Genomic DNA, 57,671 nt, shown 5'->3' on the forward strand with positions numbered 1-57,671 from the left:
TCGTCTTCCCTGAGCTTTCGATAACAGGTTACACTTGTGGCGACTTATTTTTCCAAAAAACTCTCCAAAATTCGTCTGTCGAACAGCTGGAAAAAATCGCAGAGTCGACATCAGACTTAAATGCGCTGATATTTGTCGGTCTTCCTTTTTCTCAAACAGAAGGAATATACAATGTCGCAGCTGCAATCCATCACGGAAAAATCATCGCCCTTATAGCAAAATCTTATCTGCCAAATTATGGTGAATTTTATGAAAGACGACAGTTTACTCCGTTCCTACAGAACATGCAGACTCGCTATGTTTCAATCGGGAAATTTGAAGATATTCCTTTTGGAACAGACATCATAATAAAAGATAAAAAAAATCCTCAGATTGCAGTCGCTTGTGAAATCTGCGAAGATTTATGGGTTCCTTTTCCGCCTTCAACGCGTCACACTTTAGCAGGAGCAACTATCATCGCGAATCTTTCTGCCGGGAATGAGATAATCGGTAAGGCTGACTATCGCCGTCTCCTTGTAAAAACGCAGAGCTCTCGTTCAATGTGTGCGTACATTTATGCAAATGCGGGCTGCGATGAATCTACTCAAGATATGGTTTTTGCAGGTCATAATTTGATTTTTGAAAACGGAACTCTTCTTGCACAGTCAAAACTTTTCAGCGGAGATTCGATTATTGCAGATGTTGATATTGAACGGATTTGTCAGGAACGCCGTCATTCTACGAGCTATAGTTTTTCTGCAAACAACAGCGTTATAGGTTTTGAGGATTATGTTGAACTTACTGTCGACCTTTTGCCGGAAAACTCTCATTCGATAGGATTTGGGGAAAAGTCTGTTTCTAAAAAAGAAGATAAAAACTTGTTCAGATATATCGATGCGCATCCGTTTGTTCCATCAGATAAAACAGAACGCACAGTAAGATGTGAAGAAGTCATAAACATTCAATCTCATGGACTTGCAAAACGCCTCAAGCACATAAATTGTAAATCTGCTGTGATAGGTTTGAGCGGGGGACTTGATTCAACTCTCGCTCTTCTTGTCACTTGCCATGCATTTGACATTTGCAAAATCAACAGGAGCGGAATCACCGCCATCACTATGCCTTGTTTTGGGACAACAGACAGAACTTACAACAACGCATGCAAACTCGCAAAAGAATGCGGCGTCATTCTAAAAGAGATTCGTATAGAAAACAGCGTCCGCAGCCATTTTTTTGATATCGGACAAGATGAAAAAAAACACGATGTCACTTATGAAAATTGTCAGGCGAGGGAAAGAACTCAAGTTTTGATGGACTATGCAAATAAGACTGGTGGAATTGTTGTAGGGACTGGCGACCTTTCTGAACTAGCGCTCGGATGGTGCACTTACAACGGAGACCACATGTCTATGTACGGCGTAAATTCCTCAGTTCCAAAGACCCTTGTCCGCTATCTTGTTGAATTGTTTGCAGAGCAGGCTCTTTCAGAAGGCAGAAAAGAATATTCGGACGTTTTATTTGATATTCTTGATTCTCCTGTGTCGCCGGAGCTCATCCCACCTGCAGATGGAAAAATCAGCCAGATAACTGAAGATTTGGTTGGACCGTATGAACTTCACGATTTTTATCTTTATTATTTGCTTCGATTTGGTTTTTCGCCTTCAAAAATCTACTTTCTTGCTCGCAATTCGGAGCTTGCAAAAAAATATGATGCGGATTTTATGAAAAAATGGCTCAAAACTTTTTATAAACGATTTTTCAGCCAACAATTCAAACGTTCGTGCATGCCCGATGGCGTAAAAATCGGGACAGTAAATCTATCTCCTCGTGGAGATTGGAGAATGCCAAGCGATGCGAGTGCTTCGATCTGGCTCAAAGAGGTCGATGAGCTTTGTTGAGTTACCAACACGCATACCACGCAGGAAACCACGCCGATATCCTCAAGCATTTTGTTTTGACATTTGTATTAAAATCTCTAAATAAAAAAGAAAATCCATATACTTTTTTTGACACTCACAGCGGAAGCGGTCTTTATGATTTTGAAGATAACAGGAGTTTAAAAACTGGCGAAGCGTCTTGCGGAATCAAAAAATTGTTGAAAGCGCTCGATGACACTCCTTGTTTTGATTTTCCCGATTTTTTAGATTACATAGATATTGTAAAAACGTATGCAAAGAAAAATCTTTATCCCGGTTCACCTTTAATCGAAAGAGATTTTATGCGTTCCCAAGACTTTTTAATTCTTTCGGAGCTACACCCGCAGGAAATAGAGAACCTCAGGGAAAATATAAATGATAGTTTTTATAAAAAATCGGAAGACAGTGATTTTCCGTCTGTCATGATTCACAAGAGAGACGGTTGGGAAATGCTCAAAGCTCTGACCCCGCCTCATACAAAGCGAGGCGCCGTCTTAATTGATCCGAGCTATGAAGAGTCTGAAGATTATGAACTTGCTGCAAAAACAATATGTGAGGTTTTCAAAAAATGGAGCAATGGGATATTTTTGTTGTGGTATCCGCTCCTAGCTCACCGTGAAACAGAGATAAATTCAATGCTTGAAAATATAAAAAGCGATGTCAGACGCGTAAATAAAAATACCGAAATCGTAAATCTCAAACTTTGTGTTTTTGATAAAGATAGACATGTCGAAAAATCTCTTGACATGGTGCTCTCCGATGAAGATAAAAAAAATCCGCCGCGTTTATATGGCAGTGGAATGATTGTCATAAATGCTCCATGGAAACTTAAAGAAAATGGGGAAAAAGTCGTTGAGTTTCTTAAAAATGTAATCTCGTTCCAATCTCAAGAGGAAAGTTGAAACGGAACGACTGTGAATCAAAATCAGCATTGTTTCCCAAAATCATCGAATATGACGGGACTATATTCTGCTGCACATAGATTTCTATGTAGTTGTCTATCAAAAGCCTGTTTAGCCCTGCAAAAAAACGCACTCCGGTTTCAAACTTCCAGTTTTTTATATCTGTCACAAGAGCGGCAGACGCCCCGACTCCTGAATAAAAATTTAATGTGTTTTCTATTTGAAAGTTTATTGCCCAATAATCAAAAAAAACTGATGGACCGAACGTAAATGACGAATTGTGAAAACCTGCGTTTAATCCGGCTCCAATTGCGGCAAAAAGCCTATCGAATTTAAATGTTCCGATCGCTGAAAAATCAATTTTTGGATTTTTTGCACCATCTTGATTTATCAAAAAACTCGGTGTGAGATTGAATTGGGCTCCAGCTCCGAGCGAAAATGCGCTGACCTCCGCTGCGATAAAAACAACCGCTGCGATAAATGTTTTTTTAGAAAAAAGTTTCATCAATATTCCGTTATCTGTCGTATTTTTGATAATTCTTCTCCGACAATATATTCAAAAAGGCAAAGCCTATGTTATTTTTCTTGTTTTTTTTGTGATAATTTATGTTTGATTTTTTGGAAAAGGCGCTTGAAGAAAAGATATATTTTATAAAAAAATCCCGGATTTCGGAGGCGATTGAGCCTTTTGTAGCCTTCCATCAGCTCGGAATCTGTAAAATCTTTTCGCTGGTTGTTCTCCTCAATCTCCATCTCTAGCTGGTCTATGTCTGTAATGTTATCTACAATGTTTGCGTTTATGCTCGTCCAGCCAAGCTGAATAGCTGATTGAAGTCGGCGTTCTCCTGCAATCAATTCATAACGGCTGTTCAAAGTGATTGGATTTAATAGCCCGTAAGTCCTTAGGCTGTCTTTCAAATCTTCAAGGTTTCCGAGGTCTTTGCGAACTCGTTTTTTTATCTTTATATCTTTAATCTGTACAAGCATAATTCCCTCCGATGCAACTTCAATTTTATTCCATCAAATAGTTATAATCAAGGGCGTTGTCTTTTGTCTCCGGCTCTTCTTCATTTTCATCATCGCTGTCGGAAGTGTCTGATGCAGAAAGCGGTTTGTTGAGGTCATAAGTGAGAGGCGTAAAATCGTAATCAAGGCTGAATTTTTGCCCTGATTTATACATCAGTTTTTCGAGACGTATCAACGAAAGTTTTGAAGTTGAAGAATTTGAGTGAATTTGGCAAACTTCTGTCGGTTGAGTTCCTTCAAGATACCATTGCGTTGTTTTGTGATCTCCGCACGCTTCTGTTAAAAGTTGACCGCTTTCGCTACAGACTGTAACTTGAATTACGCCTGAAGCAGGTTTTATCCAGTCTTTGTAAGGTAAGTCTGCATGAACTTTGCCAAAATATTCGCCCCATGCATGACCTGCAAGTGTAGAACCTGTAATTCTCAATCCAAGTGATTGACCGGGTCTGTCAAATCCAAACCAAAATGCAGCCGAATAATAAGGAGTGATTCCGCAAGTCCATGCATCTGCCCAGTTTTGTGTTGTTCCTGTTTTTCCACCGGCAGGCATGTGATAAAAATTTCCATTCGCGCCGTGGTATTCAAAACGCCACCTTTGTTTAGCAAGTGTACCAACGCCATTGTTTACAGTCTGTTCAAGAAGCTTAGTCATGACAAAAGCGTTTTGAGGTGAAATAACTTGAATCTTTTCACCTTTTGCGGCCTGTTCTTTGCGAATTTCAAGCTCAGGGTTCAAAATTACGTTTCCATTTTTATCCTCGACAGTCCTGATCGCCATTGGTTTTATATCTTTACCGCCGTTTGCAAAAATAGCGTAAGCACGTGCCATTTCAACGGGTCGAACAGAACATACACCGAGCCCGAGAGGGTAAACAGGGTCAAAAGAGCGTGAAGAAATTTCGTCTTTTGGAATACCTAAAAGCGCAACTGCTCTGTTTATCGCCGCTTCAAAACCTATACCGTCGAGCACTTTAAGAGACGGAACGTTCATCGAACGAATCAAAGCATAATATAAAGGTACGTTTCCTACCCATTCTCCGAGGAAGTTCAAAGGAATGTAAGGCTTTCCATCTGCTGTGTGAAATACAACCATGCTGTCGGAAATCTGGGTAGTCGGAGTAAATTTTCTTGAATCAATCGCGGCTGAATAATAGAGAGGCTTGAACGCTGAACCCGGTTGAATTTTAGCCTGGGTCGCTCGAATAAACTGATTATCTGAATCAAACTTGCTTCCACCTACAAGGGCGTCGATGTAACCGTTTGAGTGGTCAAGCGCAATCATAGTTCCTTCAATCGTCGTCTTTTCTTCATTCTGTTTAGCTAGCGCCGTAGCCCGATTTACTATATTCACTTTGAGTTTGTCTGTTCCAGTCATCATTGAAACGACGTCAATAACAGGTGTGATTTTATTTATAAAAGTGCTGTTTGCAACTATTTCAGCGCGCTGTTCGCTGACTTTTAATTCAGGGATGTTGAGAAGAAGAGCCATCATCTCTGTAAGCGGAATATAAGTGTTGAATGCGACATCGGTTTTAGAAGAGTGTTCTTTTTTATAGCGTTCATTCGCGGTTTCAATCCATTCTGTCATAACATTTTGCGCAATCTGCTGGTGAGCTAGGTTTACTGTCGTGTTTACAGTGAATCCTGAAGTGTAAATATCGTCGGAACCGTAAATCATTCCTGTCAGTTCCCTGCGCACGTATTCACTGAACCACGGAGCTTTGTCATCGCGCATCATATATGCCGATGTCGACGTACGAGTGTAGTCAAAATTTGACCAATAGTTTTCAAAAGATTCATCGGCTTGCTGTTGTGTTATAAAACCGGACGCAACCATTGATTTTAAAACATATTTTTGACGGTCCATCGCTCTGTTCGGATGGTCAAAAGGATTGTAAAATGCCGGGTTTGAAAGCTGAATTACGAGAATCGCAGCTTCGGCAGGCGTAATCTCAGTCGCCGAATGTCCAAAATAATATTTAGAAGCGGCATTTACACCGTATGTGCCACCGCCAAAGTAGATTTTATTCAGATAAAGTTCCAGAATCTCGTTTTTAGAGTAACGGCGTTCCATCTGAATCGCCCACCAAAGTTCCTTGAGTTTTCGCAAAATACTTTTGTCTGCACGATCGCAATAAAGCGTACCGGCAATCTGTTGAGTCAATGTCGAACCTCCACCTAGTGAACGACCTGTAAGGATGCCCGCAACGCCTCGAAAAATCGCTTTTAGGTTGTACCCGTTATGAGAAAAGAAGACCCTGTCTTCACGTGTGATCAAGGCATCTACCATGTGCTGAGGAAGATTGTTGTAAGCGATGATTTCGCGTTTTTCATCAGATGCAAATTCTGTGATTATTTCGCCGTTTATATCAAGAAGTTTTGTAGGAAGCGCTGTATCAAAATCTTTTATATATTCGGAATTTATTATATTTTTAGTTTCTGAAAGAGACCAGCCGAGAATCGCTCCCAGAATTATTGTATTAAGCAAAAAAAGTGCACTAAAAATAATTCCCGATTTTTTTATTTTTATCATGGTCTACCATTATAGAGAAAAAAGAATATAGATACAAGTTACAAGTTTTTCGTATGTATTTGTAGAAGAACTTCAACCTTGCTGATAAGAATCAGCTAGAGTTATCAAAATAAGATTTTTAATTTGACATAAAATTAAACTAAACAATTTTTTTCAGCTTCCGAAAATCAAAGTAGATGTAAACAAATTATAATTGGAGGAAAGCCAAATATGAACAGTTTTACGCGCTCAATTGACTTATTGCAGCGTGAAATGGATGTAACTTCACTTCGTTATCAGGTCAGTGCAAACAATCTTGCAAACAGTGAAGTTCCAAATTTCAAACGCTCTACAGTCAATTTTGAAAGTGAGCTGAAACGCGCACTTAATTCGGAAAAAATCGCTGCACAGGGACCACATCTCAACGTTACAGATGAAAGACACATTCAGATTAATACACCTTATGATTACCGAGATGTTTCTCCTCGCCGTGTAGTCGATTATGTCTCTACATCAAAAGCGAATGGAAACAATGTTGACGCTGAGTACGAAGCAAACAACATTTTACAGATTCAGATGCAGTACAGACTTTTGACACAGTTGGCAGGTTTTGAATTTGAACAGCTGAATACTGCAATGAAAAAATAATTTTGATTTGCTAGCCGCATAGTAAATGTGCAATGGCTGCAGCACTCGGAGTTTTTGCGAAATCATTTTCGAGTTTAAAAGTTTATCAGTTTTTTAAGGAGTAAAACGGTATGGGAATGTTCACTAGTATAAATATTGCTGCAACTGGAATGTCTGCAGAAAGGCTTCGCAGCGACGTAATTTCAAACAATATTGCAAACGCCTCAACGACTCGTACTCAGGAAGGCGGCGCATTTAAAAAATCGACAGTTGTATTGAGACCTGTTTCAGATAAATCTGCGCAGTGGCGCACTCCGTTTGTCCCTTCGGATTTAGACAACGGTCCTGGAAAAGGTGTCAAAGTGATGGAAATCACAAAAGATACATCTCAGGGACGGCTTGTATACGACCCAGATCATCCCGACGCTTTTAAAAGCGGTCCGAACAAAGGGTATGTTGAATATCCTAATGTAAATATTGTAAATGAAATGGTAGATTTAATATCTGCGAGCCGTGCATACGAAGCCAACGCAACAGTTATAGACGGTGCAAAAGATATGTTTAAAGCGGCACTTGATATCGGAAGATAAGCGGTGTAGACTCTTGACAGGGTGGTGCTATGAAAATACCAGAATTAGATTTCGGCAAAGTTCAGTTGAATAGAACTGATGTAAACCATTTTGGAAATGGAAAAATAAAATCTGTCACACAAAATCTCTACAGTTCTGAGCCTGTCTCTAAAACAGCGGGGATCGATAGAAAATCTCAGGCAGCTTCAGTTCAGCCTGCATCTCAGACAAAGTCTTTTCAGGATTATCTTATTGAAGCGGTCAGCACTGTCAACACTCAGCAGATAGAAGTTGCTGATATTCAGGAAAAACTTATCACAAACCCTGATGATGTTGACATTCACGATGTTACAATCGCTATGTCAAAGGCAAGAATGTCGTTGAACCTTGCTCAAACTGTTATCGACAGAATTGTCTCAGGCTGGAACGATATAACTACAACGAGGTAATTTGCAAAAAGTGTCTAACTATCGTTAGTAAATAGTTTTTTATTGTCAAATTTGTTTTTTTGTGCTACAATTAATCAAATTTACTATTAAATTTAGTATTTTTGAATTCGTTCACGGGAGGGACAGATGAACGAATGGCTTAAAAAGGTAACCGATTCAATCAAAAACATGTGGTCGAAGTGGAAACCGATACAAAAAGTCATATTATTTGGCATTATAATCGTTGTAATTGTCGCAATTGTTGCGGCGGCAAGGCTGTCTGCAAAGCCTTCTACTGTGCGTCTTTTTAATTCACCTGTAACCGATGAAACTTCCAGAACAAAAATTATGGACAGGCTTTCTCAGGAAAATATTGACGCTTGGACAACAAGTGATGGCTACATATCCGTCGCCGATGATAGGACCGCACGCAAAATGCGTGAGATCCTGATCAGCGAAAACCTCGTTCCTTCTTCTGTAGATCCATGGGCAGGTTTTTTTGACAGAAGCTGGTCAACAACAGATTCGGATCAGAACGTAAAACTTAAAAACTCAATCCAAAGACAGCTCAGACAGCATATCGAATCGATCTCCGATATTCAAATGGCTGATGTAAACATCGTTCTCCCAGAAGATAAATTGTTTACTGCTGATCAAAATCCTGTGAGCGCGAGTATCCTTTTAAAAGTGAAACCCGGCAGCACTCTATATCAAGATAAAAAAAGACTTCTTGGAATTCAAAATTTCGTTCTCTCAGCAATTGAGGGGCTCAAAGCGGAAAATCTTGTCATCACCGACAATGAAGGCAATCAGATAAACGATTTTGAAAGCATGGCGGAATACGACCGTTTAACTCTGATTGAAAAGACAGAAAAATTTAAACTTCAGCAGGCTGCAAAAATTCGCGCCAAAGTTTTGAACCTTTTTGTAAATACTTATACGGAAGACCGCTGCCGAGACATGGTTGTCACAATCGAGATGGATACTTCCGAAAAAACTAAAGACAAAACAGAATATAAGCCGTTTATAGTCCGTGAGGACAATCCTGATACTCCATACGATGATTCCGAAATAAAAGACGGCGTTGTAATTTCTGAACAGAAAGTAAATAAAGAATGGCAGGGAACAGGATATAACCCGGAAGGTCCTGCCGGTGTTGAAGGTCAAAATCCACCTGTTTATAGCGATAATTCAAACGTGATCGGCAAGTCTGTTGAGACCGGTACAACTACAAACTATGCGTACAATCAAGAACGCACGACAGAAAATACGGCGCCAAAGATTGACCGCATTTCTGTTTCTGTAAACCTTGATGGGAAGTGGAAAATCTCTAAAGATGAAAAAGGAAATCCGCTCATTGATGAAGAGGGGCATTTTAAACGCGTATACACGCCGATTTCCGAAGAGGATTTAAAAAAAGCCGAAGACAGCATAAAAGGGGCGGTTGGATACAATCGTTCACGCGGTGACTTAGTCGTAGTTACAAATATTGCATACGATAGAGATACAGAATTTGAAGAAGAAGAAGCCGCTTATTTTTCAGCATTGCAGAGAAAACGAACGATTCTTCTTGTTCTTGTTGCTGTTGCTGTTGTCCTCGTCGGCTTTATCTTATTCCGTATTATCAGTCGTGAAATGGAACGCCGCCGCCGCGAAAGAGAAGCGAGACTTCTTGCAGAGCAGCAGGCAGCACGCGAGAGAGCACTTTGGGAAGCAAAAGACGATGGAATGGAAGTTACAATGTCTGTCGAAGAGACAAGGCGCATGGAACTTTTGGAGAACGCAGTTTCTATGGCAAAAGAGCATCCTGAAGACGTTGCAATGCTCATCAGAACTTGGTTGATGGAGGAGTAGTATGGCAGACGAAGCAGCAGAAAAAACGTCATCGAGCCCTAAGCCAGTTCCAAAACCTGGTCAGTTAAAACCTGCTGGTTCTGGAAGCGGAAAAAAAGGGTCGGCAAAAGATTATAAAAGTTTAACAGGTCGTCAAAAAGCGGCGATTTTCCTTATTTCGCTTGGCCCTGAAGTTTCTGCGGAAATTATGAAACACCTTCGCGAAGATGAAGTTGAGACGCTGACATTTGAAATCGCACGTCAGGAAAAAGTAAACCCCGAGTTTAAAGATGCCGTCCTCGAAGAATTTCAGGAGTTGATGAATGCACAAAACTTCATCACGACAGGTGGTATCGACTATGCTCGAGAACTTTTGGAAAAATCTCTCGGTTCACAAAAAGCTATCGATATCATCAACAGGCTTACTTCAAGCCTTCAAGTTCGTCCGTTCGACTTTATCCGTCGTACAGACCCTGCGCACCTTTTGAACTTTATCCAGCAGGAATATCCTCAGACTATCGCGTTGATTCTCGCTTATCTTGAACCTGGAAAAGCAGCTGTCATCATGCAGAACCTCCCTGAAGATATGCAGGCAGAAGTTTCAAAACGACTCGCAACGATGGACCGTACATCTCCTGATGTATTGCGTGACGTTGAACGCGTATTGGAAAAGAAACTTTCTACTTTGTCTTCGGAAGACTATACAGCGGCTGGTGGTGTTGAAGCTATCGTTGAAATTTTGAACCTTGTTGACCGTTCGTCTGAAAAGTCTATCATCGAATCACTCGAAGAAGATGATCCTGATTTGGCAGAAGAGATTAAAAAGCGAATGTTCGTATTCGAAGATATCGTTATGCTCGACGACCGTGCAATTCAGAAAGTTCTGCGTGATGTTGACCAACAGGAACTGGCAAAAGCGCTTAAATCTGTCGATACTGAAGTACAAGATAAAATCTTCCGCAATATGTCTAAACGTGCCGCATCTATGCTCAAAGAAGATATGGAATTTATGGGACCTGTCCGCTTAAAAGACGTTGAAGAATCTCAGCAGAAGATTGTATCTATCATCAGACGACTCGAAGATAACGGAGATATCGTTATTGCTCGCTCCGGCGAAGATGAACTTGTTACCTGAGTCGCATAATAGGAAGTCAATATGGCAAAAACTGTATTTCGCCCGGGAGAGGCAAAAAATCTTGAAAATAAAGTAATGCTTCCTCTTTTCAAAGACTATACTCCTGTGGAAACAGATGTTGAAGAAGTTGTTGAAGAATACAAGGGACCTACTGCCGACGATTTGCGCAAAGAAGCTGAGCGATTTAGAGCTAATTTTGAACTTGAAAAAAAACAGATGATAACTGAAGCGCAATCTAAAGCTGAAAAAATCATAAAAGATGCCGAAGAGACTGCTTTTTTGGAAGTAAAACGTCAGACAGATCAGGCTGCCGTTATTAAAACAGATGCGGAAAACGAAGCTGAAAAAATTATAGAAAAAGCAAAAGCGGAAGCCGGGCAAATTATAGCTGATGCCAATTCTCAAAGAGAAAAACTTACGAGCGACGCACATCTTGAAGGTTTTAACCAAGGACAAAAAGAAGGCTACGACAGCGGTTATGCGGAAGTTGAACGCCTTATAAATAGAATGCACAAGATTCTTGAATCAGTTATGGCTCGCCGTGAAGAAATTCTTCAGGATACTGAAAGTCAAATTGTTGAGCTTGTCATCTTGATGGCACGTAAAGTTGTAAAAATTCTTTCCGAAAATCAGAAAAATGTCATCATGGCGAATACTCTTGCAGCCCTTAAAAAAGTTAAGACTCGCGGCTCTGTAACGCTTAGGGTAAATATAGAAGATGTAAAACTTACATCGGCTCATGCTCAAGAATTTATTCAGCATGTTGAAAACGTCAAGGGAATAACTGTTCAAGAAGATTCTTCTGTCGAAAAAGGCGGATGTATAGTTGAAACAGATTTTGGCGCAATCGATGCTAGAATTTCTAGCCAGCTTACGGAACTTGAAAACAAGATTCTTGAAGTATCTCCATTGAAAACAATCAAACGACAGGATTCTCTCACCGGAGCAGATTGATGAAATCCACATATACTGGGGAATTTAATTTTTCAAAATATCTCGAAAAAGTAATTGATGCAGAGACTATTTTGTACACAGGTCGTGTAACAGCAGTGCGTGGGCTCGAAGTTGAAAGCGAAGGACCTCGCTCTGTGATCGGCGAAATGTGTATCATAAAATTGCAAAATGGTGTTGTTTTACAGGCAGAGGTTGTCGGGCTCGATGATAAAATAGTTCACCTTGCACCGTTTGGTGAGACAAAAGGAATAGAAGTCGGTTGTGAAGTTGTAGCAACCGGTCAGACGCTGATGGTTCCTGTGGGAAAAAATCTTCTTGGACGTATGTTAAACGTCACAGGTCATCCGTGCGATGATAAAGGAGAGCTTGTTCCAGAAACTTATTATCCCGCAGTCGCAAATCCGCCTTCCCCAAATGAGAGAACTGATATAAACCGTAGGATCACAACTGGAGTTCGCTCAATCGACTCTCTTCTTACAGTTGGAAAAGGTCAGCGCCTTGGCATTTTTGCAGGTTCCGGAGTTGGAAAATCTACTATGTTGAGCATCATCGCGCGAAATACAAATGCAGATGTAAATGTGATAGGGCTGATAGGGGAACGTGGACGTGAAGTTTTAGACTTTGTAAAACGAGATCTTGGTGAAGAGGGGATGAAACGTTCAGTGCTTGTCGTTGCAACATCTGATGAACCTTCAATCTGTCGTCTTCGCGCAGCTCAAGTTTGTACAGCAATTGCAGAATATTTTCGTGACCAGGGAAAAGACGTAATGCTGATGATGGATTCTGTCACGCGTTTTGCTCATGCTCAGCGTGAAATCGGGCTTGCAAACGGTGAACCTGCCGCTCAAAAAGGTTATCCGCCGAGTGTTTTTGATATGATTCCAAAACTCCTTGAGCGCTCAGGAACAAATTTAAAAGGTTCAATCACAGCGTTCTATACAGTTCTCGTAGATGGAGATGATATGAACGAGCCGATTACGGATAAAGTTCGAGGTACGCTCGATGGACATATTGTTTTAAGTCGAAAACTTGCACAGGCAAATCATTATCCGGCAGTTGATATTCTCCAGTCTGTTTCCAGGCTTTCAAGGCGTGTAACAGGAATGCAGACACGCAAAGCAGTTGGGCAAACTCGCGCTTGGATGGCAACTTATCAGGAGAATGAAACGATGATTTCAGCAGGAATTTACCAAAAAGGTAATTCCACTTCGATAGATGAAGCGATAGATAAACATGAAGCAATTGAAGAGTTTTTAAAGCAGGACGAATATGAACCTTGCCCTATGGAAGAAACTCTTAAAAAATTCTCAGAATTGACAGGAATAGACATTCCAGAGGATGAATACGTCGAAAATCCGGCGAGTTTAATTCCGTCAACTGCACAGATTGTCGATGCAAGCAAGCGTTATACCGAATAATTTTATTTTTTGGTGCTGATATAGATGAAAAAATTTTCTTTTGAGCTTCAGAAAATTCTTGATTACCGTAATTTTGAAAAACAGCAGGCAGAAGGTGAGCTTGCAAAATCTATTTCTGTTGAAAATGAAATAAATGAAAAACTAAAATATATTGCCGAGCAGTATGCGGCTTCAAAAGCTATGATAAAAGGCTCGCTTAATTTTGATGATGTGATGAGTCAAAGCCAATATAAAAATCTCTTGAATTATCAAAAAGAAGAATTGTTAAAACAACTTGCAGAGGCAAAACTGATTACGGAACAAAAAAGGGAAGTTCTCAGGCAATGCATAAAAAAAACGACTGCTCTTGAAAAACTCCGCGATAATCAAAAAGCTGATTGGAAAGCAGCTGCTGATTATGAAGAAGCAGAACTCCTTGACGATGCAAACTCAAAAATCAATATTTAAATGCACTGTCACCGATAAATTCACGGATGATCGAACGAGGAGGAACTGCAGTCGGCGCAATAGTCGCAAAGTTATCTAAGAATGCTAGCAATCTTCTCGCTTCTGAATACTCTTTTTGACTCGGTTTTACTTGCCTCAAAAGTGGGTCAGCGTAAACACGCAAAACAGATAGTTCGTAATCGAGCGCAGTGTTTAATATTGCATCAGCATTGTTTTGAAATGGGAAAATATGAAGTTCTTCGCCCTTAGTTACGCTAGGCCACATTTCAATGGTCCCGGCTGCGCTTTTGCCGCGAAAGTTGTTGTCTCGAACAATGCGTCTGAGCAATCGGTTGTCACTCGTCGAGATTCTGTTGTGGTCATCTAAGTTTAGCTGTGTCAAAGCTGAAAGGTAGATATTAAACTTGAATTTTGAAGGAACTTTTGAAGTCAGTTTTTCATTTAATCCGTGAATTCCTTCCATAATCAATATTTCATTTGGGGCTAGTTTTATCTTGTTGTCATCTTCGTAATAACTTGTCCCTGTGTGAAAATCATAAGATGGAATGTTGACTTCTTTTCCATCAAATAAATCGATGAGGTTTTGATTTAAAAGTTCAATGTTCAGCGACTCGAGGCATTCAAAATCCGGCTTTCCGTCTGGTCCAAGTGGTGTTTTATCGCGTCCGACATAATAGCAATCAAGGCTTATCACCTTTGGCATATATCCCATAGCCTGAAGTTCGAGCGCGAGTTTTTTTGCAGACGTCGTTTTTCCTGATGACGACGGGCCTGCCATCAATACTATTCTGACTGTTCCTTTTCCTATTATCTGAGAGGCGATTTTAGATATATTTTTTTGTTGGTAAGTTTCTGTTATTTCTATGAAGTCATTTATTTTTCCGTCAGCGATAAGTGCGTTTAAGCTTGCGGCAGATGTGACGTTGATTCGTTTTCCCCACTCTTTGTATTTATGATAAATTTCAAAGAGTTTTGGTTCATCTTTAAACGGCATAAGAGTGTCAGGGTCGGAAGATTTTGGAAATCTGAGCAGGAATCCGTTTTGATACTTCATCAAGTCAAAGACTTTCAGCACGCCAATAGAAAGCACGAGCGGTTCAAAAAATAAATCAGAAAAATCTCCAATCGTGTTGATTTTTACCCCCGACATACAGTTGAAATTTAACTGTTTTCTTGTTTCCGTAAGGTTTAACTTTTCAAAAAGTTCTTCAGCTTCCTGATAAGAGATAATTGAAGTTGTAATTCTGATATTTTCTTTTATAAGCCTTTTCATCTCTTTTGTAAGAGCATCGAGCTCTTCTTGGCGAGTTTCAATTTCGTTTTCAAATGTGTAATAATATCCGTATCCAAGACTGTGTCCAACTAACAAACGTCTATCAGGAAAAAGGTTGTGCGAAGCGGCTGCAAGAAGAAGACAAAGGGAACGGCGGTAGACTAAGGCTCCCGATTTTGTGTTGCTGAGGACAGGCTCAATTGTGCATTTATATTTTATGCGTGAATCAAGAGATTTTATCTCATTGTTGACACGTGCTGCATAAATTTTTTCAGATGGGAAATTGAACTTATCTGTTATTTCGTATATTGGCGTGTCGTACTTTACTTTAATACAATCAATTTTGTTATTCGGATTGATTAAAGAGACTGAGATATCGTTATTCATATTGACCTCGTTGATAGCGTTTTATTTTGATATTCTCTCATTATATATTGAGATTTTTTAATTGTAAAAGAAATATTGAATAAGTTTTTGTTTTGTGTTACATTAAGTGGATAATTCAGCATATTTATTAAACATATAAGGAGTTCCTAATGTCAGGACATAGTAAATGGGCCACCATTAAACACGCAAAAGGATTAGCCGATGCAAAACGTGGTAAGATTTTTACAAAATTTATTAAGGAAATTTCTATCGCCGCTCGTATGGGTGGTGGAGATCCAAACGCAAACCCTAGACTTCGTACAGTAATAATCAAGGCTCGCGCCGCTAACATGCCAAAAGACAATATTGACCGCGCGATTAAAAAGGGTACCGGTGAAGATGGTGGAGCGGCATACGAGGAATATCTGTATGAAGGCTACGCTCCTGGTGGAGTTGCTGTAATGGTTGAGGTTCTCTCTGACAATAAAAACCGCGCCGCGGCTGACGTTAAGAATATCTTTACAAAGAACGGTGGAAACCTTGGAACTTCCGGTTCTGTATCTCGCATGTTCCAGAGGAAAGGCACAATCGAACTTGATGCAGAAAAAGTTTCGGAAGATGAGGTGATGGAAGTTGCTTTGGAAGCTGGCGCCGATGATATCGTAAATGACAGCGGTGTAATCACAGTTACTACAACTCCAGACGCTTTTTCTGGCGTTGCGGAAGCTCTTCAGGAAAAAGGATTTGAGACACTTTCTGCCGATGTTGGAATGGTTCCAGATGCCTACACTCCTGTTGATAAAGAGACTGCAGCTCGTGTCCAGAAATTGATTGACCGTCTTGAAGACAACGACGATGTTCAAAACGTATATCACACAGCTGAATACCCTGATGACTTTGAGCCAGAAGAGTGATAGTTGAAAGTTTCTTTGAAAAAGTTGCGGATGATTGAGGCAACCTCTTTGAAATCTGTAGTATTTTAATAAGCCCGTTACCTAGTGTAGCAGGCTTATTTTATAAGTTGCACAATTTCATGGGATGATTGCGAAAAACTTAATTGGCACTTTGAAAACCATGGTGAAACCTGTCTCTGATTCCGCCGTAACCCTAAATATGTATGGTGGGAAACCGACAAAAAATGAGCTTTGGCAACGAATTTAGAGTATAGAAGGATAGTGATGCCACTTGGAAAGCAAATAAAAGCCAAATATATAATCCCAACATTCGTTACTTTATTGAGGTTGATTGCAGCGCCTATTTTCTATTATGAGTTTTTAAATAACTCTTGTGTCATAGCGTTTTCTATTTTTATATTCGCGGCTCTGACAGATATTGCGGATGGTAAAATCGCCAGAAGCCTAAATGCGACAAGTACATTTGGGGCTTTTCTCGATGTTATTATAGATTTTGTACTTATTATCACAGTTTTTTTAGCTTTTTTTAAGCAGAAATGGTATTGCATATTTGTGTTTATGCCGATTTCAATATCATTTATAAATTTTATTATTGGATCGAGACTAAGAAAGCCGATATATGATCCGTTAGGAAAGTATATGGGAGCATTTGTAATGATTATAATCGGAATAACATTATTGTTTCCGTATGTTATAGTGAGAAAAATATTAATATATTTGCTTGCAATTTTTTTCGTCGTAAATATATTCAGCCGGACAATGTATTTAAAAAAAATTAATTCAGAATAAAAAGAGGTTAAGTTCGGGGAATAGAGCGGTACTTTGCGCTGGAAGGAATAAAAAAATAATCTGAATAATTCATTGGGCTACATTCATTATCTCATTTCTGATTATAAAAAAGACCGCTGGTATCGCCGTGATGCATTAATTCAACTGCATGAAAAGTCCGATAACACAGTTTTCAAAGCCGACAAAGGGGACAAGCCACAAATATATGTTTAAGCGAATGTTATACGGACTCGTCTCAAGGGTGTTTATATATATAAAAATTTACATATTTTAAACATGAATTGAAATTCTTGTGATATAATCTTAGTTGATTGATGTGTTTTATGTATACAATGACGACGATTAAAGAGGACCATTTGTTCAGCATTGCCTGTTTACTATGGATATATTGTGGCTCACGCCTTTTCTGATATGTTCTCAATGAGAGGAAAAACAGGTCTTTAGATTATATTATGATTTTTTGTTTACAACCACTTGACACATTTTCTCTAATTACTCAAAATTCACAGCACAGCACAGCACAGCACAGCACAGCACAGCACAGCACAGCACAGCACAGCACAGCTATAACTCTGCCCGAAACAATTTTTCGGGCTGCACGCATTTTAAAGATTGCCGTGTCGAATACGGCAATGACATTAAGCCGCATTCTATTTTCTCAACAAGGACACAAGCCCATACTATAGGACGAACACAAACGCCTTATAGCATGGGCTTTAAATATTTTACATCTGCGGTCTATGACCGTAAAAAAAAGGACTTTTTTGTATGAAAAACATGTTTAAATCTCGAAAATTAGATTTAATAGGAATACTTGTACTTTTTACAGCAGTATTGCTTATGTTTAATTTTGCTTCTTGTAAAACTGAGATAGAAAGCACTACTACCTACTACACCGTAACATTTGATGCAGATGGTGGAAGCGAAGTTTCTTCTCAAAAGATAGAAAGCGGAAAGAAGGCAACTTCGCCGGACTCAACAAAAACCGGTTATTATTTAAGCGGTTGGTATAATGGAGAAACTGTTTTTGACTTTCGTACACCAATTACAAGCGACCTTACACTAAGAGCAAAATGGACGGCATATAAATACACGATCGTTTTCGACAAAAACGGCGGAACAGGTGACGATATGCAAAGTCTTTCCTGTACTTATGATAAAGATGTTGCTCTTACGATGAACTCATATACGGCGCCTGCAGGTAAAGTTTTTGTTGGCTGGGCACTTTCTAAAGATGCTGCAACTCCCGTGTATTCCAATGGCGAAACTATAAAAAACTTAACTTCAAAAAATGGAGCAGTTATAACCCTTTATGCAATTTATGACACCGGCTATTCCGTGTTTTATGCTGATGGATTAACTTATGAGGATATTACAGTTCCAGCAGACAGTACAAAGTATAGCGCAGGTTCAACAGTAACGGTTTTGTTTGATGGAATTGGAAAACGCCTCGGTTATAATTTTGTAGGTTGGAGCGACGGCGAAAATACTTATACTTCCGGCGGCACAACTACTTTTCAGATGGGAAAAAGTAATGTTACGCTTACAGCACTTTGGGAAACTAATATCAAAGTTTCTTTCTCTGATGATTCAATAAATCTTTTGCCGCTAAAATCTGCCACAATAGATGTAACGGTAACTAATCCGGATTCCCTAAGCCTTACTTTTAGTGTAAGCTCGAGTTCATATTCTAATGTAAGTGCAAGTTGGGATCCAACAAACAAGCAGATTACGCTTACAAACAACTTGCCGTATCTTTTTGCTGATAAAATTACAATTACTTTTGAAAACACAACCTACGGAATTTCAAAAACACTAAATGTAACAAGTCTTGTCAGCGACTCTGACATAGACGGAACTCTTACTGTAAACTCTGCTGAAAGCACGGCACTTTCTGATTGGACGCAGTTAACGTATAGCACAGAGAAAAAAGTCTATATCTACAAGTTGAACTGCTCAAAAGCGAATGTTGCGTACAGAATTTTAAATGCCGACAGTGTTTTTGCGATACGATCTGCTATGCAATCTGCCGGAATCACAGTGATTGACAGTAAATACCATTTGTTTGATTCTTCTTCAAATGAAATTGCAGGTATAGATGATGGTGATTTAAGTGTTACTCCGGAAAAAAGTTGCACTTATTATCTTGTAGTTTATCCATATCGTTACGGTAACTCCAACCCTACACAATATGTTGGAAGCACCGCAATCTATACTTATTCTGTAAGTGCCATAACATCGCTTTTGCTTTCTAAAAACGCTGTAACGCTTGATGCAGGCGGATATATAGATATACCTGTAACTTACGCAGGGCCTGAAGGCTATAAAACTCCAAGTTTTGTGGTAACAGCAAGCGGTTCAAATAGTACCGGCTCAGAACCTACAAGCTATTCTTCTGGAACAATGACTGACAATGGAAACGGAACCCGTACTTTAAAAATCAGGGCGATGAACCCGGGTGGAAGCAATACAATAACGCTTAAAGATTCAGTTTCCGCTCTTACTGCTACATGCGCAGTAACCGTAAACCTTAATACAAGTTCTATTGACGCAATAATTAATATTGGAAGTGGAACTAGTACAACATTAAGTGATTACACACAGGGAACATTTACAAACGAAAAAGGCTCATTTGTATACTCGCTAGCTCTTACAAGTGGTAAAAACTATTTTTTCGAATCTTCCGACTCAAATACAAGCATATTACCTTCAAACGTAGATAGCGTATTCATTCTGTATGATGCAGACGGTGCATATTTAAAAGCGTGGGATGATTTATTAACCTACGTTCCAGAAAGAAACGGCACTTATTATTTAGTTTGTCGCCCTTATAATGCGAGTTCAAAAGGGAACTTTGCAGTCCATGTATATGAAACAAAACCGATTACCGGCCTCGCATTTTCACAAAATACTTTGAGCGTAAACTCCGGAACAACGGCAACGCTTACTGCAACTTACACAGTCCCGGCAGGCGCAAGTCCAGTTTTTAAAGTTTCTTCAAGTGCAGACCATGGAGAAAGTTACAGAGCAAGTGCAAGTTTTACCCAAAATGGAAGCGGCAGCGAAACTATTACGGTTTACGGAGCTCTTCCCGGAACTGCTACAATTACCTTAACTGATAGTGTTTCTTTGTTAAGCATTCAATGTACTGTAACAGTCAGCATTGATGATTCTTCTGCAACAGATATTTCATCTAGTTCAATCGGAAATGCGGCAAGCACAACACAAAGTGATTGGACACAAGTTGCTCTTACAAGTGCCGGTCAGGCAAGTGTCTATAAAATCTCACTTGAAGCAAATAAAAAGTATACTTTTGAAATAGCAGATTCAGGTTGTAACCCCGGCATGATGGTAAACGGAACAAAAGTTGATGCTATGTTTAGTTTATATGATTCAAGTTCCACTGTTATAAGTCAGTTAGACGGTTCAAGTTCTGACGACAAAATTACAGTAACTCCGCAAAGTAATGTAAGCTATTACTTTATTGTAAGTCCATATGATCCCGGAAGAACGGGAGCTGCGGCATTCCACGTGTATGTGAGTGAATAAAAAAATGAACAAAGAAATTTCATCGGATACAATCTTAGAACTTAACTTTACGGTATATAAAATAAAGCTTGTTGCATATCGGTTATAAAATCGATTCTCTGACAGATTTTATTTTTAAAATTTGGGTATTGTACAATACCCAAAGGGCTTGAAAAAGCCCTTTGGAGCGAAGTCCTTGCGATGCTCGACTTCGCCCCAAAATGAAAAATAAATAAAATCGTTGGAGGATTTTATGAAAAGACTTTCTAAAATGGCAGCTATTTTTACTGCATTGATTATGGCGTTTGCATTCGTCGGTTGCAAACAATCAACAAATAATGATGACGGAAATTCTAGGTCAAAACTTGATGCACCTACGAATTTAGTCATCAATTCTATGAAAGATAACACTGTTAGTTGTGCCGTTAATATTTCATTTAAATACAATGGAAAGGTTGGTTTAGACGGAGCAACATACGCGATTCTTGGTTACTCGCTTACAAATGATTCTTCTCAAGCTGTTTATGACAACAATACACACGTTCATGTCGAAGCTGGAGAAAATACAAGAACCGCAAATATCCCGTCAACGGACGCCCCATATTTAAAGCCGGCATCAGGAACAAAATACTATTTCTGGCTAAAAGTAGCAAGTGCCGCAAACAATGTTTCAGACAGTGCATGGAGCAATGTTGCTGAATTCACATATTAATAAAAATTAGATAGCTTGGGGTCTTGATGTTGAGAGTCGAGCCCCAATAAAATCCGCGGACTAGTATTGCCCTTAAGTCTTACCAATAATTTTGTATTTTGCAATTTTTACCGCGATTTATGATACAATAAAAATATGTGCAATAATAAAAGAGTTCTTGGAATTGACCCCGGTCTTGCGAATACGGGATTTGGTGTTGTAGATTTTGTAGACGGTAGATACAAAATGGTGAGTTATGGATGCATCACCACTAGTTCAAAAGATGCTCGCGGTGAACGGCTGATTAAAATCTACACAAGTTTATGCGCTGTTATAGACGAATTTCAGCCACAGGAAGCCGGAATGGAGACTCTTTTTTTTGCCCGTAATGCGACATCTGCTATGGGGGTTTCCGAGGCGAGAGGTGTTGTAACTCTTTGCCTTGCTCAGCACAGAATAAAACTTGGCGAGTATAAGCCCAATCAGATTAAGCAGGCTGTAACAGGGACTGCCGCTGCAGATAAAGAGCTTGTTGAAAAATATGTAAAAATTCTGCTCGGCCTTGATGCTGAGCCAAAACCAGACCACGCCGCAGACGCACTTGCATGCGCAATAACTCATTTGCATTATTCTGCAAGATAAAAGTGGGCGTTGCGGGCAGGGTGGAAGAAAAATTTGCCCGCTAGAAGGGGTGGCGCAAGACCACTTGTGGGCTGGAGCCAGGGGAAGACTTTCCCCTACTTAATAAAAATCATTTTTTGCTATATAATTGTCTTATGTTCAATTCAATCAGCGGAATTATTACCGGAAAATTTCCAAAACAGCTTTTTTTAGACAACAACGGTGTTGAATGGGATATCTGTATGCCTGACTCAAATATCGATATGATTGGCGGCGTTGGAAACGAAGTTAGGGTTTACACATGGCTTCAGCATACAGATCAACTTATGAATCTTTACGGATTTGCTACCGCAGATGAGCGAAGTTTGTTTTTTGACCTTCTTAAAGTTGATGGAATTGGCCCAAAAGGTGCTGTAAAAATAATGAGCTCTGTTTCGAGCGCTCGTTTGATGGATGTTCTTGAAAAAGGCGACATTGAAATGCTCGAAAAAATTCCTGGCGTTGGTAAAAAAACTGCCGGTAAAATGATGCTCGCACTCAAGGGAAAATTGTCGCTTTCAGAGCCTGCCTCTGTTTCAAAATCTAGTTCAAATCCTTTTTCGGATGTTGTCGCATCTCTAGCGAACATGGGTTACGACAAAACTCTGGCAAGTCAAAAAGTTATTCAACTCAATCAGGAACTTTCTTCAAGTGCTGATTTTTCGGCAAAATCTCAAAAAGAAAAAGAAGAAATTATATTCAGAAAAGCGATTGTTGAGCTTGCTTAGGGGATATAAATGAAAGACGATGATGTTTCTGAAAGTACAAATTTTTCCTCAATCGTTCGCGCTGATTTACACGACTTTGATGATAATGATACAACTTTGCGTCCTCAATTGCTCAAAGATTTTCTCGGTCAGGAAGGCGTAAAAAAGAATCTGAAAGTCTTTATAGAAGCCGCAAAACAACGCCAAGAACCACTCGATCATCTTCTTTTGATTGGTCCTCCGGGGCTTGGTAAAACGACTTTAGCTCAGATTACAGCTCACGAACTTGGAGTTGATTTTAAGGTGACTTCAGCCCCAGCGCTAGATAAGCCAAAAGACTTGGCTGGAATTTTGTCTACAATCACGGAGCGGACTGTTTTTTTTATTGACGAAATTCACCGTTTAAAGCCTGCGATTGAAGAGATGCTTTACATAGCGATGGAAGATTTTGAACTCGACTGGATTATAGGTCAGGGAGCAGCGGCTAGAACTGTTCGCATTCCAATTCCGCCTTTTACATTGATTGGAGCTACTACAAAGGCTGGAAGTGTAAGTTCGCCGCTTCGTTCACGTTTTGGGTTTATCCCACGGTTTGAATTTTATACTCAGGAAGAGCTCGCCTCTATCATAAAGCGTTCTTCTAAGATTCTTGATGTTTTGATTGAGACGGAGGCCGCGATGCTGCTCGCTCAGTGCTGCCGTGGAACTCCACGTGTAGCGAACAGAGTTTTGAGACGGATGCGTGACTTTGCCCAGATTGAAGGAAAAAATGTAATAACAATAGATATTGTTGATAACGGATTAAAACGCCTTGACATAGATGAGATTGGGCTTGAAAAATACGACAGGGAAATTCTTTTTTCTATCATAAACAACTTTGGAGGCGGTCCTGTTGGTGCAGAGACTCTTGCAATAAGCATTGGAGAAAGCATCGATACTCTTGAAGACTACTATGAGCCTTATCTTATTCAGTGTGGTCTTTTGCAGCGCACGCCGCGTGGAAGAACTGTCACCGAAAAAGCGTATAAACATCTTGGACTTGCTAATCTTTTTAGTGAGGAAAACTCTGACAAAAAAAATATTTCCGACTGCCAGGGAACGCTGTTTTGATTCTGCATGCAAACAAGATTAGTTCCCACGCCGATTTGTTTGCGATATAATCACAAATTATGTTAACAACTGATTTTAATTTTGAACTGCCTGAAGAGCTTATAGCGCAACATCCGTGTGGGATTCGCGGTCAAGATAAGCTTATGTTTTTGGGGCGAAAAAGCGGCGTTGTTAAGCATTACGCTATGGATGATTTGCCGTCTTTAATCACACCTGATACTCTTATGGTTTTTAATAATTCACGCGTCAGACGCGCTCGCGTTTACGGCATAAAAGAAACAACAGGTCGCGAGACTGAATTTATGTTTTTGAACACGATTGATAAAGAGTGCCGCATTTGGAACACTATGGTAAAATCCGCAAAAAAACAGAAACCTGGAATGCGTTACAAATTTCCCGATGGAACTATTGGTACAATAGTAGAGATTTCGGGGAATGTAGGGACTGAATTTAGGGCAATGAAGTTCGACGCTGCGCTCGATGAAGACTGGTTTGAAAAAAACGGTCACATTCCGCTTCCTCCTTATATAAAACGAGAAGATACAGAGGAAGATTCCGAACGCTATCAAAATGTCTACGCCGACAAAATCGGTTCTGCGGCATGCCCTACGGCTGGTCTTCATTTTACTCAAGATATGCTTTCAAGACTAGACAAAGCCGGAATAGAACGATGTTTTGTTACGCTTCATGTAGGGCTTGGAACTTTTCTTCCTGTCCGCGAAAGCAACATCGAAAATCACAAAATGCACGAAGAATGGTATACAATACCTGCCGAAACTGCCGAAAAAATCAACAAGGCTAAAAGAGAGGGGCGCCCCATCCTTGCAGTCGGGACAACGAGTGTCAGGACGTTGGAAAGTGCTGCTCAGGAATTTGAAAAAAAAGAAGGAGCTTCAGAGGCAGACGGGAAGTTGATTTTTGCCGGTACTTCTTCGACAAGAATATTTATGTATCCTGGGTTTAAGTTTAAAATTGTAGACCAGATGTTTACAAACTTTCACACACCTGAAAGCACTTTGATAATGCTTGTGAGCGCGTTTGCAGGGCGCGAAAACATACTCAATGCATATAAACAGGCTGTCGAAAACCGATACAGATTTTTTTCCTATGGTGACTGCATGCTTATAAAATAACGGCTTGGCAGATTAAGTCAGCTGTTCAAAACTATACCTTGTCAGATTAAAGAACTGCTGTTTTACAACATCGGAAATCATTTTGTCAGTTGCAGTTTTTTGAAATTCCTCTATGACAAGATTTTCAATTTCGTTTATATCGCTCTGCTGAAGAGGCAATCTGCGTCCAATCATCGCATTTTCAAATTCCTTGCTATAGAATGCAAAAGGCCCTGCAAATGCAAGGTGAACATTCAGCAAACTGTTTTTTTCAGTATCCGCCATAAAAGCAAAAGAAGCCGACTGCTGAGTAATCGTATGCTCTGAGCCGATTCGCCTGAAAATTGAGAGTTCTGCATCTACAATCGGAATCCTGATATTTGTCAAAATAAATCCGTCCGGTACGCCTTTAAAGTTTCTTATATTTTCTGTCCGCGTTTCATCTAAGTTTTTGAATTCAAGGCGAGCATCAAGTGCCATAAGCGGAGCAAATAAAGTGAGTTTGTGTTCAGGAGTGCAGATGTTTCCGCCCACTGTTGCGATATTGCGAATGAAAGGATTTGCAATGCAGTTTAGCGCTTCGTAGAGAATCTGCGGAAGATGTGTTTGCCCTATGTTCAACAAATCTGAAAGCGTTGCCCCCGGTCCGACGTCTATATACAGCTCGTGTCTTACAATTTGAGAAATCGATTTTATTCCGTGAGTCGAAATAAATTTATCGGGGAGACTTTCAATTCTCGTACAGCCGCCTACAATTTGTGTTCCTGGATTGTTCGAAAGAATTTTTATCAAATCGGTTTCATTTCTTGCGTAAAGTATTGTCTTTCCCATTTAAACCTCTTTTTCTCCGCTTCGTTTGAGTCTTCTGCTTGAAAGTTGAATTGCATAAATAATTCCGTTTACAAGGGTTTCAATGTCTATGCAGCAAGGTGAAAGATTTTTTACGGAATCAGTTATTTCCTGCCGAGTCGGAATTTTGTTTAATTTTATTATCTGATAAGCAGAAAAGACTTTTCCTGCATTGCAGTAACCGCACAGCTTAATGCCGGCTTTCGAAAAACCTTCCATGATGAGCTTGTAATCTTCCGTTGTCTTAAAAAGTTCGAGTGTTTCAATTTTGTCGTCTTTTACAAGCCCGGCAGGGATTTTGCAAGAGGCAACAGGTTTTCCATTTAAGAGAACAGTACATGCTCCACAAAATCCGTTGCTACAGCCACCTTTTACAGAAAGACAGTTGTTTTTATGGAGAACTTTCATCAATGATTCATCTGCATGAGCATTTAAAATTATTTTTGTCCCGTTTAATGTTACAGGTATTTTCATTCTCGATCTCCTTGATTTTCTTGCTTTGTTCGTTTTTTAGTAAGTTTAAAAAGCAAATCTTCAGTGCATGGAATTTCTGTAAGTTGCGTGGTGAGGGCTAGTGAAAGTGCAGAAGAAAACGCCGCCGGAAGAGAATTGTGAATCAAGCCTCCGACTTGCCCGGATTTGTTGTTTGAAGATGTGAAAGTGATGTCGATAAAATCGCATGAGACAGACTTTCCCTTTACGAGCATTGCGAGTTCCTGTTGAATTTCGAGCCGCAGAGTCTTTTTTGCAGCCGCTTCATCAAAAACTTCCCCACAGTCTGCGCAAACCCAAACGCCTTTTATTTTTTCATTGTAAGTGTAAGTGTCGAGCTCAACTTCTACAATTGTTGTTATAAACGATGTCGTAGAAAACGGAACTCCGGTGAAAGTATCTTTGTTCCATTTTTTTCGCTGACTAGGCTGAACACCTCGTTTTGAAGAGATCGGGAGCGGTTGATGAAACCTTTTCTTTTGAATATCGATGCAGCATTTTTTCAAAAGTTCATTCAACACGCCAATCGAGCTGTATGAATCTTCAGGAGTTTCAGGCAATTCTTCAATATCAAATTCCGAATCGATGATTATATTGTTTTTTTCAATCTGAAGTATTTCGGCAGCCGTATTTTTCCATATTTCCTGAACAACCGATGACGGTTTAATCGTGTGGATTATCAGTTTATCATCAGTTGTGAGCGTAACTTCAATTTTAGAATCGTAATAAAAAAATGACTTTCCGTTGTATTCTGATGGGACATACGCAGTTGCAACGCCGATTCCTCGCAGTGGTAGTGCAAAAAACGCTTTGTTGCTGCGTTCAACTCTGTCAGCTGCTTCCATTTGAAACGATGCGTATTTTCTGTTGAAATCGCTTTTTTGAATGACAGTCTTAATTGTGTCAGTTACGTCTGCAATCGGAATATCAAAAGGAAAAGGAGATATTTTTGACTGCTTTTTATTTTGAATAGAATTTACAAGCCTCAGTTCATCAGGAAAAACATTTGTCTGGCTGCTGATTTTTTGCATTTCATTTTCAATCGCAAAAAATGCCTGAGAGTCTATAGAACGAATTGAAACCGAAGTAGGCGGAGTTTTTGAAGTATGAGTTTTTGTAGAGACGTAAAGATTTTGAGGTTTGTAGTAACTCGTTGCGGCTAGCGTGATTCTGTCTGTGATTTCCTGAGCAAACGGATTTGAAATTCCAATATCAATATCGATATCGACGCGCATCGCAAAAATCTGTCCGCTCGGTTCAACTGCTGTTTTGTATTTAAACTTTGTGATTACTCCTGGCCCCATATATTCTTCTTGTTCTCTTTGTGAAAGCACGAGTTTTACAGGCTTTTTTGAAAGATATGATGCAACGGCAACTTGCGCCGCGAGTTGTGATGTTCTGGACAATCCTGTCCGATATATTTCCGCCGCCTTAGTTTTATGTATAAAAATTTTATTTTGCGCGATTCCAAGAACATCTGCAATCGTTGTCTGCGTCAGATATGTCCAGCATGAAGGAACATAAATATGAATTTCTTCTCCATCGGTATAACATGCAGCTCCTTCAGTTTCCTGCCACTTCGGTATTACAAAATTTTCCTGCCAAGAGCTTTCCGATATTGTTCTGGAGGTTCCGTTTTCGTTTGCCTCTGAAAAAAGTTTTTTGTCTGCTTCTTCAGGTGAGAGCTTCTCATAAATTCCATATTTTACGATTCTTGAAGCAACTTCGACAGTCGGTGCTTTTTCTATTCGAGATTTGTCAAGCACGTCGTTTAGTGACGGCATGTCGTTGATTAAATCTACAAAATCGGAAACTTCTGCATCGTTGTGATTATTTTTGCTGTCATTTTCATTTAATGTAGAATTTGTTGTGGGCTTTTTTTTGCTGTTTATGACGTTGTGAAGTGCCGATTCAAGCGATTCAATGTCAAAGCTTACAGAAACCTGACTGAGCAATTTTTGAACTTCCTGTTCATCAGGTCCAAAAAGAATTCCAATCGGTTCTCCCTGATATGAAATTCTATCGTAGCCAAAAATCTTAGTCGTCGTCTTATTTATCTGAATCGATTTTGCAGCCGGAATATTTTTGTGAGTATAAAGATAATATCCGTCAGGCAAACTTGAAATTGTAACATCTTTTATTTTTCCTGATGCTGCCGGGCTGCGGACAAGGGCTGCATACAGACAATCAGGTTTTTCAAAATCGCTGTAAAATCCGGACGCTTCAAGAGAACGTTTGTTTTTTTTATCTTCGCTTTTTTTTGCCCTCATTTTGTTTCCTTGATAATTTTATATTTATTTATGATTTTCTTCACCGATTTTTTTTACAGTATCTATTACAAGTTCAGCCTGTTGATCTGTCATATCCGGGAACAGAGGAATTGAAATTGTCTGGCTGTACTGTTTTTCTGCATTCGGATAGTTTTCACAAGTAAAATCAGGATAAAGTTTTTGCCAGTAAGTAAAATGAAAAATCGGGATAAAATGAACTGATATACCAATCCCGGCTAGTTGCATTTTTTTTGCAAATTCTTCACGGTTGATTGTTAGCTTATCCTCTTTTATGCGAAGAAGATAAAGGTGCCATGCATTTCCCTGTCCGTCAGGAGGAAGGGTTATAAAGTCTAAATCTGCAAAAGATTTGTTGTACATCTCTACGATTCTTTTTCGCTGTTCATAAAACAATTTTGCACGTTCCAGCTGGCAGACACCCAACGCTGCCAAGACATCAGGTAAATTGAATTTATAGCCGGGAGCGACGATGTCGTATTCCCAAGAGGCTTTTGGAGATGTGTAACGATCCCAAGTTGTGCGGTCCATTCCGTGCATGCGCATCACAGTCATCCGTTTTGCAAGACATTCATCACGAGTGCAAACCATTCCGCCTTCCGCTGTCGTTATAGTTTTTGTGACGTAAAATGAAAAAACGCCGGCATCTCCGATAGCCCCAGCGTACCCAACATCTGTCGGAGATGGAAACGAATGTGCAGCATCTTCAATCACTCTGATTCTATTTTCCGGCGTGCTGTATTTTTTTGCGAGCTCAACGATGCGTTTCATGTTGCAGATATTTCCGGCAATATGAACCGGAACGATTGCACGAACTTTGCGTCCGTTTTCCATATCTTTTTTTAGGATTTCTTCTATTTTGTCCGGATCTATGTTGTAACTGTCTTTTTCTATATCTGCAAAAAAAACATCTGCTTTCAAGTGACGCGCACATGCCGCTGTGCTTACAAAAGTATACGGTGTAGTTATGACGGCAGTTCCTTCTTTTACACCGCAAGCTTCCATTGCAAGAATCATACCTGATGTGTTTGAATTAACTGCAAGCGAGAGAGGTTGCCTTTCGTCCATTCCAAATTTTTGCCTTGTGATAGAAACTTCAGGGCTGTCTTTTATCGCATCGCTGAATTTTTTTTCAAATTCGAGTGCATATTTTCCTGTCGTCAGCCAGCCTGAGCGGAGAACTTCCAAGACAGCATCTTCCTCTGCCTTTGTAATCGATGCTCTGTGAAATGGAACTTTTATCTCTGCCATATTTGCCTTCTATAATTTTCAATTTTCCCGATTTGACAATTATAATTACAATAAATCTGTTCGTTTTTGATTATCGTTTTTTATTTCTCGATAAAAATCTTTCAAGCTTTTGCAATTCTCACATAAAATATTTATCAGCTTTTCCTTGTTTCTAAAATCAGCTTCTCTGTCGGGTGTATAAAAACAGATAGGTTTCATTTCTTCTAGCAGTTTTTCAAGGTAATCTGAATCATATTCGATGTTGTTTAATTCCAGAATCTTTTTGTATTTTGTCGGAACAGGATTTTCTTCTTTGAGCCAAAGCGGTTCTACAAGGCGTTCGCCTTTTCTCGCTCCAACAATTTTAACGTCGATGTCTTTATAAGGTTCAAGTCCGCTGAACCTTATGATCTGCTCTGCAAGGTCAATTATTTTTACAGGGTCACCCATATCAAGCAGATAAGATTTTCCGTTTTCTCCGACACCTCCTGTCTGCAAAACAAGAGAGCACGCTTCAGGGATTGTCATAAAGTAGCGTACCATTTTTTTATCTGTTATTGTGACAGGTCCTCCGGTTTTTATCTGATTCTGAAACAGCGGTAAAAGTGAACCTCGGCTGCCAAGTACATTTCCAAAACGAACAAACATAAACGATTGTCCGTCAGTTTTTTTTGCGGCATCAAGCACGAGCTTTTCACACAGCATTTTTGAAACGCCATAGATACTGACTGGGGACACAGCTTTGTCTGTAGAAATCAGAACAAATCGTTCAACTTTATGTTTTATTGCTGCGTCGAGGAGATTTTTCGTACCATATACATTGTTTTCAATTGCGGAAACCTGATTTTCTTCCATCATTGGAACATGTTTGTAAGCTGCGCAGTGGAAAATAACGTTACATTTTGTCTGCTTTATTATATAATCTGTGTATTCGCGGCAGCGCATATCTCCGATGATAGGCACAATTGTCGCTTTTTCCCCGACTCCTTCCGACTGCAATAGACGGAGTTCACGATAAATCTGGCAGATTGAGTTTTCTCCGTGTCCAAAAAGATAAAGCCGTTCAGCACCTCCGCTGAGAAGCTGACGAGAGAGTTCCGACCCGATTGAACCGCCGGCTCCTGTGATTAAAACTCTTTTTCCTCTAAGGTAGTTGAGGCTCTCTTTCAATGAGATTGCAATTGGTGTTCGTCCAAGTACATCAAGAGGGTCAATCTCACGAGTTTGAACAAGATGAGCTGTTCCGTTTATAACCTGACTTATTCCAGGCAAAATTTTGATGTGAGAAAAACCGTTTTTTGTCAGAGTTTCATAAATCTCGCGAATGCGTTCTGTTGGGGCAGAAGGGATTGCAATTATGGCTTCGTCTAAATCTGAATTATTTAATATAGAAGTAACGCCTGCTATTGGACCTAAGACGGGAATCCCATCTATTTTAGTTCCAATCAAATCTTTGCTGTCGTCGATGAATGCGTTGACTTTCCCAAATATCTTTTTTCGTTTTATATCATCGGCGATTGTCTGTCCTGCAAAACCGGCTCCGATTATGTAGATACGTTTTTCCATTTCCCAACCCTTGTGTCATGATTTTAACACAATCTGCGCAAATTCGCAATTATCACAAAAGCTCTATCCGCCAGCTGCTGTCATTAAAAAGAAAAGCTCTAGCCGCCAGCTGCTGCCATAACTAAAAAAGCAAAAAAATCTCTAAACCCGAATCGATTTTTATCCGATGAAGTTAATGATAGTCGAAAAATATCGGGGTGTTTCTATGGGGAAACTAAAAAAAATTGCGTCGGCGCTTGTTATCATTGTTTGTTCAACTGCCTGCTTTGCAAAACAGATTTCATTTCAGATAGTTCAGCATGATGACAGTGCAAAAGAAGTGACTGAATCTTCATATTCTGTAGAAGATGTTTTGATGAATATTTTCTTTGAACGAGGCTATATAGTAACAAATTCTGATGCGACGGTGTCAGCATCATCTGAACAGGACGAAACGTTTTTTAATACGGGAATTGGAGAAGCATTCAATGGATTTTCCGATTATTTTGTCCAAGTTAAACTTTTTTACGAAGTTGATGAAAAAAAATTAAACAAAAAGGCTGATTTATACAAAATTGACTACACTGTCGCTTCCGCAAAATCAGGTAAAAAAATCCTGACAAAAAGCATCTCGGAAATAAAAAAAGCCGGCAACGGTCAAGTTGATTATTCGTATATCTCAACGGAACTTATTCAACATATAAATAAAGCGATCAAGGAAAATAAAGCCTAAGGATGGGTAGGGTATGAAAAATAAATTCAAAAGCGTTATTACAGTTTTAGTCGTGACTACAATGTGTCTCATGTTCACATCTTTCAGTCCTTCTCTTGACGGAAGAGCAGTAGTCGTCGAAAAAGGCGTTTTTCCACAAGGATTGTTTGCAAAAACTGTAGGATATCTTCCCGGAGATGTGATAAAAGTTTCAAACGTCGCAGGTAATGCAAACGTTGAAATTCTTGTGATTGGGGCGCTCGACCCGTCGGAAGGTGTCGCAATCATGTTATCTCCAGAAGCAGCGGCAGCACTTGGCATTGAAAAAAACTCAAACAATATCGTAAAAATTACAAAGCGCTCCGGGCAGGACGAACGCGTATATGGCAATGCTATGATTTCTTCATCTCCAGCCGGCACAAAAGATGTTGACGGAGCTCTTGCCGATTCAATCGTGGAAAATGAAGAATCTTTTGAAGATATTTCAAGCTCAAAAACTGAAGAAGAAAACACAGCCACTGTCCCTGAAGCAAATGACGAAGTTTCGCAGGAAGTTGAAGGAGCTCCTTCAAAAATCGATGCGGAAGACGAATCTATGCCTGAAGAAAATCAGGAAGAATTTGGAGAAGAAGAGAAATCGGAGTCTGAAGACGTTGCAGATTCAGAATCAGAAAATATTCCTGAACATGTCGAAGAAGAAGTTGAGCAGGAAGTTGAACCAGAATCTGAACCTGTCGAAAACGATGATTTTGCAGAGGAACAAATAGAACCCGAAGAAGCGGAAAACGAAGTTGAACCGCAGTCTGAAAGCGAAGAAAACTCGGAGGCTCCAACTGAAGAATTCTACGAAGATGAAGTACCTCCTGAAAATCCTGTAGATGAGGAATCAGTTGAGGAAGAAGAATTGCCTGCCGTAACTGAAGAAAAAGCTCCGGAAGAAGTTCCTCCGGAAGAAGAAGCTGACGAAGAGTACGACGCAATTGTCCTCGTCCCTGCTGACGAAATGCCGCCGACAGAAGAAGAAAACCCTGAAGTAGAAAATCCTGTCGAAGAAAATGAAGATGCAGAGGAGTCTGCTTCAGAAGAGCAAATTCCTGATGAAGACGTTTTTGCAGAAAACGATGAGCTTCAAGAATATGAACCGATTGTCATTGCACCATCGGAAGAGGAAAATCAAGTTGCTGAACAAGCTCCTGAATCTGAAGAGACAGAAGTTCATCCAGCCTTCACAGAGCAGCCTATATCTTCTTACGAAAAATATATTGTAGGAAATATCGATAATCTTGAAAGCGGAAAATATTACATTCAGATTGCAACTCTTACAATTGACAAAAATATAATGGAGATTGTGGACAAATATGCCAACAACTATCCTGTTTCAATCGTAAAAATGAGTGGCGGAATTAAAAAGCAGATTTTTATAGGACCGCTTTCAATCGACGAATATGCTGTCGTGCTCGAACGGTTTAAGAGTTATGGTTACAAAGATGCTTTTGTAAGAAAAATAAAGTAAATCAAACAATCAAAAAAAAGGCTGCCTATGAATTTGAGACGCACTTTACAAGCGCTTCAAACTATCCAAAAAGGCAGCCTCTTTTATTTTAACGGCTATCGGCTAATATAGACCGACTATAAAACTATTAAATCGTGTAAATCCAGCCTTCTGGAGCTTCAATTCGACCCATCTGAATTCCAGTCAGCGTATCGAAAATCTTTTTTAGATATGGTCCCATCTCCTGTTTTCCTTCGTTGTAGATAATCTTTTTTCCGTGGTCATCAATTTCACCGATCGGAGAGATTACAGCTGCTGTCCCGCACAGCCCGCATTCAACAAAGTTTCCGATCTCTTTTTTATCTATCCGGCGTTCTTCAACTTCCATCTTCAGGTAATCTTTTGCGACTGTTACAAGAGAGCGCCGTGTGACAGAAGGGAGGATTGTGTTAGATTTTGGAGTGACAAGTTTTCCATCTTTAGAGATGAAGATGATGTTTGCGCCTCCGGTTTCTTCAATATAGGTATGAGTTGCAGGATCAAGATAAAGATTTTCTGCATACCCGTTTTTGTGAGCATCGACTATATTGTGCAAAGACATCGCATAGTTTAAGCCTGCTTTTATATCTCCTGTGCCATAAGGCGCTGCACGGTCTAAATCGGAGATACGAACTTTGATAGGTTTTACTCCGCCTTTAAAATACGGTCCTACAGGAGTAACCAAGATACGGAATTGATATTCATCAGCAGGTTTTACTCCAATCACTGAACTTGAACCGAACATATATGGTCTGATGTAGAGCGTTGCCCCCGAGCCATAAGGCGGGACCCAATCTTTGTTTGCTTCAATTGTCCTGAGAACTGCTTCAATAAACCTGTCTTTTGGAAAAACTGGCATTTCTAGGCGTCTGCATGAATTTTCCATGCGTTCGGCATTCAAATCAGGGCGGAAAGTGACGATATCACCGTGTTCTGTTGTATATGCTTTTAGACCTTCAAAACAAGTCTGAGCGTATTGAAGAACGCCTGCGCATTCGTTGAGTTTTAAAGAATGCTTTTTTGTTAATTTTCCGTCGTCCCATTCACCGTTTTTCCAGTTTGTAAAAAAACTCATCTTCGTCTTTATGTAACCGAAAGGCAAATTGCCCCAATCAAGTTTATTTTTATTCATATCACATCCTTTTTAGCTAAATTAAAGTTATTTATTATAGCTAAAGTTATTATATCTTTATTTAATATATAAGTAAAGTATATAGTAGATGGCGTTTGTTGTTTGCAATCAGCCGGAAATCAGTTATATTAAATATATGAAGATTCTTACTTGGAATGATATCCTTTTTGTCTTGAACACCGGAGATAAAAATAAATATTTTGAGAACGGAACGGGAATCTCGGTTGGAAGTTTTGATGGACTTCACAAAGGGCATCGTGTTCTTTTGAACAGTCTTGTCAGCAGCTGCAAAAATGAAAATCTTTTATCCGGAGTTGTGACATTTAAAAGACCTCTTCCGGGTATAAAACATTTTGGAGACTATCAAGGCGATATTTCTACACTTGACCAACGTATTAAACTTTTTGAAAATATTGGGATAGATTTTGTCATAGTTGTAGATTTTGACGATGCTTTTGCTTCTATTCACGGTGCCGACTTTTTAGATATTTTAAAAAATGCCTGCAATCTTAAGCTTTTGGCAGAAGGAGTCGATTTTAGATGCGGTTATAAAGGCGCAACAGATGTTCAGGCAATAAAATATTGGACAAAAAAAAATAATATCAAGACGATTTTTATTGAACCTGTTTATTACCGCGAAGGAACGGCAGAAGAGAGGGTGAGTTCGTCTTTTATCAGGCAGATGATACGCAAAGGTTTTTTTTCGACCGCAAACGATTTGCTCCAAAGACCTTACGAACTTTCGATAAAAAATCATCAGACTGAGATTGAAAAATCTTCCATAGAGCAGGTTGTCCCGCCTGTCGGCATCTATCATTGTAGAAATGAAAATGATGAAGATGTAAGGATTGAAGTGAAAGATAAAAAAATCGTGCTAAACCGAAAATCTGATTTTCTTTTGTTTAATTCTCTATAGCCTTTTGGTACACCTTTTTACTTTCCCGTTTTTGTTTTCCGGTTTTCGTTTGAGAAAGTCCGGCAGTTGAACTGATATCGCCGGTTGAGCTGATTGACTATGAGCCTTTTTTTTTATATATTTAGTTATCTTTTGATACGGATTATTTTGTGATTATTCTCCAGAAACCCGGAGTTTGACCTGCAAAATTTTCCGCGAATCATAGACTGGCTTTTGTCAGATATTTTATTTTAAGGGGTTCCATTATGGCACTTTCAAAAGAAGCTACTTCAGCTACAGTAAAAAAGTACGGTTCAAAAGAAACCGATACCGGTAACGTAAAAGTTCAGATTGCATTGATGACACAGCGCATCCAGCAGTTGACTGAACACACTCGCACTTTTCCAAAAGATGCGACAGCAAAACGCTCACTTCTCAAAGTTGTAGGTCAGCGTCGTAAGATGCTCCGCTACTTTGAACGCACAGACCTTGAAGGTTATCGTGCATTTATCAAAGAACTCGGACTCCGCAAGTAGTTTGTTTTTTTTTTGCAAAGTATTGCAAAATCCCGCGAGATTTGCCTGTTGTCTTCAACTGTCGAACTTGTGGGATTTTTTTTATTCATGCAGCATGTTCTTCTTTTCTGTTCCAAAAATCGTGATGATAAGTAAAATCATAATTGATTTATCTTACGTAATACTCTAAACTAAAAAGGCTATTTTATTCGTCGTGGTGAAATAGTGTGGAATCAATCACGGCGCATCGTGTTGTTTAGATTTTTAAGATATCTTTTCCGTGCGATGTAAAAGAAAGAATAAATCTACAAAGGAAAAAAAATGTCAGTAGAAAGAGTTACTTACAAACTAGGAGATGCCGAACTCATCCTTGAAACAGGAAAAATCGGAAAACAAGCTAACGGCTGTGTTTACGCACAATGGGGCGGAGCTGCTGTTATTGCTACTATTTGTGCTTCCAGTTCTGTTACAGAAGGTCAGGATTTTGTTCCTGTCACTGTTGAATACAACGAGAAAGCATATGCTGCCGGAAAAATTCCGGGCGGTTTTGTAAAACGTGAAGGACGACCGAAAGATAAGGAAATTCTTGTTAGCCGCCTTATCGACCGCCCTATGCGCCCGCTTTTTGAACCATCATTCGGGCATGAATTGCAGATTGTTCCAACTTGTGTCTCTGCAGACGGCGTACATACTCAGGATATTCTTGCTGTCATTGCTGCTTCTGCCGCAACATGTATTTCTGATATTCCGTTCCACGGTCCGGTTGCAGCCTGCCGTATTGGATACATTGACGGTCAGTACATCGTAAACCCTACATTCGAACAGATTGAAAAAGGTCAGCTCGAAATTGTCGTTGCCGGCACAAAAGACGGATTTACAATGGTTGAAGGTGGTGCAAATGAAGTTTCCGAAGAAGTCATGCTCGGTGCTTTGGATAAGGCACAGGGATTTATAACAGACATGTGTCTGCTCCAGGAAGAACTTGTAAAAAAAGCCGGAAAAGAAAAACTTCCATTGAATCCGCTAGACGTGACTCTCGAGAATGCGCAGGCAATTGAAGCCGAAGCAACTCCGTTATTGAAAAAAGCATGTTTCCAAGACGGAAAAATGAACCGCGGTAAAGCAATTGCCGAAGTTCAAAAAGAGATAGCTGCTAAATATGCAGAACAGCTTTCAGACCCGATTCAGGCAAAATTGTTCTGTAATTTGATGGACGATATTCAATACAAACTTCTTCGCAAATCGATAATTGACGATGGTGTTCGCATCGACGGCCGTAAGACAGATGAGATTCGCCCAATCAATTGTGAAGTAAATGTATTGCCAACTCCACACGGAAGCGCATTGTTCACTCGCGGAGAAACGCAGTCGCTCGCTGTCTGTACGCTCGGAACCGCGATGGACGAACAGGTATACGATGATATCGATGGAGAACGTTCAGATCACTTTATTCTTCATTATAATTTTCCACCGTATTCAGTTGGTGAAACAGGAAAATTGACTACAGGTCGCCGTGAAATCGGTCATGGAAATCTTGCTCGCCGTTCTTTGGCCGCTATGGTTCCAGGACGCGAAGAATTCCCATACACAGTTCGCGTCGTATCTGAAATTATGGAATCTAACGGTTCCTCTTCACAAGCTTCAACTTGTGGTGGATGTCTTGCAATGCTCGCCGCAGGTGTTCCAATGAAAAAAATGGTTGCCGGTATTGCTATGGGACTTATCACAGAACCTGAAGGAGACAATCCTTACGGACGATACGCAATCCTCTCTGATATTCTTGGAGAAGAAGACCACCTCGGCGATATGGACTTTAAAGTTGCCGGAACAGAAGATGGCATTACCGGTTTTCAGATGGATATTAAAATTGCCGGCGTAACAACTGAAATTATGAAAAAGGCTATGGAACAGGCTAGAGCTGGTAGAATGCGCATCCTTGGAAAAATGAAGGAATGCATAGATAAACCGGCACCGCTTTCTCCAAGAGCGCCTCAGATAATCACAATGAAGATACCTGTAGACAAGATAGGAGCATTGATTGGACCTGGTGGAAAGAGCGTCAAAGCGCTTTGCTCTCAGTACGGAGTAACAATCAACACCGATGATGATGGAACTGTAACAATTTATGGCAAAACAGGAATCGCTGCTGAAGCCGCTAAAAAAGCTGTCAAAGGCATTACAGAAGATCCAGAAGTTGGAACTATCTACCAGGGAACTGTAAAACGCATAATGGAATTTGGTGCATTTGTTGAAATCTTGCCAGGAAAAGAAGGCTTATGCCACATCTCAAAACTTTCACGCCAGAGAGTAAACAAGGTAACTGATGTTCTTACAGAAGGTCAGGTAATCCCGGTTAAATTGCTCGAAGTTGATAAGCAGGGAAGATTGAATCTTTCATACATCGACGCATTGGAGTCAAAATAGTTTAAAACAGTTTAATTTAGTTTGTTTATTGAACAAAATCAAAGGCAAAGGTTCGCTGACATTGTTTTAAAATCAATGATGTTTCGCGTGTCTTTGCCATTTTTTTTAATCTTGTACTTTTGATATGACAGATGACTAATTACTTCTTACTTGTTATAATGTCGCTATGACAAAAGTTACAATAAAATGCACTGCTTCAAAAGGAGCTATAATTCCAGAATATAAAACTTCGGGAGCAGCAGGTGCCGATCTGTGCGCACTTTTAGATTCTCCGCTCGTAATCAAACATGGAAAATCTGCAATAATACCGACAGGGCTTTTTTTTGAGATTCCTGAAGGTTACGAAATTCAAGTTCGTCCTCGTTCGGGACTCGCGGCAAAAAACGGCGTGACTGTTTTAAATACGCCAGGCACAATAGACAGCGATTATCGTGGTGAAATAAAAGTGATTCTCATAAACCTCGGTGAAAATGATTTTACAGTCAGCTGCGGGGATAGAATTGCCCAAATGATAATTGCGCCTGTAACACAAGCGAGCTTTTCAATCTGCGAGAACCTTTCTCAGACAGAGAGGGGAACAGGCGGCTTCGGTTCAACCGGTGTCTGACATTTGTATAAGAGAATCAGGGAAAAAATTGCTGACGCTGACTCAAAAAATCATAAAAAAAATCAAAGATTCTCATCTTGTTCAGGCAATTTTACCTTATATAGACAGATTTCAAGTAAAATATTTAAAAAAAGGACAGCTTAAAAACAATATCCTTATAAAATATCTGTTTAAAGATTTGTTTCTTTACTTTCTCGTATCGTTTTTTTTCTTTTTCATGATTTTTTTTGTAAATCAGATTCTTCTCACTGTAGAAAGTCTCCTTGCAAAATCAGCCCCATTTAAAGATGTGATGAGAATCATGTTTTACAGCCTGCCTTTTATCATTGCTCAATCATCCCCGTTTGCGACTCTCGTAGGTTTTTTGATGAGCCTTGGAGGAATGATGAGCAGCAACGAAATTCTGATTTTTCGTGCCGCAGGTTTTTCTTTTATAAAGATTCTTCTTCCTGTCGCAGCGCTTGGAATTATCATCTCTGCATGTTCTTTTTTTGTAAACGATTATCTTCTTCCGCTTGGAACGATGAAATACAATATGTTGATGCGTGAAATTATGAGTTCAACGCCTACTGTTGAACTCGAATCTAACAGCGTAAAAAAACTCGACTCAGCGAGCATAGTTATCGGAAATGTTTCGGGTAACGAAATTTCTGACATCGTGCTGTTTGATTCAAAAAGAGATGAGGACAGGCTTATTATCGCAGGAAAATCAACTTTGACAGGAGCTAAGCAAAAAGGCGTATTGATGCAGCTTAATATGTCGGACACTTCGGTGATTTCGTTTGACATAGATAACAGGCAGGACTTTGATGTGATGACTTCTAAAACTTCGATTTATAACGTATTCGATTCGTCAGTACTGGGAACATCGTCGCGTTCTGCGAGAGAGATGACAACTTATGACCTTACAAAGACAATAAAGCAGATGAAAGAAAAAGATGACGCAACTGACAATGATAAACAAAGGCTGAACATCTGGATAATGGAGTGGCATAAAAAATTTGCAATTCCTTTCGGCTCTATTTTTTTTGCATTTTTGGCTTTTTCTGTTGCTTTTTTGTTCGGCAAACACAACGGGCAGACAATTGGGCTTTTTATAGGTATTGTAATTTGCGTTTTGTACTGGGCATTTCAGATTGTAGGGCAACTGCTTGTGCAAAAAATCGGGCTGAGCGCTTTTTGGTGCATCTGGGTTCCAAATTTTCTGATAGGATTTTTTGGATTGTTTTTCATGTTATTTCTTTTGAAAAAATAAACATGACAGGCTTTATATATGAAACTGATAATATATCTTTTTGAAAAAGTAGTTCCTCTATTTTTGGGTGCAATGTTTTTTTTTGCACTCGTGCTGAATCTTGTCGATTTGTTTATGCACATTGCAAACTATCTTCAAAATAACTGTAGCGTAAAAGATATTTTATCAGTCATGGCATTATATGTTCCAAAGACAATTTGGTATTCAGTTCCTGTTGCAATTTTATTTTCGACATCTTACGTTTTGAGCGACATGTACGCAAACAATGAGATTGAGGCGCTTCTTGCTTCGGGCGTATCGTTATTTAAATTTACTTTGCCGCTTTTGACAGTCAGTTTTGTTATGGCTTTCGGGCTTTTTTTGTTCGAAGACAACTTTGTCGTTCAAACTTACGAAAAAAAAGTATCACTGCAAAATAAACTTTTACAAAAATCAGAAAGTGAAAATAATTATGATATTGTTGTAATTTCTGAAAATGGAAAGCTGATATACATTTCTACTCGCTACATAGGAAATCAGAAAAAATTGAAGTCGTGCTATTTTATTTTCCGCGACGAAAATAAAGTCATGCAATCAGTGATTTTCTGTCCGACCGCAGTCTGGAACGAAAAGACTTTAAAGTGGGATTTGGAAAACGCAGTTCAATATGAACCTGATGGAAACGGTCTGAAAATGACGCAGTTGTCTTCGACCTTTACTGATAGGTTGACTGAATCGTATGAAATATTCAAAAAATCGAATGTCGACGTTCAGTCAGTCACCGCGAATGAAGCAAAAATCTACATAGAACATTTGAGAAAAGCAGGGCTTCCTTATAATGAAGAACTTTCCGAATATTATAAAAAATTTGCTTTTCCGTTTATTGTTTTCATTGTAGTATTTTTATCTATAGGGCTGACCGGCAAAACTAAAAAAAATGTGCTTTTGATAAGCCTTGCATCGTGCATAAGCGCTTCTGTTTTGTTTTATGTTTCAATGATGGTGACAATGGTTCTTGCAAAGCACGGCTACATCACCGCTTTTATGGGGGCGTGGTCGCCTGTATTTTTCTTTACGATTATCAGCATTGTTCTTTTAAAATATGCAAGAACATAAGGATTTTTATGAGTGAAATATTGAATATATTTGACATTAAACACAAGAGCGCTGACGGAAAAGCTCGTACCGGTGTCATTCATCTGCCGCATGGAGACGTTCAGACTCCGGTTTTTATGCCTGTCGGAACGAATGCGACAGTCAAAGCTATGCCGAAAGATTTTCTTGAAGAGATAGATTTTGAAATTATTCTTGCAAACACTTATCATTTATTTTTGCGCCCGGGACCTGACCTCATAGAAAAAGCCGGCGGGCTGCATGGATTTTCTAAGTGGAACAGAAATTTTTTGACTGACTCAGGCGGTTTTCAAGTCTTTTCACTTTCAAAATTGCGAAAAATCACAGAGCAAGGTGTAAAATTTCAGAGCAATATTGACGGAAGCTATCACATGTTCACTCCTGAAAATGTCGTTCAAACTCAGGTGAAATTTAATTCTGATATACAGATGCAGCTCGATGTTTGCACAGGCTGGGACGAAGGGCGCAAAGCTGCTGAAAATGCGCTCAAAGTAACATCAGATTGGCTTTTGCGCGCTAAAAAAGAATGGAAAAATCAGCGTGAAAACGGATATAAAGGCATTTTATTTCCGATTGTTCAAGGAAACTTTTTTGAAGATTTACGCAAACAGAGCGCTGAATTCGTCTCTTCGCTCGACACTCCGGGAATTGCGATCGGGGGCTTAAGCGTTGGAGAACCTCATGAAGAATTTACTAAATTCATGAATTATACAAGTGAGCTGCTTCCGGAAAATAAACCGAAGTACGTGATGGGAATTGGAACTCCTGAATATATTTTAGACGCCGTCAGCGCAGGAATCGATATGTTTGACTGCGTTCTTCCTACGAGAAATGCGCGCAACGGTTCTTACTTTACACGACGCGGCATGCTCAGCATAAAACAGGAAAGATGGATAAGCGATTTTGGACCAATTGATCCAGAATGCAACTGTAAAGTTTGCCGCACTTATTCCCGAAGTTATTTAAGACACCTTTTTAAAGAGCAGGAAATTTTGAGTTCAATCCTTGCGAGTTATCATAATCTGTATTTTTTAAAAGAGATTATAAAAGAGATAAGAATTGCGATAAATGAAGACATGTTTGAGCAATACAGAAAAGATTTTCTGGAGAAATTTAATTCAGGTTTTTAATTGCGTTCGCCAATCCTGATAAGACGAGGATATTTGATGAAGAAGATTTTCAGTTTTATTTGTATCTCGCTGATGTTTTTTGCAGTTATTGCTCAAGAGCTTGAAGAGCAAGAACAAAAAACTTCTGAAACTAACGAAGTCGTAACAGCTTCAAAGGGCGGTATTTCAAAAATTCCTGAAGCAAAACGACCAAAAGTTATAGATGTTGAAAAAGCTGAAAAGGCTGCCGAAAAAGATGAGTCGGGCGAGGATTTTGAAAACAATCAGAAAGTGTTAAAATACGGACTTCCTTCTGAAATATCAGAACTTATAGATACTCTTGTAAAAAATGACGACCCTCGTTTTACCGACGAAATATACGACCTTTTTCAGAAAACAAAAAATGACACAATAAAAATAAAGATATTAAATTACTTTCAAAAACTTGAAGATCCGTGCCTTGAAGATTTTGCCGTTGAAGTATTGAATGATCCTTACAATTCAAAGAAAGATTTAGTCCGCGCTTGCTTTCAATATATTTCGGCAGTAAAAACTAAAGATGCGATCCCTGCCGTGATAGCTTTGATTGAATCTGAAAATGAAGAATATTTTAACGATGCAATTTCAACGCTCGGCGAAATTGGGGGACCGTCGGAAGCAATGTTCATTGTAGAATATCTTGAAAGAGATGATTTGAGCGATGCTCAGCGTCAGACTTTGATGAGAACTTGCGGTAAAATGCACGCAGTTCAAACTTGGGACAAACTCGTTGAAATTCTTAAAGACGAAGATGAAAATGCGTATGTCAGAATGTATGCAGCTGAAGCGATTGGACTTATGGAAAAAAAAGAATCTGTTCCTGTTTTAGTTGAAATATTTTCTTCCACAGATCCAGCCTTGCGTCAATATGCGCTAAAAGGCCTTGTAAATTTTCCAAATGTCGTAGAAGCTCAGGAAACTGTAATTCAGGGAATCAGAGATGAACATTGGCGTGTGCGTCTGGAAGCAATAAAATCTGCCAAAACAATGGAATTAAAAGATTCTGTAGAGTTTCTTATATATCGTGCAAAAAATGACAGCGAAAAAGTTATCAAAAATGAAAGTTACAGTGTGATAGCATACCTCAATACAGAAGCCGGAAATCGGTTTTTAATAGAGCAGTTGAAAGACAAAAAAGTCGGAGATGCGACAAAAAAGAAAGTTGCCGAAGTGCTTTTTAAAGAAAAACATGCAGGCGAAAAAGAGCTTCTTGAACTTGCTGCCGAATGCCTCAAAGACGACAAGCGAAAAGAATTGCGTTACGCTTTGGGAAAAGAACTCGCAAAATATCAAAATAATGCGTTTGAAGACATCTGCATTCAATATCTTCAATCAAAAGACACGACAACAATCAATCTCGGGCTAGACATTTATAAGACAAACAAGTTTAAATCTGCAGAATCTATTATGAATGGAATATATGCTGACAAAAAAGCGAACAGCGGCGTCAAAAACAGAATAAAAAAGATGCTTAATATTAAAGATTGAGCTGTCAATCGTATAATTTGTTTACCAGACTGATGACAGAGTTTATTCTCTTTTTTTCTTCTTTATTGAATTCTACAGGCTCGTCTATCAAAGTTTCCAGACTTGAGTGGCTTTCTGTAAGCGCTGTCATAAATCCTCTCGAAACTTTAAACCAGTAATTTCCTTTGCCGTCTGTAAAAAGTGCGATAAAGCCGTATTCCCGACCTTTGTTTTTTGCAATCGATGTCCGTAGAAGCCAGTCAAGCGAATCGATCAACTGTTCTTTTTGGAGCTGGTCGTATATATTTGCGTTCATATTGCGGTTCCATTTTTTTTCTGCGAGAGGCGCAAGGTCTATGCTTTTTACAACATTGATAATCAAAGACATTTTTTCGCCGTTTAAAAGCGTTCCGTTGTCTCTTGTTATGATTTTTCCTTTCATGTCGCCGCAAGCTGATAATTTTGACTTGTTTTTTTCCTGCAAAACTGCGAGCGAAAACTGTTCGATAGGAAGAATCGCTGTTTTCTTTCCTTTGATTTTTTTTGTCTCAAACAAAAAGTCTCCGAGTGAAAGTGTATTATCTCCTTTTTCCTCTGCAATTTTTTTCTGTTGTTTTGCGATTTTCTTTTCGTTGGAAGTCTTTTTGCCGGCAGTTTCTTTTTTGGCATTATCTTTTTTCTTGAATGCCATCAGCTTTTCAAACAATGTCGGGTTTATTTTGTCGAGCATTGTACGAGTAAGCGGTGAAACGCTCATAGCAAATATTCGGCTCGTCCTGACAATCTCTCCCGCAACTAAAAAAACTGGATTTTGGCGGAACATAACGCTACCCGGGTGAATGCAGATGTGGTCTGCCGTAAGGCTGTGATAACTTTCGCGACCAGTGCGCACACATACAAACTGAATCATTCCGGCTGCAATACAGCATAGATAATCTTCCATGCTGCTTTTTTTTTCTACGACAGGAATGCCCATCTTTTCACTTACAATCTCAATAAGCTGCCTGTCTATATTCTCGATTTCAGCCATAACTCGTTCGTCGAGGTAATTTTTTTTGCAAAACTTTTTGCGGTTGTCGCTCTGCGTAAAAGCTGAAAATAAATTGAGGTAAGAACAAAAATCTCCCTGCATATCGCGGAAACGGTGATGTGCTTTTCTCGCTTCCATCTGCTCTCCCTGAGGAAGAATAAACGGAGAATTCGCTGATAAAAATGAAGCTGCAATTAAAACTTTGTAGAGCACGTCAGGGTACTTCATGATTGATTCAACTATTATGCGGCTTATTCTAGGTTCAAGAGGGAAATGCACCATCATCTGACCGATTGGAGAAAGGGTGTTGTCATCTTCAATGGCGTCTATCATTTTTAGAGTGTCGACAGCGCCTATGATTCCGGTGCGTCCGGGATTTGCTATAAAATCAAAATCGTAAAAATCTGTAATTCCAAGCTCTGACATCCGCAAAACAACTTCGCTCAAATCTGTTCTGTAAATCTCTTCAGTTGTATATTCCGGGCGATTTTCGAAATCATTTCGTGAATAAAGTCTGTAACATGTTCCGGGCTGTGTGCGACCTGAGCGACCTTTTCTCTGGTTGCATGAAGCTTTTGAAACGGCAGATTCAATCAGGCTCGACGTAAAATTTTTAGGATTATAGAAATTGAGTTTGCACAATCCTGAGTCTATAACTGTCGTTATATCGCTGATAGTGACGGAAGTTTCCGCTATGTTTGTCGAAATTACAACTTTCTTTTTTCCTTCAGGCGCTGCATCAAAAACTTTTTCCTGCTCTTCTTTTGACAGTCTTCCGTACAGTGGGAGAATGTGCAGCTTTCGCCCGATTGCAGAGTAAGCGAGTTTATTTACGCAGTCGTTTATTATTTTTTCACCGGGCAAGAAAACAAGGATTCCGCCGTCTTCGTCGTTGTCTAAAACCCTGCATACCGTATTGTAAATTTTTTCGAGAAGTTTTTCGCATCCTATATCAGTCGAAGTCGTCGCTCCACCTGGGATTGGGTCGTAAACAAGCGCAACAGGATATGTTATTGTATCGATTGAAACGACAGGAGCGTTGCCAAAGTATTCGCTAAAAACTTGAGTATTCATTGTCGCAGAACTAACTATGACGTGCAGATCTTTTCTCTGTTTTAAAACGCGTTTTACAAGCCCTAACACAAAGTCGATATTTAAACTGCGCTCGTGCGCTTCATCAATCATCAAAACCGAATATTTAGACAGCCATGGATCAAGTTTCATCTCTTGAAGGAGAATCCCGTCTGTCATGATTTTGATTCTTGTTTCACTGCTTGTAAAATCTTCAAAACGCATCTTGTAGCCGACAAGACCCGGATAAGTTGTACCGAGCTGTTTTGAAATAAATTCACTTACGCTAAGTGCGGCGATTCGGCGCGGCTGGGTCACACCTATCATTTGGTTTGTAGCGTATCCTGCTTCGTAGAGGATTACTGGAATTTGAGTAGTTTTTCCCGAGCCTGTAGGGCTTTCAACAATTACAACTTGATTGTGTTCCATGCATTCAAGAATTTTTTGTTTTTGTGCGTATACAGGCAGTGATTTATAATCTATCGCCATTCTATTAAATCCTTTGTCGCCTCTTTGTTTATTTTTATGCGGCGCTCAATATATTTTGCCCAGTCTGTGCGTTGAACATCGTAAAGATAATCAACAAAATCCTGATTCAGAGGTTTTACAACGTATTCATTTGCAGTGTTTATGTATGTTGTTATATAAATCGGTTCGCACTTTTGAATTTTTATAGAACCGTCTTTATTTTTTTTAAAGATTACTTTGTATAAAAGCCCGTCTCCGGTATTGTCTCGTTCGCCGACTGGATTTTTAGAAGTGAGTTCAGGTTTTGTACGCTGTCCGCTGATTGTGTTCCCGTTTGCGTACATTATGATTTTATCTCTATTTGAAATTGTGTCAATTATGATTTTCCGATGCTTGATTATATGAGGGTGGTTTGCCCAGACAATATCTGCACCTGCATTCAAAAGCTCGTCGTAAAACGATGCCTGACTGTCTGTCACGGCTCTGGTGTATTCAGGTTCCGATGTGTGAATTGAGATTACGAACAAATCACATTTATTTTCCGCTCTGAGCTGTCTCACCAAACTTATAAATTCTTTGCGTGCTCTATCATCTGCTTTTATGTAGTTTATATAAGATGAAAAATCAGGTCTGTTTAAAAGCTCTGTGACCGGTAAAAAAAGAATTTTCCATCCGCTAGACTCGACTATGTTGTATGAAAAAGTGCTTTTCGCAGTTTCTCTTAATCCTGAAAAATAAACTGAGTGCCCCGATTCTTTTCTATTCTTTGTTATACGTTCTGTAGTCTTTATAGTCTCTTTTATTCCTTCAAGAAACATGTCGTTTGAGTGATTGTTGCAAAGTGAAAAAACGTTAAAACCACAATCGACTGCTGCCTCAACGTATTTTTGATTCATGTTGAAGTTCGGATATGAAGAGATAGGTTTTAATGTGTCGATTGGAGATTCAATGTTTGCAAAAGCAACGTCAGAATCATCGAATATATATTTTATATCGCGCCATATCTTTGAATAAGATGAAATGTTGTAATTTACCGAATGCGCCATTATATCGCCACCAAAAATTAATGTGATAGTGTCACGCAGTGTTGTTTCAGTCTTTTCATTTGACTGATTTATTAGCGTTTCCGATATGTTTTTGTGCGACGAGGCACATGCTGTAAAAAAAATGAGTGCGATTGCAGATAAATAAATAAACTTTTTCACTGTTTTCCTGTTAAAATCAGCCACAGAGATAGATAAATATATCTATTTCTATGGCTAAAAAGGCTAAATAATTAAAAATGCATCTGTAAGAAAACTTTACTTCCAGATTTTTTCACGGATAAAAGTCTGATTTCTGTCTGCCCCTACAGATACGATTCCAACTTTCGTCCCTGTAAAGTCTTCTATGAACTCTACGTATTCTCTGGCTGCTTTTGGAAGTTTCTTGTAAGAAGTACATTTTTTGATATCTGTTTTCCAACCTGTAAATTTTTGGAGGACAGGTTTTGCTTTGTTCAAGTCAGGGATAGAGGCAGGAAATTCCGTGACGATTTTTCCATCGATGTCGTAGGCAATACATGCTTCAATTTCGTTCATATCATCGTATATGTCAAGGTGAGTGAGGACGAGGTTATCGATTGAGTTTACGTGGCAAGCGTAACGCAGTGCGACCAAGTCAAGATATCCACAGCGACGTGGGCGACCTGTTGTCACTCCGAACTCATTTCCTGTTTTGCGAACGTAATCGCACAGTTCACCTTCTGTTTCTGCGTTGAATTCTGACGGCATTGGACCGTTTCCAACGCGAGTTTCATAAGCCTTAAATACGCCGTAGATTTTATCAAGGGCTTTCGGTCCGATTCCTGAGCCTGATGCCGCCCCGTAAGAGCCGGAAGCACCTGAAGAAACGTATGGATATGTTCCCGAGTCGATATCGAGCATTGCGCCTTGTGCGCCTTCAAACAAAATATTTTCATTGCGGTATTCATACATTTTTTCTGCAATGTTTACGCGCATTGATATGAGTTTTGATTTGTATTGTTCTAGGAATGATTTATCTTTATCGTCGAGGTCGTTCCATTTTTCATCCCAGTCGAGGTCACAAACACGAATCCCGTCGCGTTCGGATTTCATAGAGTAAGTAGTTCCGATTCCGCGACCTGTAGTCCCGATAGGACGCTTGCGCTCAGCATCGCGCTTTTTATCCATTTCTCGGTAGCCCGGCAACGTAAGATGAGCACGGTCGGAGATGAATACGCGACCTTCCCATTTGATGCCGTTGTCTTTGAGCATCTGAAGTTCTTTAAAAAGAGCTTCAGGATCGATTACCATCCCGGAGCCTAAAAAAACAGATTTTTCAGGGTAGAGGATTCCTGATGGAACTTGATGAAGGGCATATTTTTTCCCATCTACGACAATTGTGTGACCTGCATTAGCACCGCCGGCAAAACGTACGACGTATTTGGCATTTTGAGCAAGGTAATCTACAATTTTACCTTTGCCTTCATCGCCCCACTGGGCACCCATAACAACAATGTTCATGGTTACTTCCTTTCCGCAGGATAAAAGCGGATATAAAAGATAATTTTTTTGTAAAAACCCCGAATATTGACATCAAGCACTTTTACATTTAGATAATAACAAATAAAAGGCTGTTGCTCAATTATATTCGCTCACTGGTTAATATTGATTTTAATATTCCACAAAATCTTGCAATCAGCTATACTACGATATCAAGTTTTAATTTTTCAGGAGAACAAAATGCCTATTATTTTCGATGAACCGTCTCACACGTTTGATGAATATCTTTTGATTCCCGGCTATACAGGTCCTGATTGCATCCCGTCCAATGTCACTTTGCAAACTCCCGTTGTCCGCTACAATAAAAAAGCCGGCGAAAAATGTCCGCTTGTGATGAATATTCCAATGACGAGCGCTGTGATGCAGTCTGTTTCTGATGACAAACTCGCTGTTGCTCTTGCAAAAGAAGGCGGTATATCTTTTATATTCGGTTCTCAGACAATTGAAAATCAGGCAGCGATGGTCGCTCGAGTCAAAGCTTACAAGGCCGGTTTTGTCACTTCTGATACAAATATAAAGCCGGCTCAGACTATTGTTGAACTAGTAGATGCAATCGACAAAACCGGTCACTCGACTGTTGCCGTAACTGAAGACGGTTCAGCAAACGGAAAACTTCTTGGAATAATTACAGATAGAGACTTCCGAATTTCTCATTGCCCTGATGGAGCGCTTGTAAAAGATTATATGACTCCTCTTTCAAAACTTGTGATGGCAAAAGACGGAATAACTCTCGAGCAGGCAAACGATATTATATGGAAAGAAAAAGTAAATCAACTTCCTGTAGTCGATAGCGATGGAAATCTTCTTTATTTGATTTTTAGAAAAGACGCTGCAAGTCACCAAGAACATCCGCTTGAATTGCTTGACAGCCAAAAGCGTTATATCGTAGGGGCCGGGATAAATACGCGCGATTATATGGAACGAGTGCCGGCACTGATTTCTGCCGGCGTTGACGTGATGACTCTTGATTCGTCAGAAGGATTTACAGAATGGCAAAGACGCGCTCTTCAAGACATTCATGCCAAGTGGCCTCAAGCAAAAATCGGAGCAGGTAACGTTGTCGATGCCGACGGTTTCAACTTTCTCGCAGATTCCGGCGCAGACTTTGTAAAAATCGGCATAGGTGGAGGTTCAATCTGTATCACTCGTGAGCAAAAAGGAATCGGACGTGGACAGGCAACTGCTACAATCGAAGTTGCAAAAGCGCGAGACGCTTATTACGAAAAGACAGGAATTTATATTCCAATCTGCTCTGACGGCGGAATTGTCTATGACCATCACGTCACATTAGCGTTGGCGATGGGAGCTGATTTTGTGATGCTCGGACGCTATTTTGCACGCTTTGATGAATCTCCAACAAACAAACTTATTGTAAACGGAAACTACGTAAAAGAATATTGGGGAGAAGGCTCAAACAGAGCTCGCAACTGGCAACGCTACGACCTCGGTGGGAAAAAAGGAATGGCATTTGAAGAAGGCGTAGATTCCTATGTCCCTTATGCAGGTTCTTTGCACGACAACGTAACTTTGACAGTGAGTAAAGTCATTCACGCCATGTGCAACTGCGGTGTGACAAATATCCCTGATTTGCAGAAAAACGCAAAGATTACTCTTGTAAGCGCTGCATCTTTGAGAGAAGGCGGCGCACACGACGTAATCGTAAAAAATACAGTGAAAGCAAACTAATTTTAATTTATGGAAGATAAGATTGTAATAAAAGGTGCGAGAGAACACAATCTACGGAATATTGATGTCTCATTGCCAAGAAACAAACTTGTAGTGATTTCCGGTCTTTCCGGCTCTGGAAAATCTTCGCTCGCATTTGACACTTTATTTGCTGAAGGTCAGCGGCGTTATATGGAGTCTTTATCTTCTTATGCTCGTCAGTTTTTGGGACGTATGGATAAGCCCGATGTTGATTTGATAGAAGGTCTTTCGCCTGCAATTTCAATTGAACAGAAATCGACTAATAAAAACCCGCGTTCGACTGTAGGCACAATTACAGAAATATATGATTACTACCGTCTTCTTTTTGCACGCACAGGACATGCGCATTGTCCAAATTGCGGCCGTGAAATTCAAGAACAGTCTGTCGACCAGATTATAGATACTGTCATGTCATGGGAAGATGGAACTAAAATGCAGATTTTGGCTCCTGTAATACGAGGAAAAAAAGGCGAACATCAAAAAATTTTAGAAGATGCCAAAAAGTCAGGTTTTATACGCGCACGCGTTGACGGCGTGATGACAGAACTCGATGATTCAATCAAACTTGATAAACAGAAAAAACATACGATTGAAATTGTTGTCGACCGCATAGTAAAAGGAGCTGATGTCAGAAGTCGCCTTGCAGATTCTATTGAAATTGCGCTCAAAAATGCAAACGGAATCGTAGTTGTCACAAGACGCATTGGCGATAAAGACGAAGAAGTTTTTTTCAGTCAGAAAAATGCGTGCCCGGACTGCGGTATCTCTATTCCTGAACTTCAACCTAGACTTTTTTCATTCAACAATCCGTTTGGTGCTTGTCCTGAATGCACCGGTCTTGGACAAAAAATGGAATGGGATGTAAACAAAATTCTCCCTGATAAAAGTTTGAGTTTTAATGAAAATGCCTTTCCGTTTTTTAATCCTGAAAGCAATTGGAACTCGAGCGTTTTTGGTGCTGTCGCAAAACACGCGGGATTTAATCTTGACACTCCTATAAAAGATCTCACAGAAAAGCAATTCTATTATCTTTGGCAAGGAGATCCAAATGAAAAGCTTCATTGGATTTATCAAAAGGCTAGTGGAGAAGGGTTTTCCGAATACAATCGACCGTGGCCCGGAGTGATAAACGAAATGACCCGTCGCTATAAAGAAGCGTGGGGCGAATCTCAGAGAACAAATATTGAAGAAAAATTTATGACAATTTCTCAATGTCGTTCGTGTAACGGCCGCCGCCTTAGACCGGAAGCGCTCGGTGTTACTGTCGGTGGAAAAAACATTTACGAAATATGCCAATTATCTGTCGCTGATTCCATAAAGTTTTTTGATGAACTTGAGCTTTCAGAAAATGAATTAAAAATTGCAAGCCAAGTCATGAAAGAGATAAAATCACGTCTCCGCTTTTTACGCGACGTAGGGCTTGATTATCTTACAATGGAACGTGCAGCAGAAACTTTGAGCGGCGGCGAAGCTCAGCGGATACGTCTTGCTACTCAAATTGGTTCTGCTCTTTGTGGCGTTATGTACATCCTCGACGAACCGAGCATTGGACTTCATCAGCGCGACAATCAGCGCCTTATAGATACCCTTTTAAACCTTCGCGATAATGGAAACACTGTTATCGTCGTTGAACACGATGAACAGACTTTGCGTACGGCAGATTATTTGATCGATATGGGACCGGGAGCTGGAATCCACGGCGGTTGCGTAGTTGCCTCTGGAACTCCTGAAGAAGTTGAAAAAGTTGAGGAAAGCCTTACGGGGCAGTACCTCGCAGGAACTCTGAAGATTGATATTCCGACTCAGAGGCGAAAAGGTAACGGGCATTTTATCTCGTTGAAAAATGTCAGAGAACATAATCTCAAAAATGTAAACGTAGATATTCCTTTAGGCTGTTTTACTTGCATAACCGGCGTAAGCGGTTCAGGAAAATCGACATTGATGAGCGATGTTTTGTATCCGGCTGTCTCAAATGCTTTGATGAAGACAAATTATGCCGTTGGAGAATGCGACGGCGTTACAGGAGTTGATGCCGTTGACAAGGTGATAAATATTGACCAAAGCCCGATCGGTCGTTCTCCTAGGAGTAATCCTGCCACATACGTCGGCGTTTTTGACGCAATCCGAGACTTGTTTGCAAGTTTGCCGGAAAGCAAGGCAAGAGGCTATCAAAAAGGGCGATTCAGTTTTAATGTAAAAGGCGGTCGTTGTGAAGCGTGCCAAGGGGCAGGCGAAAATATCATAGAGATGAACTTTCTCCCCGATGTATACATTCAGTGTGAAGTGTGTCAGGGAAAGCGATTCAATCGGGAAACTCTTGAAGTTACTTACAAAGGAAAATCTATAAACGATGTTTTGAACATGACGATAGATGAAGCTTGCGAGTTTTTTAACAGTATTCCGCATATTTATAGGAAACTCTCAACGCTTCAATCTGTAGGATTAGGATACATTTCACTTGGGCAAAACGCATTGACTTTAAGTGGCGGTGAAGCACAGCGTGTAAAACTCGCGAATGAGCTTGCACGTCCTGCAACAAGTAAAACTCTTTATATCTTGGATGAGCCTACAACAGGTCTTCATTTTGCAGATGTAAAACAGCTTATGACTGTAATCAGCCGCCTTGTTGAGCAGGGAAACAGCGTAGTCATGATTGAGCACAACCTCGACGTCATCTGCCAAGCAGACTACATCATCGACCTTGGACCGGAAGGTGGAACTCGCGGTGGAACAATAATTGCGACAGGAACTCCTGAAGAAGTCGCTCAGATCAAAAAAAGCTACACCGGGCAGTTTGTAAAACAGCAGTTAAAGTTGTAAGATTGTAAAACATGATTTCAAAAAGAATTGCAAAAAACATAATCATATTTTTCATTTTTGCGGCATCTTTTATGTTTACAAATGCAAATCGTTTGTTTGCGCAAGAAAAATCAGATGGGAAAGAAAAAAAATCTGCTACTAAAGAGAGCGTTACGACAATCACTATAAACAATGCGCGCCAGACAAGCTATAAAAAAGATGAAAAGTCGGGTAACGATATAATTGTGCTTGAAGGTTCCGTAGAGCTTTCTGTAACTAAAGACAAGACAACTTCGCAGATAAAAGCTGATAAAATCACTTATGACAGAAAGACAGAGATGCTTTTTGCTGAAGGAAACGTTGAAATTACAACAAAAGATTCCGGAGCAGGCGGCGAAACAGCGACAGCGTCAGCCATATTGATGAATACTTCTACTTTGGAAGGCGTTTTTGATGACGGCAGAATTGTAAAAACCCAATCAGATTCTTTTAACTTACCTTCAGGCTCGACTCTTATTGTTTTTTCAAACGTGCTCGGTAAAGGGGAAAATAACGTAATCGCGTTTAAAAATTCGAGTCTGACATTTTGCGATGAAGATGACCCTCACTGGCACATAGATGCGACAAGGACATGGCTTTTACCAGGCGGAGAATTTGCTTTTTTTAATGCGCTCCTTTATATCGGAAAAGTACCTGTATTGTATTTCCCCGCTTTTTACTACCCAAAAGATGACTTGATTTTCAATCCTGTATTCAGCTACGAAAAGCGGAAAGGATATTCGTTTCAGACTACGACGTATCTATTGGGGCGAAAACCTCTAGATAAAAGTTCATCTGATACGTCTAATTCAAAAAGCTCTTCTTCAAGCTCTTCAAAAGATTCAAAGATCGGTTCATCAGCTGATTCTCTTAAATCTGTTTTCAATTTTATAAAACCGAGTTCTTTGAAAGAACAAAAACTTGAAGGAATTGTGCTTCACAATCTCGATGAAGACTTTAAAGGCGACACTTCGTCGTATATAAAAATTGTTGGCGACTGGTATTCAAGGCTCGGATACATGGTTGGACTTGATGGAAATTTGCAGTTTCCAAAAAGTTTTATTTCCAAAGCAACATTCAACGCTTATTTCGGTTTCAGCAATACAGTTTTTAAAACAAGAAACGGGGAATTTGTCCCGTATTCTCCGTCTTACAAAACTTATAAAGATTCTTCAACTTTTTTGGGAGTGACTCTTCCTTTTCGTTACGGGGCAAATCTAGCTCTACAGATGTCAAAACCGTTCAGTGTTTCTCTTTCTGTCCCGATTTATTCCGACCCTTTTTTTGCTTATGATTTTAAAACTGACCGCAGCGAATCGATGGACTGGATTTCATTTTTTCTTGACAATTCTAAAGACAGCAAAGATAAAAGTTCTCAGACACCGACTGAAATCAGCTCTCTAACATGGCAATTTCAATCATCGATTTCTCCTTCAATTCCGTCGAATATAACTCCATATATTTCATCTTTGTCGTGGTCGTTGAACTCCTCTGTCAATATTTCTTCAAAAAACACTGATTTTAATTCATTTTCTCCTTCAAAAAAAGCAGGTAAAGAATCGGAATGGATGACTTACACTCCTGAAAGACGTTTTTATTTTCCTTCTGCAGTAAATCCTGCAAACGTGAATTTTTCGATAAAAGGAACTATCTTTTCTTATCCCGCTGTAAAAAAGACCTCAGCAAACACGCCGTCTTATGCGATAACTATGAACAAACCTGATGAATTGAAAACGGAAAAGCAGCTCAAAGAAGAAAAAGAAGCCGCAAAAGAGAATCAAGAAGTTGCAGAACAGTCGAAAAATAAAGAGAGCGAAAATAAAGAGAAGTCGGAGAATTCAAAGATATTCGAATATGAGATTCCGGAGCTTGAAAATTCAATAAGCCGCTTTCCTGTTGCCGACGGGATTTCTTATAAGTTGAGCTATTCTCTAGCGACGACATTGAATACGCAGCTGTCATATTCATCTGTCAACTTAAAGACATCTGAAGATTTTAAATGGAAAAATTACCGCTCGTTTATGTATGTATTGAAACTGCCGGCATCTGTCGCAAGCAATTTTAATTATGGCGGCGGTTTTTTTACAATCGATAACTCCATCTCTTATTCACCGATATGGCAGGAACATTCTTTTATAAATGTTACATCGACTGAAGCTGAAGGCGGATATACTCAAAAATCAGCAGATGCACTTAGACTAGCTGACTACAAAGCTGAAAGCCGGGATATTGTAAACTCAAATACATTCACACTAAAACCTTTTATACATCTTGATATGCTAAGCGATTCAAATGTCTCATGGAATACAAATATAAAACTTTTCAGACGCATTTTGCATGAAGAAAAAAACAAAAGCGTCGATTTAGATAATCCTGTTTGGGAAAATAAAATTTTAGACTGGAGCGACGATAAAAGCGTAACTGCAAATACTCTTTCGACAGTGATAAGTACAAAAGAATTTGATAAAAAATTCTCTCAGGCATTGACGCTTAGCATTGTAATGCCGCCTCTTTTAAGACAGTACAATGCATCTCTAGCTTTGACTTTTCCTTATGTCACAGCTTCAATCGGTACAGGTTATAGTGAAAAAACTAAAGATGATGTCCCATTCGAGCAAAAATGGAAAAAAAATCCACTTTCACAGAATATGAGCATTTCTTTGTTCAATTCAAAGTTGAGCATCTCAGAATCGTATGTATATAATCTTCAAGATAATCAGCATGACAGTTTTAGGCTTTCCGTATCGGGATTTGGAGCAACTGTCGCTTATGTTCACTCTTATGCGACGCAATATAATTTAATCAGAGTGCCAAAACCGGGTGAAACTAGAGGTTGGAATGCAAAAAAAGATAAAGAATTTAAGCCGTATTCTTTGTCGTTTAGCTATACAATGCCTTCTAAAACTTTTTACAGCTGGTTTAACAGGATCTCATTTGCACCGGGATTGAAAACAAGCCTTGTAGCAGATTTGGTAAGACCTACAAACAGCTATCTGACTTTTTCTCCAAGCCTGACATTTAAAATCAATAAATTTTTAAATCTGACATTTTCAGCAACTTCGCAAAACTCAATCCTCTACTGGTATTTTCACAATGAGAGAAACGACCCTTATAGCGATTGGGGAGGGTTTCCGGGAAATATCTTAAAAGATTTAATCGATTCGTTTAATTTTGGAAATAAGTCGGCACGTGAACAATCTGGATTTAAACTCAAATCTCTCAACATGACGCTTTCTCACGATCTTCACGACTGGAGCTTTAACATGACATTTAAGATTGAACCGAGACTTGTCACTGAAAACGGAAACAGACGCTATGATTTTAATCCTTATATTTCTGTAGGAATTGTGTGGAATCCAATGGAAAGCATAAAGACAACAATCATAGATGAATACGGCGAATGGAGACTTGAATAGGGTTTTTAAGAGTTACTGTATGGCGTTGTCTTGCGTGAAAATAACTGTGGCTCATCGTGAAAATGGCTGTCTTTGGCGCGAGAATGACAGTGCTTATTGTTGACAGCGCTTATTGTTTTATTTGAAAAAAAGCAAAATATCGAATATAATTAAAAGATGATTATACAACCGAGGATTATTTGAACGAATATACTGTTGTAGTTCCTGATAACGATGTGCTTTCATGTGTTTGCGGAACTAATGATAAAAATTTGCAACTCATTGAAGAACATCTTGGAGTTCCTGTTTTTACGCGTGGAAATGAACTGTCTGTTGAAAACTGTGACCCAGAAATCTGCCGCAAATTTCAGTTTATTTTAGACCGCATTGTTGATGAAGTTCATTCCGGTGGAAAAGACAGCGACGACATTATTCTGACAGTTTTAAATACTCAGAAAAAAGTTACTGTCGAAGAGATGGTGATAATTGTTCCCGGTGC

At 39.6% G+C, this 57,671-nt stretch carries 45 protein-coding genes (2 of these 45 running past the window's edge); 32 read left to right on the forward strand and 13 right to left on the reverse strand.

The window, feature by feature from the left end:
• Together H9I37_RS04995 and H9I37_RS05000 are read left to right on the forward strand one after the other, a co-directional pair.
• Nucleotides 1–1,877, forward strand: partial view of an NAD(+) synthase gene (locus H9I37_RS04995; RefSeq protein ID WP_187381361.1) — the 3' portion only. It extends 124 nt beyond the left edge of the window; 1,877 of the gene's 2,001 nt are visible here — the last part of the coding sequence; its start codon lies off the left edge, out of view; its stop codon occupies nt 1,875–1,877.
• The gene (locus H9I37_RS05000) at nt 1,871–2,797 is read left to right on the forward strand and encodes a 23S rRNA (adenine(2030)-N(6))-methyltransferase RlmJ (protein WP_187381362.1); all 927 of its coding nucleotides are present in this window, start codon (nt 1,871–1,873) and stop codon (nt 2,795–2,797) included. Before H9I37_RS04995 ends, H9I37_RS05000 begins: the two co-directional genes overlap by 7 nt.
• Here the strand turns inward: H9I37_RS05000 and H9I37_RS05005 are convergent.
• From H9I37_RS05005 to H9I37_RS05015, 3 genes are all read right to left on the reverse strand, one after another.
• Nucleotides 2,757–3,302, reverse strand: a complete 546-nt coding sequence (locus H9I37_RS05005; protein WP_187381363.1) for a hypothetical protein — start codon at nt 3,300–3,302, stop codon at nt 2,757–2,759. The genes H9I37_RS05000 and H9I37_RS05005 overlap by 41 nt on opposite strands.
• A 71-nt stretch (nt 3,303–3,373) precedes the next feature.
• Nucleotides 3,374–3,784, reverse strand: coding sequence for a ParB/RepB/Spo0J family partition protein (locus H9I37_RS05010; RefSeq protein ID WP_187381364.1), 411 nt, complete (start codon nt 3,782–3,784; stop codon nt 3,374–3,376).
• 25 nt (nt 3,785–3,809) lie between these two features.
• Nucleotides 3,810–6,356, reverse strand: coding sequence for a penicillin-binding protein 1A (locus H9I37_RS05015; protein ID WP_187381365.1), 2,547 nt, complete (start codon nt 6,354–6,356; stop codon nt 3,810–3,812).
• Nucleotides 6,357–6,566: 210 nt separating this feature from the next.
• On the opposite strand from H9I37_RS05015, the gene flgB reads away from it, so the two are divergent.
• The 8 genes from flgB to fliJ all read left to right on the forward strand — a co-directional run bounded on the left by flgB (nt 6,567) and on the right by fliJ (nt 13,746).
• Nucleotides 6,567–6,983 carry a flagellar basal body rod protein FlgB gene (gene flgB / locus H9I37_RS05020; protein ID WP_187381366.1) on the forward strand — a complete coding sequence of 139 codons (417 nt, stop codon included), beginning with the start codon at nt 6,567–6,569 and terminating at the stop codon, nt 6,981–6,983.
• 110 nt (nt 6,984–7,093) lie between these two features.
• The gene (gene flgC, locus H9I37_RS05025) at nt 7,094–7,552 is read left to right on the forward strand and encodes a flagellar basal body rod protein FlgC (RefSeq protein ID WP_187381367.1); all 459 of its coding nucleotides are present in this window, start codon (nt 7,094–7,096) and stop codon (nt 7,550–7,552) included.
• A 29-nt stretch (nt 7,553–7,581) separates the two neighbouring features.
• Complete coding sequence (fliE, locus tag H9I37_RS05030) at nt 7,582–7,980, forward strand: flagellar hook-basal body complex protein FliE (RefSeq protein WP_187381368.1); 399 nt, start codon at nt 7,582–7,584, stop codon at nt 7,978–7,980.
• Between the two features lie 126 nt (nt 7,981–8,106).
• A complete protein-coding gene (fliF, locus tag H9I37_RS05035) occupies nt 8,107–9,813 on the forward strand; it encodes a flagellar basal-body MS-ring/collar protein FliF (protein ID WP_187381369.1) in 1,707 nt (568 codons plus the stop codon).
• A gap of 1 nt (nt 9,814) precedes the next feature.
• Complete coding sequence (fliG, locus tag H9I37_RS05040) at nt 9,815–10,927, forward strand: flagellar motor switch protein FliG (RefSeq protein ID WP_187381370.1); 1,113 nt, start codon at nt 9,815–9,817, stop codon at nt 10,925–10,927.
• Nucleotides 10,928–10,948: 21 nt separating this feature from the next.
• Complete coding sequence (gene fliH, locus H9I37_RS05045; protein WP_187381371.1) at nt 10,949–11,881, forward strand: flagellar assembly protein FliH; 933 nt, start codon at nt 10,949–10,951, stop codon at nt 11,879–11,881.
• On the forward strand, nt 11,881–13,299 hold the full coding sequence (locus H9I37_RS05050; RefSeq protein ID WP_187381372.1) for a FliI/YscN family ATPase: 1,419 nt from the start codon (nt 11,881–11,883) through the stop codon (nt 13,297–13,299). Before fliH ends, H9I37_RS05050 begins: the two co-directional genes overlap by 1 nt.
• A 24-nt stretch (nt 13,300–13,323) precedes the next feature.
• Nucleotides 13,324–13,746 carry a flagellar export protein FliJ gene (gene fliJ / locus H9I37_RS05055; RefSeq protein WP_187381373.1) on the forward strand — a complete coding sequence of 141 codons (423 nt, stop codon included), beginning with the start codon at nt 13,324–13,326 and terminating at the stop codon, nt 13,744–13,746.
• Here the strand turns inward: fliJ and H9I37_RS05060 are convergent.
• Nucleotides 13,736–15,406: a nucleoside kinase gene (locus tag H9I37_RS05060; protein ID WP_187381374.1), complete on the reverse strand. Its 1,671-nt coding sequence runs from the start codon at nt 15,404–15,406 to the stop codon at nt 13,736–13,738. The genes fliJ and H9I37_RS05060 overlap by 11 nt on opposite strands.
• Before the next feature lie 149 nt (nt 15,407–15,555).
• On the opposite strand from H9I37_RS05060, the gene H9I37_RS05065 reads away from it, so the two are divergent.
• From H9I37_RS05065 to queA, 8 genes are all read left to right on the forward strand, one after another.
• Nucleotides 15,556–16,299, forward strand: coding sequence for a YebC/PmpR family DNA-binding transcriptional regulator (locus H9I37_RS05065; RefSeq protein ID WP_187381375.1), 744 nt, complete (start codon nt 15,556–15,558; stop codon nt 16,297–16,299).
• 264 nt (nt 16,300–16,563) lie between these two features.
• Complete coding sequence (locus H9I37_RS05070; RefSeq protein WP_187381376.1) at nt 16,564–17,088, forward strand: CDP-alcohol phosphatidyltransferase family protein; 525 nt, start codon at nt 16,564–16,566, stop codon at nt 17,086–17,088.
• 768 nt (nt 17,089–17,856) lie between these two features.
• The gene (locus tag H9I37_RS05075) at nt 17,857–20,637 is read left to right on the forward strand and encodes an InlB B-repeat-containing protein (protein WP_187381377.1); all 2,781 of its coding nucleotides are present in this window, start codon (nt 17,857–17,859) and stop codon (nt 20,635–20,637) included.
• Nucleotides 20,638–20,869: 232 nt separating this feature from the next.
• Nucleotides 20,870–21,328, forward strand: coding sequence for a hypothetical protein (locus H9I37_RS05080; RefSeq protein ID WP_187381378.1), 459 nt, complete (start codon nt 20,870–20,872; stop codon nt 21,326–21,328).
• 135 nt (nt 21,329–21,463) lie between these two features.
• Nucleotides 21,464–21,949, forward strand: coding sequence for a crossover junction endodeoxyribonuclease RuvC (ruvC, locus tag H9I37_RS05085; protein WP_187381379.1), 486 nt, complete (start codon nt 21,464–21,466; stop codon nt 21,947–21,949).
• A 134-nt stretch (nt 21,950–22,083) separates the two neighbouring features.
• The gene (gene ruvA, locus H9I37_RS05090) at nt 22,084–22,695 is read left to right on the forward strand and encodes a Holliday junction branch migration protein RuvA (RefSeq protein ID WP_187381380.1); all 612 of its coding nucleotides are present in this window, start codon (nt 22,084–22,086) and stop codon (nt 22,693–22,695) included.
• A 9-nt stretch (nt 22,696–22,704) separates the two neighbouring features.
• Nucleotides 22,705–23,784, forward strand: coding sequence for a Holliday junction branch migration DNA helicase RuvB (gene ruvB, locus H9I37_RS05095; protein WP_187381381.1), 1,080 nt, complete (start codon nt 22,705–22,707; stop codon nt 23,782–23,784).
• Between the two features lie 59 nt (nt 23,785–23,843).
• The gene (queA, locus tag H9I37_RS05100) at nt 23,844–24,917 is read left to right on the forward strand and encodes a tRNA preQ1(34) S-adenosylmethionine ribosyltransferase-isomerase QueA (RefSeq protein WP_187381382.1); all 1,074 of its coding nucleotides are present in this window, start codon (nt 23,844–23,846) and stop codon (nt 24,915–24,917) included.
• A 12-nt stretch (nt 24,918–24,929) separates the two neighbouring features.
• Here queA and H9I37_RS05105 read toward each other — a convergent pair whose 3' ends face one another.
• From H9I37_RS05105 to H9I37_RS05125, 5 genes are read right to left on the reverse strand one after another with little or no spacing between them, the layout of a single operon-like run.
• Complete coding sequence (locus H9I37_RS05105) at nt 24,930–25,727, reverse strand: FAD binding domain-containing protein (RefSeq protein ID WP_187381383.1); 798 nt, start codon at nt 25,725–25,727, stop codon at nt 24,930–24,932.
• Nucleotides 25,728–26,219 carry a (2Fe-2S)-binding protein gene (locus H9I37_RS05110; RefSeq protein ID WP_187381384.1) on the reverse strand — a complete coding sequence of 164 codons (492 nt, stop codon included), beginning with the start codon at nt 26,217–26,219 and terminating at the stop codon, nt 25,728–25,730. It abuts the gene before it with no gap.
• Nucleotides 26,216–28,507, reverse strand: coding sequence for a xanthine dehydrogenase family protein (locus H9I37_RS05115; protein ID WP_187381385.1), 2,292 nt, complete (start codon nt 28,505–28,507; stop codon nt 26,216–26,218). Before H9I37_RS05115 ends, H9I37_RS05110 begins: the two co-directional genes overlap by 4 nt.
• Before the next feature lie 24 nt (nt 28,508–28,531).
• Nucleotides 28,532–29,776, reverse strand: a complete 1,245-nt coding sequence (locus H9I37_RS05120; protein WP_187381386.1) for a DegT/DnrJ/EryC1/StrS family aminotransferase — start codon at nt 29,774–29,776, stop codon at nt 28,532–28,534.
• A gap of 45 nt (nt 29,777–29,821) precedes the next feature.
• The gene (locus tag H9I37_RS05125) at nt 29,822–31,321 is read right to left on the reverse strand and encodes a polysaccharide biosynthesis protein (RefSeq protein ID WP_187381387.1); all 1,500 of its coding nucleotides are present in this window, start codon (nt 31,319–31,321) and stop codon (nt 29,822–29,824) included.
• Nucleotides 31,322–31,487: 166 nt separating this feature from the next.
• On the opposite strand from H9I37_RS05125, the gene H9I37_RS05130 reads away from it, so the two are divergent.
• Together H9I37_RS05130 and H9I37_RS05135 are read left to right on the forward strand one after the other, a co-directional pair.
• On the forward strand, nt 31,488–32,033 hold the full coding sequence (locus tag H9I37_RS05130) for a hypothetical protein (protein WP_187381388.1): 546 nt from the start codon (nt 31,488–31,490) through the stop codon (nt 32,031–32,033).
• Between the two features lie 13 nt (nt 32,034–32,046).
• Nucleotides 32,047–33,525, forward strand: coding sequence for a hypothetical protein (locus H9I37_RS05135; protein WP_187381389.1), 1,479 nt, complete (start codon nt 32,047–32,049; stop codon nt 33,523–33,525).
• Between the two features lie 127 nt (nt 33,526–33,652).
• On the opposite strand, the gene H9I37_RS05140 is transcribed toward H9I37_RS05135, so the two are convergent.
• The gene (locus tag H9I37_RS05140; RefSeq protein WP_187381390.1) at nt 33,653–34,675 is read right to left on the reverse strand and encodes a branched-chain amino acid aminotransferase; all 1,023 of its coding nucleotides are present in this window, start codon (nt 34,673–34,675) and stop codon (nt 33,653–33,655) included.
• Between the two features lie 136 nt (nt 34,676–34,811).
• Between H9I37_RS05140 and H9I37_RS05145 the strand changes: the two genes are divergently transcribed.
• From H9I37_RS05145 to H9I37_RS05180, 8 genes are all read left to right on the forward strand, one after another.
• Nucleotides 34,812–35,591 (forward strand): FAD synthetase family protein, encoded by a 780-nt coding sequence (locus tag H9I37_RS05145; RefSeq protein WP_187381391.1) that lies wholly within the window; start codon nt 34,812–34,814, stop codon nt 35,589–35,591.
• A gap of 245 nt (nt 35,592–35,836) precedes the next feature.
• Nucleotides 35,837–36,106, forward strand: coding sequence for a 30S ribosomal protein S15 (rpsO, locus tag H9I37_RS05150; protein ID WP_187381392.1), 270 nt, complete (start codon nt 35,837–35,839; stop codon nt 36,104–36,106).
• Nucleotides 36,107–36,406: 300 nt separating this feature from the next.
• Nucleotides 36,407–38,509, forward strand: coding sequence for a polyribonucleotide nucleotidyltransferase (gene pnp, locus H9I37_RS05155; RefSeq protein WP_187381393.1), 2,103 nt, complete (start codon nt 36,407–36,409; stop codon nt 38,507–38,509).
• A 166-nt stretch (nt 38,510–38,675) separates the two neighbouring features.
• Nucleotides 38,676–39,116, forward strand: coding sequence for a dUTP diphosphatase (gene dut, locus H9I37_RS05160; protein ID WP_187381394.1), 441 nt, complete (start codon nt 38,676–38,678; stop codon nt 39,114–39,116).
• Nucleotides 39,109–40,371, forward strand: a complete 1,263-nt coding sequence (locus H9I37_RS05165; protein WP_370586894.1) for an LptF/LptG family permease — start codon at nt 39,109–39,111, stop codon at nt 40,369–40,371. The genes dut and H9I37_RS05165 overlap by 8 nt, the downstream gene beginning before the upstream one ends.
• Nucleotides 40,372–40,389: 18 nt before the next feature.
• Nucleotides 40,390–41,466, forward strand: a complete 1,077-nt coding sequence (locus tag H9I37_RS05170; protein ID WP_187381395.1) for an LptF/LptG family permease — start codon at nt 40,390–40,392, stop codon at nt 41,464–41,466.
• An 8-nt stretch (nt 41,467–41,474) separates the two neighbouring features.
• Complete coding sequence (tgt, locus tag H9I37_RS05175; RefSeq protein WP_187381396.1) at nt 41,475–42,614, forward strand: tRNA guanosine(34) transglycosylase Tgt; 1,140 nt, start codon at nt 41,475–41,477, stop codon at nt 42,612–42,614.
• Nucleotides 42,615–42,650: 36 nt separating this feature from the next.
• Entirely contained in the window at nt 42,651–44,120 is a 1,470-nt protein-coding gene (locus H9I37_RS05180; RefSeq protein ID WP_187381397.1) for a HEAT repeat domain-containing protein, read from the forward strand.
• Between the two features lie 4 nt (nt 44,121–44,124).
• On the opposite strand, the gene H9I37_RS05185 is transcribed toward H9I37_RS05180, so the two are convergent.
• From H9I37_RS05185 to purA, 3 genes are all read right to left on the reverse strand, one after another.
• Nucleotides 44,125–46,689, reverse strand: a complete 2,565-nt coding sequence (locus H9I37_RS05185; RefSeq protein ID WP_187381398.1) for a helicase-related protein — start codon at nt 46,687–46,689, stop codon at nt 44,125–44,127.
• Complete coding sequence (locus H9I37_RS05190; protein ID WP_187381399.1) at nt 46,680–47,873, reverse strand: CapA family protein; 1,194 nt, start codon at nt 47,871–47,873, stop codon at nt 46,680–46,682. The genes H9I37_RS05185 and H9I37_RS05190 overlap by 10 nt, the downstream gene beginning before the upstream one ends.
• A gap of 96 nt (nt 47,874–47,969) precedes the next feature.
• Complete coding sequence (gene purA, locus H9I37_RS05195) at nt 47,970–49,193, reverse strand: adenylosuccinate synthase (protein ID WP_187381400.1); 1,224 nt, start codon at nt 49,191–49,193, stop codon at nt 47,970–47,972.
• 219 nt (nt 49,194–49,412) lie between these two features.
• Between purA and H9I37_RS05200 the strand changes: the two genes are divergently transcribed.
• The 4 genes from H9I37_RS05200 to H9I37_RS05215 form a co-directional block, all read left to right on the forward strand.
• Nucleotides 49,413–50,918, forward strand: a complete 1,506-nt coding sequence (locus tag H9I37_RS05200; RefSeq protein WP_187381401.1) for an IMP dehydrogenase — start codon at nt 49,413–49,415, stop codon at nt 50,916–50,918.
• 9 nt (nt 50,919–50,927) lie between these two features.
• A complete protein-coding gene (gene uvrA, locus H9I37_RS05205) occupies nt 50,928–53,759 on the forward strand; it encodes an excinuclease ABC subunit UvrA (protein ID WP_187381402.1) in 2,832 nt (943 codons plus the stop codon).
• An 11-nt stretch (nt 53,760–53,770) separates the two neighbouring features.
• Nucleotides 53,771–57,193, forward strand: a complete 3,423-nt coding sequence (locus H9I37_RS05210; RefSeq protein ID WP_187381403.1) for an LPS-assembly protein LptD — start codon at nt 53,771–53,773, stop codon at nt 57,191–57,193.
• Between the two features lie 179 nt (nt 57,194–57,372).
• Nucleotides 57,373–57,671: the 5' portion of a PhoH family protein gene (locus tag H9I37_RS05215; RefSeq protein ID WP_187381404.1), read on the forward strand. Its footprint extends 637 nt past the window's final position; the window shows 299 of its 936 coding nt (coding positions 1–299); its start codon is at nt 57,373–57,375; its stop codon lies beyond the right edge, outside the window.

This window comes from Treponema sp. Marseille-Q3903, from assembly GCF_014334335.1.
Lineage (GTDB): Bacteria > Spirochaetota > Spirochaetia > Treponematales > Treponemataceae > Treponema_D.

Coding starts and splice junctions, on each gene's coding strand:
- H9I37_RS05005 (WP_187381363.1), bottom strand. CDS start 3,302: ATGAAACTTTTTTCTAAAAAAACATTTATCGCAGCGGTTGTTTTTATC.
- H9I37_RS05010 (WP_187381364.1), bottom strand. CDS start 3,784: ATGCTTGTACAGATTAAAGATATAAAGATAAAAAAACGAGTTCGCAAA.
- H9I37_RS05015 (WP_187381365.1), bottom strand. CDS start 6,356: ATGATAAAAATAAAAAAATCGGGAATTATTTTTAGTGCACTTTTTTTG.
- flgB (WP_187381366.1), top strand. CDS start 6,567: ATGAACAGTTTTACGCGCTCAATTGACTTATTGCAGCGTGAAATGGAT.
- flgC (WP_187381367.1), top strand. CDS start 7,094: ATGGGAATGTTCACTAGTATAAATATTGCTGCAACTGGAATGTCTGCA.
- fliE (WP_187381368.1), top strand. CDS start 7,582: ATGAAAATACCAGAATTAGATTTCGGCAAAGTTCAGTTGAATAGAACT.
- fliF (WP_187381369.1), top strand. CDS start 8,107: ATGAACGAATGGCTTAAAAAGGTAACCGATTCAATCAAAAACATGTGG.
- fliG (WP_187381370.1), top strand. CDS start 9,815: ATGGCAGACGAAGCAGCAGAAAAAACGTCATCGAGCCCTAAGCCAGTT.
- fliH (WP_187381371.1), top strand. CDS start 10,949: ATGGCAAAAACTGTATTTCGCCCGGGAGAGGCAAAAAATCTTGAAAAT.
- H9I37_RS05050 (WP_187381372.1), top strand. CDS start 11,881: ATGAAATCCACATATACTGGGGAATTTAATTTTTCAAAATATCTCGAA.
- fliJ (WP_187381373.1), top strand. CDS start 13,324: ATGAAAAAATTTTCTTTTGAGCTTCAGAAAATTCTTGATTACCGTAAT.
- H9I37_RS05060 (WP_187381374.1), bottom strand. CDS start 15,406: ATGAATAACGATATCTCAGTCTCTTTAATCAATCCGAATAACAAAATT.
- H9I37_RS05065 (WP_187381375.1), top strand. CDS start 15,556: ATGTCAGGACATAGTAAATGGGCCACCATTAAACACGCAAAAGGATTA.
- H9I37_RS05070 (WP_187381376.1), top strand. CDS start 16,564: ATGCCACTTGGAAAGCAAATAAAAGCCAAATATATAATCCCAACATTC.
- H9I37_RS05075 (WP_187381377.1), top strand. CDS start 17,857: ATGAAAAACATGTTTAAATCTCGAAAATTAGATTTAATAGGAATACTT.
- H9I37_RS05080 (WP_187381378.1), top strand. CDS start 20,870: ATGAAAAGACTTTCTAAAATGGCAGCTATTTTTACTGCATTGATTATG.
- ruvC (WP_187381379.1), top strand. CDS start 21,464: ATGTGCAATAATAAAAGAGTTCTTGGAATTGACCCCGGTCTTGCGAAT.
- ruvA (WP_187381380.1), top strand. CDS start 22,084: ATGTTCAATTCAATCAGCGGAATTATTACCGGAAAATTTCCAAAACAG.
- ruvB (WP_187381381.1), top strand. CDS start 22,705: ATGAAAGACGATGATGTTTCTGAAAGTACAAATTTTTCCTCAATCGTT.
- queA (WP_187381382.1), top strand. CDS start 23,844: ATGTTAACAACTGATTTTAATTTTGAACTGCCTGAAGAGCTTATAGCG.
- H9I37_RS05105 (WP_187381383.1), bottom strand. CDS start 25,727: ATGGGAAAGACAATACTTTACGCAAGAAATGAAACCGATTTGATAAAA.
- H9I37_RS05110 (WP_187381384.1), bottom strand. CDS start 26,219: ATGAAAATACCTGTAACATTAAACGGGACAAAAATAATTTTAAATGCT.
- H9I37_RS05115 (WP_187381385.1), bottom strand. CDS start 28,507: ATGAGGGCAAAAAAAAGCGAAGATAAAAAAAACAAACGTTCTCTTGAA.
- H9I37_RS05120 (WP_187381386.1), bottom strand. CDS start 29,776: ATGGCAGAGATAAAAGTTCCATTTCACAGAGCATCGATTACAAAGGCA.
- H9I37_RS05125 (WP_187381387.1), bottom strand. CDS start 31,321: ATGGAAAAACGTATCTACATAATCGGAGCCGGTTTTGCAGGACAGACA.
- H9I37_RS05130 (WP_187381388.1), top strand. CDS start 31,488: ATGAAGTTAATGATAGTCGAAAAATATCGGGGTGTTTCTATGGGGAAA.
- H9I37_RS05135 (WP_187381389.1), top strand. CDS start 32,047: ATGAAAAATAAATTCAAAAGCGTTATTACAGTTTTAGTCGTGACTACA.
- H9I37_RS05140 (WP_187381390.1), bottom strand. CDS start 34,675: ATGAATAAAAATAAACTTGATTGGGGCAATTTGCCTTTCGGTTACATA.
- H9I37_RS05145 (WP_187381391.1), top strand. CDS start 34,812: ATGAAGATTCTTACTTGGAATGATATCCTTTTTGTCTTGAACACCGGA.
- rpsO (WP_187381392.1), top strand. CDS start 35,837: ATGGCACTTTCAAAAGAAGCTACTTCAGCTACAGTAAAAAAGTACGGT.
- pnp (WP_187381393.1), top strand. CDS start 36,407: ATGTCAGTAGAAAGAGTTACTTACAAACTAGGAGATGCCGAACTCATC.
- dut (WP_187381394.1), top strand. CDS start 38,676: ATGACAAAAGTTACAATAAAATGCACTGCTTCAAAAGGAGCTATAATT.
- H9I37_RS05170 (WP_187381395.1), top strand. CDS start 40,390: ATGAAACTGATAATATATCTTTTTGAAAAAGTAGTTCCTCTATTTTTG.
- tgt (WP_187381396.1), top strand. CDS start 41,475: ATGAGTGAAATATTGAATATATTTGACATTAAACACAAGAGCGCTGAC.
- H9I37_RS05180 (WP_187381397.1), top strand. CDS start 42,651: ATGAAGAAGATTTTCAGTTTTATTTGTATCTCGCTGATGTTTTTTGCA.
- H9I37_RS05185 (WP_187381398.1), bottom strand. CDS start 46,689: ATGGCGATAGATTATAAATCACTGCCTGTATACGCACAAAAACAAAAA.
- purA (WP_187381400.1), bottom strand. CDS start 49,193: ATGAACATTGTTGTTATGGGTGCCCAGTGGGGCGATGAAGGCAAAGGT.
- H9I37_RS05200 (WP_187381401.1), top strand. CDS start 49,413: ATGCCTATTATTTTCGATGAACCGTCTCACACGTTTGATGAATATCTT.
- uvrA (WP_187381402.1), top strand. CDS start 50,928: ATGGAAGATAAGATTGTAATAAAAGGTGCGAGAGAACACAATCTACGG.
- H9I37_RS05210 (WP_187381403.1), top strand. CDS start 53,771: ATGATTTCAAAAAGAATTGCAAAAAACATAATCATATTTTTCATTTTT.